The 49,518-nt window shown below is 30.2% G+C and carries 37 protein-coding genes and 1 pseudogene; 18 read left to right on the top strand and 20 right to left on the bottom strand.

Annotated features, from left to right (window positions below; translation table 11 throughout):
* Positions 1–2,540: pseudogene (locus B2Y85_RS02265) on the bottom strand (hypothetical protein); the annotation flags it as partial.
* 13 nt (positions 2,541–2,553) lie between these two features.
* Positions 2,554–5,859, bottom strand: a complete 3,306-nt coding sequence (locus B2Y85_RS02260) for a helicase-related protein (protein ID WP_372518859.1) — start codon at positions 5,857–5,859, stop codon at positions 2,554–2,556.
* A gap of 108 nt (positions 5,860–5,967) precedes the next feature.
* Between B2Y85_RS02260 and B2Y85_RS02255 the strand changes: the two genes are divergently transcribed.
* Both B2Y85_RS02255 and B2Y85_RS02250 read left to right on the top strand, forming a co-directional pair.
* A complete protein-coding gene (locus B2Y85_RS02255; RefSeq protein WP_372518858.1) occupies positions 5,968–6,642 on the top strand; it encodes a DUF5677 domain-containing protein in 675 nt (224 codons plus the stop codon).
* 226 nt (positions 6,643–6,868) lie between these two features.
* The gene (locus B2Y85_RS02250; RefSeq protein WP_372518857.1) at positions 6,869–7,597 is read left to right on the top strand and encodes a DUF5677 domain-containing protein; all 729 of its coding nucleotides are present in this window, start codon (positions 6,869–6,871) and stop codon (positions 7,595–7,597) included.
* On the opposite strand, the gene B2Y85_RS02245 is transcribed toward B2Y85_RS02250, so the two are convergent.
* The 6 genes from B2Y85_RS02245 to B2Y85_RS02220 all read right to left on the bottom strand — a co-directional run bounded on the left by B2Y85_RS02245 (position 7,594) and on the right by B2Y85_RS02220 (position 13,420).
* Entirely contained in the window at positions 7,594–8,175 is a 582-nt protein-coding gene (locus B2Y85_RS02245) for a hypothetical protein (protein ID WP_372518856.1), read from the bottom strand. The two genes, B2Y85_RS02250 and B2Y85_RS02245, sit on opposite strands and share 4 nt — an antisense overlap.
* A gap of 5 nt (positions 8,176–8,180) precedes the next feature.
* On the bottom strand, positions 8,181–9,503 hold the full coding sequence (locus B2Y85_RS02240) for an AAA family ATPase (protein ID WP_372518855.1): 1,323 nt from the start codon (positions 9,501–9,503) through the stop codon (positions 8,181–8,183).
* 567 nt (positions 9,504–10,070) lie between these two features.
* Positions 10,071–10,583 carry a GNAT family N-acetyltransferase gene (locus tag B2Y85_RS02235; protein ID WP_372518854.1) on the bottom strand — a complete coding sequence of 171 codons (513 nt, stop codon included), beginning with the start codon at positions 10,581–10,583 and terminating at the stop codon, positions 10,071–10,073.
* Between the two features lie 24 nt (positions 10,584–10,607).
* Positions 10,608–11,054, bottom strand: coding sequence for a CC0125/CC1285 family lipoprotein (locus B2Y85_RS02230; protein WP_372518853.1), 447 nt, complete (start codon positions 11,052–11,054; stop codon positions 10,608–10,610).
* Positions 11,044–11,586 (bottom strand): protein adenylyltransferase Fic, encoded by a 543-nt coding sequence (gene fic, locus B2Y85_RS02225; RefSeq protein WP_372518852.1) that lies wholly within the window; start codon positions 11,584–11,586, stop codon positions 11,044–11,046. Before fic ends, B2Y85_RS02230 begins: the two co-directional genes overlap by 11 nt.
* Positions 11,587–12,154: 568 nt before the next feature.
* Positions 12,155–13,420, bottom strand: a complete 1,266-nt coding sequence (locus B2Y85_RS02220; protein ID WP_372518851.1) for an O-acetylhomoserine aminocarboxypropyltransferase/cysteine synthase family protein — start codon at positions 13,418–13,420, stop codon at positions 12,155–12,157.
* Between the two features lie 394 nt (positions 13,421–13,814).
* Between B2Y85_RS02220 and B2Y85_RS02215 the strand changes: the two genes are divergently transcribed.
* On the top strand, positions 13,815–14,291 hold the full coding sequence (locus tag B2Y85_RS02215) for a hypothetical protein (protein ID WP_372518850.1): 477 nt from the start codon (positions 13,815–13,817) through the stop codon (positions 14,289–14,291).
* 382 nt (positions 14,292–14,673) lie between these two features.
* Here the strand turns inward: B2Y85_RS02215 and B2Y85_RS02210 are convergent, their stop codons facing one another.
* Positions 14,674–15,294, bottom strand: coding sequence for a class I SAM-dependent methyltransferase (locus B2Y85_RS02210; RefSeq protein ID WP_372518849.1), 621 nt, complete (start codon positions 15,292–15,294; stop codon positions 14,674–14,676).
* Positions 15,295–15,355: 61 nt separating this feature from the next.
* Between B2Y85_RS02210 and B2Y85_RS02205 the strand changes: the two genes are divergently transcribed.
* A complete protein-coding gene (locus B2Y85_RS02205; RefSeq protein WP_372518848.1) occupies positions 15,356–16,042 on the top strand; it encodes a DNA alkylation repair protein in 687 nt (228 codons plus the stop codon).
* Positions 16,043–16,376: 334 nt separating this feature from the next.
* On the top strand, positions 16,377–16,724 hold the full coding sequence (locus B2Y85_RS02200; RefSeq protein WP_372518847.1) for a DUF4186 domain-containing protein: 348 nt from the start codon (positions 16,377–16,379) through the stop codon (positions 16,722–16,724).
* Between the two features lie 10 nt (positions 16,725–16,734).
* On the opposite strand, the gene B2Y85_RS02195 is transcribed toward B2Y85_RS02200, so the two are convergent.
* Both B2Y85_RS02195 and B2Y85_RS02190 read right to left on the bottom strand, forming a co-directional pair.
* The gene (locus tag B2Y85_RS02195) at positions 16,735–18,108 is read right to left on the bottom strand and encodes a hypothetical protein (RefSeq protein ID WP_372518845.1); all 1,374 of its coding nucleotides are present in this window, start codon (positions 18,106–18,108) and stop codon (positions 16,735–16,737) included.
* Positions 18,109–18,113: 5 nt separating this feature from the next.
* On the bottom strand, positions 18,114–18,944 hold the full coding sequence (locus B2Y85_RS02190; RefSeq protein WP_372518844.1) for a deoxyribonuclease IV: 831 nt from the start codon (positions 18,942–18,944) through the stop codon (positions 18,114–18,116).
* 103 nt (positions 18,945–19,047) lie between these two features.
* On the opposite strand from B2Y85_RS02190, the gene B2Y85_RS02185 reads away from it, so the two are divergent.
* Positions 19,048–19,785, top strand: coding sequence for a M48 family metallopeptidase (locus B2Y85_RS02185; RefSeq protein ID WP_372518843.1), 738 nt, complete (start codon positions 19,048–19,050; stop codon positions 19,783–19,785).
* Positions 19,786–20,268: 483 nt separating this feature from the next.
* The gene (locus B2Y85_RS02180) at positions 20,269–21,522 is read left to right on the top strand and encodes a mechanosensitive ion channel family protein (RefSeq protein WP_372518842.1); all 1,254 of its coding nucleotides are present in this window, start codon (positions 20,269–20,271) and stop codon (positions 21,520–21,522) included.
* Positions 21,523–21,696: 174 nt separating this feature from the next.
* Here the strand turns inward: B2Y85_RS02180 and B2Y85_RS02175 are convergent, their stop codons facing one another.
* Positions 21,697–23,016, bottom strand: a complete 1,320-nt coding sequence (locus B2Y85_RS02175) for a sodium-dependent transporter (protein WP_372518841.1) — start codon at positions 23,014–23,016, stop codon at positions 21,697–21,699.
* A gap of 290 nt (positions 23,017–23,306) precedes the next feature.
* On the opposite strand from B2Y85_RS02175, the gene B2Y85_RS02170 reads away from it, so the two are divergent.
* The 5 genes from B2Y85_RS02170 (at position 23,307) to B2Y85_RS02150 (ending at position 29,242) form a co-directional block, all read left to right on the top strand.
* Positions 23,307–23,939, top strand: coding sequence for a regulatory protein RecX (locus B2Y85_RS02170; protein WP_372518840.1), 633 nt, complete (start codon positions 23,307–23,309; stop codon positions 23,937–23,939).
* Between the two features lie 152 nt (positions 23,940–24,091).
* Positions 24,092–25,645 carry a bifunctional phosphoribosylaminoimidazolecarboxamide formyltransferase/IMP cyclohydrolase gene (gene purH / locus B2Y85_RS02165; RefSeq protein WP_372518839.1) on the top strand — a complete coding sequence of 518 codons (1,554 nt, stop codon included), beginning with the start codon at positions 24,092–24,094 and terminating at the stop codon, positions 25,643–25,645.
* Between the two features lie 331 nt (positions 25,646–25,976).
* On the top strand, positions 25,977–27,845 hold the full coding sequence (locus tag B2Y85_RS02160; RefSeq protein WP_372518838.1) for a phospholipase D-like domain-containing protein: 1,869 nt from the start codon (positions 25,977–25,979) through the stop codon (positions 27,843–27,845).
* Between the two features lie 175 nt (positions 27,846–28,020).
* The gene (gene lipA / locus B2Y85_RS02155) at positions 28,021–28,854 is read left to right on the top strand and encodes a lipoyl synthase (protein ID WP_372518837.1); all 834 of its coding nucleotides are present in this window, start codon (positions 28,021–28,023) and stop codon (positions 28,852–28,854) included.
* A 91-nt stretch (positions 28,855–28,945) separates the two neighbouring features.
* Positions 28,946–29,242: a DUF192 domain-containing protein gene (locus tag B2Y85_RS02150; protein ID WP_372518836.1), complete on the top strand. Its 297-nt coding sequence runs from the start codon at positions 28,946–28,948 to the stop codon at positions 29,240–29,242.
* Between the two features lie 108 nt (positions 29,243–29,350).
* Here the strand turns inward: B2Y85_RS02150 and B2Y85_RS02145 are convergent, their stop codons facing one another.
* The 5 genes from B2Y85_RS02145 to mnmG form a co-directional block, all read right to left on the bottom strand.
* The gene (locus tag B2Y85_RS02145; RefSeq protein ID WP_372518835.1) at positions 29,351–30,721 is read right to left on the bottom strand and encodes a 2-isopropylmalate synthase; all 1,371 of its coding nucleotides are present in this window, start codon (positions 30,719–30,721) and stop codon (positions 29,351–29,353) included.
* A 198-nt stretch (positions 30,722–30,919) separates the two neighbouring features.
* Entirely contained in the window at positions 30,920–31,501 is a 582-nt protein-coding gene (locus B2Y85_RS02140; RefSeq protein WP_372518834.1) for an opacity family porin, read from the bottom strand.
* The gene (locus B2Y85_RS02135) at positions 31,502–31,777 is read right to left on the bottom strand and encodes a SemiSWEET family sugar transporter (protein ID WP_372518833.1); all 276 of its coding nucleotides are present in this window, start codon (positions 31,775–31,777) and stop codon (positions 31,502–31,504) included. It abuts the gene before it with no gap.
* Positions 31,765–32,547: an EFR1 family ferrodoxin gene (locus tag B2Y85_RS02130; protein ID WP_372518832.1), complete on the bottom strand. Its 783-nt coding sequence runs from the start codon at positions 32,545–32,547 to the stop codon at positions 31,765–31,767. Before B2Y85_RS02130 ends, B2Y85_RS02135 begins: the two co-directional genes overlap by 13 nt.
* 316 nt (positions 32,548–32,863) lie before the next feature.
* Entirely contained in the window at positions 32,864–34,636 is a 1,773-nt protein-coding gene (mnmG, locus tag B2Y85_RS02125) for a tRNA uridine-5-carboxymethylaminomethyl(34) synthesis enzyme MnmG (RefSeq protein WP_372518831.1), read from the bottom strand.
* 119 nt (positions 34,637–34,755) lie between these two features.
* Here mnmG and B2Y85_RS02120 point away from each other — a divergent pair, with 119 nt between their 5' ends.
* Positions 34,756–35,481: a hypothetical protein gene (locus B2Y85_RS02120; protein WP_372518830.1), complete on the top strand. Its 726-nt coding sequence runs from the start codon at positions 34,756–34,758 to the stop codon at positions 35,479–35,481.
* A gap of 3 nt (positions 35,482–35,484) precedes the next feature.
* Here the strand turns inward: B2Y85_RS02120 and B2Y85_RS02115 are convergent, their stop codons facing one another.
* Positions 35,485–36,048, bottom strand: coding sequence for a hypothetical protein (locus tag B2Y85_RS02115; protein ID WP_372518829.1), 564 nt, complete (start codon positions 36,046–36,048; stop codon positions 35,485–35,487).
* A gap of 100 nt (positions 36,049–36,148) precedes the next feature.
* Here B2Y85_RS02115 and B2Y85_RS02110 point away from each other — a divergent pair, with 100 nt between their 5' ends.
* A complete protein-coding gene (locus B2Y85_RS02110; protein WP_372518828.1) occupies positions 36,149–37,603 on the top strand; it encodes an SH3 domain-containing protein in 1,455 nt (484 codons plus the stop codon).
* A 114-nt stretch (positions 37,604–37,717) separates the two neighbouring features.
* Here the strand turns inward: B2Y85_RS02110 and B2Y85_RS02105 are convergent, their stop codons facing one another.
* Positions 37,718–43,543 (bottom strand): hypothetical protein, encoded by a 5,826-nt coding sequence (locus tag B2Y85_RS02105; protein ID WP_372518827.1) that lies wholly within the window; start codon positions 43,541–43,543, stop codon positions 37,718–37,720.
* A 183-nt stretch (positions 43,544–43,726) separates the two neighbouring features.
* Here B2Y85_RS02105 and accD point away from each other — a divergent pair, with 183 nt between their 5' ends.
* Genes accD through B2Y85_RS02085 form a run of 4 tightly spaced genes read left to right on the top strand, consistent with a single transcriptional unit; the run spans position 43,727 to position 48,780 of the window.
* Entirely contained in the window at positions 43,727–44,533 is an 807-nt protein-coding gene (accD, locus tag B2Y85_RS02100; protein ID WP_372518826.1) for an acetyl-CoA carboxylase, carboxyltransferase subunit beta, read from the top strand.
* A 1-nt stretch (position 44,534) separates the two neighbouring features.
* On the top strand, positions 44,535–45,815 hold the full coding sequence (locus B2Y85_RS02095; RefSeq protein ID WP_372518825.1) for a bifunctional folylpolyglutamate synthase/dihydrofolate synthase: 1,281 nt from the start codon (positions 44,535–44,537) through the stop codon (positions 45,813–45,815).
* Positions 45,808–46,749 (top strand): ROK family protein, encoded by a 942-nt coding sequence (locus tag B2Y85_RS02090; RefSeq protein ID WP_372518824.1) that lies wholly within the window; start codon positions 45,808–45,810, stop codon positions 46,747–46,749. The genes B2Y85_RS02095 and B2Y85_RS02090 overlap by 8 nt, the downstream gene beginning before the upstream one ends.
* A 3-nt stretch (positions 46,750–46,752) precedes the next feature.
* Positions 46,753–48,780 (top strand): LPS-assembly protein LptD, encoded by a 2,028-nt coding sequence (locus B2Y85_RS02085; protein WP_372518823.1) that lies wholly within the window; start codon positions 46,753–46,755, stop codon positions 48,778–48,780.
* 481 nt (positions 48,781–49,261) lie between these two features.
* Here B2Y85_RS02085 and B2Y85_RS02080 read toward each other — a convergent pair.
* Positions 49,262–49,518, bottom strand: a 257-nt coding sequence (locus B2Y85_RS02080; RefSeq protein ID WP_372518822.1) for a hypothetical protein, incomplete at its 5' end; no start/stop codon positions are given.

The following is a 49,518-nucleotide window of genomic DNA, read 5'->3' as shown; positions in this document are numbered from 1 at the left end:
ATGACTATATCAAACCCTCCTTTATTTTCTCTATAAAAGCCAAACATCCAAGAAGGTTCAAAAAATTCAGATGATGTATTTTGATCATAAGGATTCCAATCTATTAATATTTCTGCCATTTTGATTTCTTGTTTTATATCTAATTCTTTTATTTGTCTAATATCATTCTCAATTTTTCTTATTTCAGAAGATAAGTTTCTTTTTTCTTCAGCAAACAAATTTAATTGTCTTACTGTTTTTTCGCCAAATAGATTTGTTTCTTCTATAGTTTCTATTTTTTCAGGTTCTTTTTCTATTTTTGCAAGTTGTATTTTCTTTGTTTCTAAATATTTATTTAATCTTATTAATTTTTCATCTTGCTCTTTTTTACAAACATCTGCTATTTTTAATTTTAGTTCTTTTTTTATTTCTTGTTCTTTATTGATTAAGTTTTTTTTCTTTTCATAAGAAACGACTGAAAATAATTTATGTCTATTATCTTTTAATTCATGTATTAATTGCTCAATAACAGTATTTTGTTGAATTATATTAGTATCAAAAAACTCAATTTTTTTCCCTTCTTTTTGCTGTAACCCAACAAGAGTGTTTGCACATACAAAATTTGACTCTAAATTTGGTAAAGGTCTAATATTATAATTATTATCTTTATTATCTTTCTTTATATCTTGTTCACAAATTAAAGAAATAAATAATCTTAATCTACTTATTTGTATTGCAATTGATTGTATATCAACACCATATATACAATTTTCTATTAAATATAATTTTCTTGCATAATCCGGATTATTTATATTACTATTAAAATTATTATCTATATCTTCTTTTTCTTGTTCAAACTCTTCTTTTGTTAATGAATTTTTTGTTGTTTTAAATTTAGAATTTAAATTATCCAATACTTTTTTATACCAATACTCGTTTTTTAAATCTAATTTTCTTAATATGTGAACCATTTGTTGCAATATACCAACAGGAAAAGCACCGGAACCACAAGCAGGATCTAATATTTTACATTCAAATAAATTATTAATAATATTTTCTTTTAATTGTTTGTTATGATTTATTGAATCAGGTATTTCTTGTTGTGTATTTATTAACAATCTTAAATCTTCTTGTATAGATTCCAATTGTGGAATTTTTTGCAACAAATAATTGGTTAAACTTTCATTAACCATATAATTTACAATTTCTCTTGGTGTATAAAAAGATCCTGATTCTTTTCTTGCGGTTTCTTGTGTTTCAGGATTATATGCTCCTAAAAGATTTTCAAAAACTTTTCCTAATAATTCAGGATCAAGTGCGATTTCTGCATCATCAGGTGAATTTTCATCAATAGTAAAATTAAACTGTTGTAATATATTTATAAGACCGGAAACTTGAACTTTTTTAAATTTCTTATCATTATATTCTTTGCTTAAATCTGCAGTCTGTTCTTGTGCAAAAAACAAGAAATTTGGAATATTAGCTTGCCTTTCTTTTCTTCTGCTAAAACCATCCCAATAGTAAATTGTCTTTTTCCCTGTTTTTTTATCTATTTTTTCTTTGTCATCTAAACATTCAAATAAACCACCATTTAAGAAAGGAATTGTAGAATATAGTTCTATTATTTCTTTTTGTGAAATTTTAAATTCCTTTTCATATCTATATAAAGTTTTAATATTGTAAGTATCTTTATTACCTTCTCTTGTTCCTGTATCAAGAGCAAAACCTCTTTCATTTATTTGTTTGTTTAATGTCGCAAAAAATAAATTTTGCAGTATTGCTCTATAATAATTATTTTGAGTTTTACTTAATGGTTCAAAATCTTTTAACACATTTTCTTTTAAATATTCTTTATCAAACAAACTATTAGGAATTAAAGCTTTATGCTTTAAAAACCATACGAAAATTACCCTTGTTATTAACCTTATTACATTTTCATTGTTATATTTTTGATTATCTTCCGTAGTTGATATATCGTTTGGAAAAGAAACATTTTTTACTGCCCAAAAATACCAATCTTGCAATTTTTTATAAAATTCTTTACTAACTTTTTCTACAGAGAAAGCTTCTTTTAAGTCATTATATGTAGTAAAATCTTTTTCTCCTATTTGGCTAAGAAAAGTTTTGTTAGTAAAATCTTTACTTACAAAATATGTAAACCTTCTAAAATTACTAAATTCTCTTTTTTTATCATGGTATTGTGGATATATCAAAGAAAATCTAAAATTACCATTAATATCATAAAAAACAAATATTCCTGCTTGATAATCATATTCATATTTTTTCAATATTTCTATTGCTATATCATACTGGTCTTTTTTTGCAGATTTTTCAGTTAGTTGTTTATTTACTTTAAATGCACATACCAAAACTTTTTCTTGTTGATAATCAATATATCCAATATTAACACTATTTGTAAACTTGTTTTTCTCTTCAATTTCTTTAAATTCATCTTTGTTTACATTTTGATAACAAAAATTAGTTTTTGTTCTAAAAAAATTAATGAATTTATTTATTGAAAAGTTTTCTATTATTTTTTTTAAATCATCCGAATTTGACATAATTTAACAATCCCTATTTTATATTTTCAACAGCTATTACAATTTCTTTATTTATTTTTGTTATATTCTGAATTTCTTTTTGTAGATAATCTAAACCGAGTTCTTCTTGTAGCTTTTTTATTTCTGCAATATTTTTGTCTTTAAAATTTGCGATTTTCCTTAATGTATATTCCGGTAATGTTCCATAATACATAATATCTTCTAACAATATTTTAAAAAAATCTAAATATTCAGATAAATTTTTATTATTGATTAAAGATTTTAAATTATTGAAAGCATTTGTTTCTATACTTAATCTATTTTTTGGTGTATATTTTTTATCTCTTTTATAATCTTTCATTAAATTATATGTTGCCCAAAACTCTTCAGTATTCCATTTTAAAGAAATAGTATCCTTTTCACATTTTATATTATCATATATTTCTTCAAAATAAACTTCTTCTATATCTTTTTTATTTGCTGTTAATGGAGACTTTAAGACATACAATCTTTCTTTTTTTGCAAAAACTATAAGTTCTTTATTGCTATAACTTTTGGCAACTTTTACTCTTGGTGGACAATTCTTTATTTTATCTATGATTTCTGGATATTGTTGTTCTATTTCTAAATATTCTTTTAAAACAGAAGTATAAAAGCTTTCAGGATCATTACTTTGAGGATTTGCTTGAATTTTAGAATATAATGCTGATTTTTGAGGTTCTTCATCGATACTAAAAATTTTAGAATCTTCTCCTAGGGCATTATGTATTAAAAACATTTTGTTTTGTGCAATATCTCTTGATTTGACAACATTTGCACCTTTTTCAGTTGGGAAAAAATTAACTATATATAGTTCTTCAAAACATTTTTTGTTTATTCTATTTATTCTTCCCAACCTTTGTATAACTCTAACAGGATTCCATGGTATATCATAATTTATTATCATTCCTGCCCTGTTAAGATTAAAACCCTCAGACAATTTATCACTGCACAAAAGTATATTGTATTTGTTTTTTTGTTCTTTATAAGAAGCATCAAAATTCTCATAAATTTCATTTTCTTTTGAATTAAAATTTCTTGAAATTGTTAAAAGATTTTCTGAAAATTCTTTTTCTATTTTTTCTTTTAAATAATCCACAGTATCTAAATATTCTGAGAATATTATTATTTTTCTTTTAGGTTCTTTTTCTATTTGTTGTTTTAATTTCTCTATAATACAATTACTTTTTGGATCATTTTCTACCAATTTTAAGCTTGCCATTTCTTGCAAAAGACTTTCAAAAAGAGAAATATCGCTTTTTATGTGTTCTATAAATTTTTCTTTATCATTGAATTCATTTACTTTATACACTCTGTTATTTTTTGGATTTGTAGAATTCGGCTTTGAAAATTCTTCTAACATTCTTTTTATTTCATTAGGATCATCTTCTTCCAAAATTTTATCTATTAAATTTCTATCTAAAATAATTTTATTTTCTCTTTCTATAAATTCCAAACAGTTTTCTGTTGCTTTTTTAAAATTTTCCAATGATTGTTGAAATGCCCCAAAAGAACTTTCAAACCTTTTTACAAGTAACCTTCTCATAAAACCAAAAAAGTTTTTCTGTTGTAAATATTGTCTATTTTGTTCTTCGTTAAAATCATTAGGATCTGCATTTAATCCCACCAAATATTCAAAAGGTCTATAAATGGCTCCTTTAAATGTTCCGATATCTCTATCTGCAAAGTGTTTTTCTAATATTTCATCGTAAAATTTTGACTGTTCATTTGTTAATTCATAAAACCACTCTGTAGGGTCTGCTACTTTAGACAAAGCTTGTATTTCTTTACTATATAGTGGATTTTCTTTTAAATCTATTCTGTTCCTTCTAATTACAACAGGTTCTATTATTGCCCTTATTTTGCGAGAAAGTTCTTTTGCTTTATTTGAAACTTTTCTTAAATGTTTCTGTTCTATGGTAACAATTTCTTCATCAAAAATTTGTTTGTAAAATTTTAACAATTCCTTCTTTTTGTTTCTTTCCTTTGTTTTATAGTATTTTTTTATATAAGAAAGTTTATCAAATATTCTTGAAAACTCTAAAAATTGTTCCGACAAATTGTTTGTTAATGTCATTGTAGATTGTTTAGGTATTATAAATAATTTTAACAATGAAAAAATATCATTAGGATGATTATTGAAAGGTGTTGCTGTAAGCAATATAACTTTTTTCCCTCTGCAAATATTTTTTATTAATTCATAATTTTGTGTATCTTGATTTCTAAAATAATGGGCTTCATCTATGATAACAATTTCAATATCTTTTCTTTCTTTAACATATTTTAAAGAATCTTCTAAATTACCTCTTGATAAAGCTTTCCAATCATGCAATTTAAATTCTTCAAGATATTTAGTCCAACCAGTTTTATTTATATCATCACCAATTAGTCCCGGAGGACAAATAACAACACCTCTTTTTGCCAGTTGCTTGGCTATTAAACATGCTATTATTGTTTTTCCTAATCCAACAACATCTGCAACAATAACCCCATTATTTTGTTCTATTATTGAGACAGCTTGTTTTACTGCATCCATTTGATATTTATATTGCTTATAACCATTATCTGCTAATATTCTTAAAACATCTTCACTTAATTTTTTTTGCTTAAAAGAATCCAAATAAGTTTTTATTATTAATACAAAAGCTTCATAAGGTGTTAGTTGTTTTATTAATGTGTCTTGTTGTAGAACATCTAGTATTATTTGTTTAAAGTTTTGAAATTCTGTTATTGGAGTAGCATCTTCCCATAATTTATCAAAATAATCGTTCGCTTCTTTTGTTCCATAATCGGAAATTTCAACATTAAATTCTTCTTGTGTTTGTAAACCAGGTTTTGTTAAATTACTTGAACCAGTTATAAAAAAATCTTTCTTTACCTGTGTTTTATCCAATTTGAAAATATATAATTTTGAGTGATTTGGATTTTGAGTTTTTTTTATGATTAATCTATCTTGTTTTATTAACTCTATAAAAAAATTTATTTGATCATAAAATTCTTGAGTATCAGCAATTTTATTTGTTAAAGATTTTTTTAATGATTCCAAAAATAATTGTCTTGCTTCAAAATCATCTGTTTTAACATCATATTCAACGAGTTTATAATTTAACAAATCTACATTTAAGCCTACTAATATTTTTAATTTCACACTAGGATTTTCTTTTAATGTTTTATATAATTCCTGAGTTCCTGAAAAATAAAAGAAACCTACTAAAAATTTAAGTTCTTCCGATTTAGATATTAATTCAACTAATCTTTCTTTTAAACTCTTTTTATCACTATTTGTTATAAAAGAATTCATTTAAACTCCTATTAGAAATAGTTTTTATAATTTTACCAAATTCCAGTGTTATTTACTATCGTTTTATTTATATAATAAGAATAAATTTCACATAAAGAAAAAAAAACAATGAATTTATATATTTTAATTATAGATACAAATAATAAAATTAAGGACAATAAAGAAAAAATATCAAACTTATATAAATCTTTTGATCAATGTCGTACAGTAAAATACCGAGATTGGGCTCATGAAATTACATTTGGATTTTTAGTATCAGAATATGTTTTAAAATTAAATATTGCTTCGAAAGATGATAATCTTGATGCTGTTCTATTGTTAGCTCGTAGATTATTAGAAGTCTTTATTGTTACTGAATATATTGTAACTACTAATCAGTTTGATGTTATGATTGATTTTTGTGTCTATGATCGACACGAATATTTAAAGGGATGTATGGCTAGAGGAGTTGCTGATGAAAAACTCTTTCCTGAATTAGTTGGACTAGATAATTACCTTTCAGACTTCCAGAAACAAGAGAAAGAATTATTCTCGCAACATGGTTCCGGTAAAAAAATGTTGCCTATAAGAAAGATGGCAGAACGAATTGATTATTTAGATGAATATAACTACTTTTATAAGTTTACATCTAAGCTTTTACATTTTTGTCCATTTTCTTTAAATGGTGATGCAGATTTTAATAGGCCACTTGATAAAGTTGTATTTTTATGTCGAGTGGCTAAATATATAGAGAAGATTCGTTATGAGTTGGAAAACATATATCAACGAATTCCTAAGATATAAAGTGCCGTTCAAGACCTTAAGATTTTAGGTTATAATAAAAAAACAACTCTGTTTGTCGCATCCAAAGAGTTTCGGAGTTTTTACTTGTAATAAAGCATTTGCCGACTGCAGTGTACATAAATGGAAGTAAAACGGATGGTACATAAGGGAGGCAAATGCAAAATTAGAAGTAAAAAATAAAACTCGTTTAGCTAGAAATAAATTTAAAATTTATTTAGGAGAAGAAATGCCTTTAGATATTCAAAAAAGTTTACAGACTATAAAAGATTTTAAATCGTTGAAAATACCGGCTTTTGCCGATGGGAATCAAGATACTTTTGATTATATGGTTTGTAATTTATATCACCGAGTTTGCCAAGCAATTAAATCTTTTGTTATATTGTTTGAAAATGAAAGATATTATGATTCTTTTATTATTGCAGGACATTGTTTAGAAATTTGTGCAATATTAAGTTATATAAAAGATGCTCCAACTTCTGAAACTTGCAGAAAAAGATATAACAAATATTTAGCATCGTCCGTATTTGGAAGATTAAAATATAATTTGGAACTTAGAGATAATCTCAAAACTGAATCTTCGTGGAATGCCGTTAAATCTTTATTGGATATATTTAAAACCGTTGATACAAGTATTATTAAATATAACAAAAACAGCGAAGAAGCAATTAAACAGCTAAGTAAGAGAGAAGGATTAAACAGAGATAAAATTCGTGTACTGAACGAATATTATTCAAAAGTTAAAGTAAGAGAATATATAAATGCTTTTATAAAAAGCACATCTTCTTTCGGCGGTGAAGAATTTAACAGATTTTATGAAAAATACTGTAATATAAAACATGGTAATATGATGACTCCGGGAGCATCTTTCGAGCATAACCCGTTTGATTGTTTCGCGGAAGACGGAATAATGCTGATTTTAGGAATAATGTATTATTTAAAAGATTTTAAGTTTTAGGTGATTTTAGAAAAAACTTCCCTTAAAAATTCGGCAAAATCGCTTTTTATTTCACTTTGTTCCGCATTATGTTTAAATAAATTCTCCAAAGTTTGTTTATTAAAAACAAATAAATTCGTTAATGAACTTTTATCGTAATCGGAAAAAATATTTTCTTTAATAAGTTTTAAATATTTATCGGACTTCATCGGTTCATTAAAATGATTATTGGCTTTACAAATTTCTTTCCATTTATTTAAAACATCGTCATTAAAATGCATAATTAAAAAATCTTCAAAGTTAAAATAATTAAATTTGAAATTCGGTATTCCTTTCGGTTTCTTTTTATATTTATCATAATTTCTTTGTTCGTTTCTTTTATAAATATCGTAATCCACCCAAATTTCAATATTTGCTTTTTTATTCAATTTCCTTTCGTTTCTATACTTTTTTACAACTTCGGTAAAATGTCCTGTGCCTACTTCTTTAGGAACAAAAACAATAGAATTTTCTACAGATTGTTCTCTTAAAAATCTGTTTAATTCCTGCAAATATTTAGTTTCAGATTTACCTTCACAAATTACAATAATACTTTTCATTTCATCTATATATACGGATAAGGTATTCCCCCAAAAACTCCATTCCAATATAATTTTCTAAAATCAGTAACATTTCTAATATCTTTATCCTTGTAATCAGAAATTCTTTTTATTGTTGTTCCAGCTTTTAAATTCTTATTTATAAAAGAAACTTCAGATATTCTAAAAACTTCTTCAGATAAAATATCTGTTGCGTGACAAGTAAAAATTAATTGTGCATTTTTCTTATTATAATCTTTATCTTTAAACATTTTTATTATTTGTATTAGTATCATAGGATGTATTGCTCTATCTATTTCATCTATAATTAAAGCGGCTCCGTTTTCCAATGAATATAAAACAAAACCTATTAACGACAATAATATTTGTGTTCCGTTAGATTCTTCTCTAAAAAAATTAAATTTCACTTCTCTATTGTTTATATCGTGATGATAAGAGTTTATATATTCAAGTCTTAATACATTGTTATTAAAATTTTGTTCAACAAATGCAGGTATATCTGTAAGTCGCTCTTGTGGATTTTTTAGTTCTCTGTTAAGAGACATTCTTGTTATATCTATATCAAACTTTTTTAGTATATCTGCTATTTTATTAAAAGATTGTTGCAGAGATTCATTATCATTTTTATGATTAGATAAAATTGCTAAAGAATCTCTATATGGAATATTATTGGTTAAACTTATAACTATTGAAGATATCATATAGTTAAAAGCATCTACTAAATCTTTGTTTAATCCTTTATAACCAAAATTTATTCTTGATAAAAAAGGAAATATTTGTAATTTTTTATTTTCATTAAGAATAGGTTCATTTAATTCAAAATTTTGAAATTGAGAACATTCAACATCAATAATATTGTTAAATTTATCAGCATTGTAGTCTTCTGTTTGAATATTTTTAAAATTATTTTTTGAAGATTTATCTATTGAATATAATATTTCATTGTTTTTTAATAATTTTTCTTTTTGAATAGAAAAAGCATTATATTCTATGCAATATGCGTATTTAGTTTTATCTTTAAAAAATTCTATTTCAAAAGAAGAATAATTATATTTAGGATTTAACTTATTTGGGAAATAATGACCGATTATACCTTTCTGTAAAATCTGATTTAATACTAATAATGCCATTACAATATTGCTTTTTCCGGAAGCATTTGCACCATAAAAAGCCATACAAGGAACAAACCTATTTTTCTTGTCTGCTTCTAAAAAAGGTATAGTATTAAGTTGTTCGTAATTGTTTGGTGCTTTACCTTCCGCATAAGAAAAATCAACTTCAACATCAAGTATTGACTTAAAGTTTCTAATTTTAAAATAAGATAACATTTTATTCACCTTTGTTTTGAATATAAACAAAATTTATGTTTATATTTTAATATGTATACTATATTTTGTCAATATTTTTTATAAATAGGTTGTTTTTAATGTTTATTTTTTTTGTTGTTTAATATATTGATTTTTTATGTTATCGTTCAAGACCTTAAGATTTTGTGTTAGAATGAAGCAACCAAAATATAAATTCCTTATTCTTGGCTTTCAAAGAATTTAAAAATTTGTTTAGTTGTTTTGCTGTTATGCCGTTCAACCCATTAAGATTTTGGAAAACGACGAGATCCCGCATCAAGTGCGGGATGACATTTTTTTGTCGTTGGTTGCTCTCAAATAATTTACAAATTTTATTTAGTTGTTTGTAGTTGTCGTTCAAGACATTAAGATTTTAGGTTAGAATGAAGCAACTAACGAATGAAGTGTATATGGATCCCGCAAGGGCATACTCGATTGAGTTAGTTGCAAAATTATAACCAAAATATTAATGTCGCTATAAAAACGGATTTTCTTAGAATACGAAGTTAGAATTTAAAAGATAAATCCGTTTCGCCATAAATATTAAATTTATAGGACATCCCTATATTCCTCCCTCCCATACATAACTTTTTGGGCATAAGAACATATCGGAACAATTTTGACATTTTTTAATCTTGCTTGTTCAACAACTTTGTTTAATAATCTTCTGGCAATTCCCTGCCCTTCAAAAGCGGGGCGAACTCCCGTATGAACAATATGCCATTTATTGTCATCAACATCAAATTCACATTCGCCGATTAAATTTCCGTCTTTGTAAGCGGCACTTCTGTTTAAAGTTTCTTCAAATACAACGGAAATCGAATCTTTCAATTCGTATTGCAATGCTTTAGACGGGCACATATCAATTATTGCGGCAATTTCTTTTGCGGAAGCTTTTGATAAATCAATCCAAGGTTTTTGATTAGGGTTAAATACTTCTTTGTTTCCTTGAAAACATTTACCGGCATGTTGACATAATTTCGGGTTCCAAAACACTTTAATATCATCATTCTTATAAGTTATATATCTTTGCTTTTTATTTTCTTTTTTAAGATTATCCATTGCATTAAAAGCCCTCTATTTGTATTATTTCTCCAAATGATATTTCTTCCTCAAATTATTGGATATCTCCTCCGCAACAAACGTCAAATTATCTTCCTTCGAACACTTAATTATCAACATAATCTTCGGATAAGTACTTGTATAAACAGTAGTATCTGCAAAATGTCTGCCGTAATAGCTTGTATATGCACCTGTTTCTGTTTTTGAATTGTTATTTGAATTTACGATATCAAAAGTTTTATAACCGTTTTCCAAACAAGTTTCCGCTGCTCTTAACAACGCATAATCTTGTGCGGTTGTTACTGAAGTATCGGAATTCCCGTTAAAAGTTATTTCATACATACCTTGCTGTAAGAGTGTATCGTAATATCCTGTACCTGTAGGCGATTTTGCTCTTTCGTAAGTTGTTGCACAAGATACAAGTAACACCATACACAAAGACATAACAACAAATTTAAATTTATTTTTCATACCCTTCATAATAATAGGACTGTTCAATACCTTTAAAAATTATTTCTCTATCATTAATTTTATCTGTAAGTGCGGCTTGTAATAAAAATCTTAATTCTAAATCGTTGATAGGACTTCTTTCCATTGCTTGTAAATATAAATCTTTATCTACATTTTGCCAGTCTACAACTTTTTTAAGATTTTTTTTCAGTATCATATCAAGCCAGATTCTTGTTGATCTGCCGTTACCTTCCATAAACGGATGCGCAATATTCATTTCAACATATTTTTTTATTATGTTTTCAAATGTATCTTCCGGCATTTGTTCTATCTTTTCCAAAATTTCTTTTAAATAAAGACTATTTGCAAAACGAAAATTTCCTTTTGAAATGTTTTTTGTGCGGATTTGTCCTGCGAAATCATACAAGTTATTGAACAAATATTTATGAATAGATTGCAACCCTTTGACGGTACCGACTTCGACTTTGTTTATGTCGCCGGTTTCAAAAAGTTTTTTTGCATTATTTATGCTTATTTCATCAATGTTTTTCATATATATATTTTACCAAATTTAACTGCTTTTTACTATTGTTTTTTGTTGTTGTGTTTGCCGTTCAACTCCTTAAGATTTTGGAAAACTACGAGATCCCGCATCAAGTGCGGGATGACACGACATTCGTCGTTGCCATTAAAAAATAACGAATAGTTTGAGACGAACTGAAGTATTTTAGAATTGCGGTGTACTCTGCTCTCAAAGAATTTAAAAATTTGTTTAGTTGTTTTGCTGTTTTGCCGTTTAACTCCTTAAGATTTTGGAAAACGACGAGATCCCGCATCAAGTGCGGGATGACACGACATTCGTCGTTGCCGTTAAAAAATAACGAATAGTTTGAGACGAACTGAAGTATTTTAGAATTGCGGTGTACTCTGCTCTCAAAGAATTTAAAAATTTTATTTAGTTGTTTGTAGTTGTCGTTCAAGACCTTAAGATTTTATGTTAGAATGAAGAAACTCAGGAATGAAGTGTATATGGATCCCGTAAGGGCATACTCGATTTCCTGAGTTTCAATATTATAACCAAAATATTAAGGTCGCTATATTCCTTTGAAAAAGGTTAAAGCTTATATTGCAGCCAGCCCTTTTTCAAGGTCTGCAATTATATCATCGACATTCTCAAGTCCTACAGAAAGTCTTACCATTCCCGGATTAATTCCGCAGGCAATTAATTGCTCGTCGGTAAGTTGTCTGTGTGTAGCAGATGCAGGATGAAGAACACAAGTTCTTATATCCGCAACATGCACTTCGTTTGAAGCCATTTGCAAATTATCCATAAACTTAATTGCAGGTTGTTTACCGCCTTTAATTGTTATAGACATTACTCCGCTTTGACCTTTAGGCAAATATTTTTGTGCCAAATCGTGATATTTGTTACCTTTAAGTCCCGGATAGTTAACATGCTCTATTTTAGGATGTTTTTCCAAATATTTTGCTACCGTTATTGCATTGGAACAATATCTTTCCATTCTAACCGCAAGTGTTTCAAGACCGAGATTTAGCAAAAATCCGGAATGACCTGAAGGATAAGCACCGAAATCTCTCATAAGTTGCATTCTTGCTTTTATTATATAAGGAGCAAACGGATACTTTTTCGTATATATTGTTCCGTGATAAGATTCGTCCGGTTCGGTAAATTCAGGAAACTTCCCGCTTGTAAAATCGAATTTGCCGGAATCTACTATTACTCCCCCGCCCTGCACTGCATGACCGTCCATATATTTTGTTGTTGAATGAATAACAATATCCGCACCGTAATCTATAGGTTTGCAAAGTATAGGTGTAGCAAATGTGTTATCTACTATTAAAGGAATTTTGTTTGCATGAGCAACTTTAGCAAATCTTTCTATATCAAACACTTGCAACGACGGATTGGTTAATGTTTCACCGAAAATTGCTTTTGTGTTAGGTTTTATTGCTTTTTGTATTTCTTCTTCTGTTGCATCTACATCAACGAAAATACATTCTATTCCGAGTTTTTTAAGTGTAAAAGCAAAAAGGTTTATTGTTCCGCCATAAATTGCTGATGCACTTACAAAACTATCCCCTGAATTACAAAGGTTCAAAATAGACATTAACGATGCCATTTGTCCCGAGCTTGTGCACATTGCTGCAGCACCGTGTTCAAGGTCTGCGATTCTTTTTTCCACAACATCCACCGTAGGGTTGGTGAACCTTGAATATATATGATTCTTTGTAGGATCATCAAAAACTTCCGCAATTTCCTGTGTGGAAGTATAACGGAATGTAGTACTTTGATATATCGGCATAACTCTTGGTCCGCCGTTTACGGGTGTATAACCGGAATGTAAACATTTTGATTCGTCTTTCATATTAAATCTCCTTTTAACAACTTATAGCGACCGAAATATTTTAGTTACAACTTCGAATTTTCATAATTTACGTACTTTATCGCTTCGCTGACATCTTAGTACACTGCATTCTGAAAATTCTTCGTCTCACTAACAAATCTTTCGGTCTTTGAAATCGCTTCGCGATTTATTGTATTTTTAAATTTTTTAGTAATCAAGCAAAAACTTTGAAACTCTTTGAGTGCCAAACAACAACTAACGACAAAATCTTAAAATCCTTTGAATGTCAAAGTAAACAACAACTTATAACCCTATCACCCTTTCACCCATTCAGCTGTTGTTATTAATGTTAGATTATATAAAATTGAAAATAAAAATACATCATAAAATAATTATTATTTTGTATAATAACATTATGAAAAGCTTAAAACAATTTTTTATAATGGCCGGTATTTTTCTATTACTTTGTTATCCTGTTTTTATCTTCTTTGCTCCGACAAAAATTGAAATAATTCCTACGGAAACAGAAATTCAAGCAAAAATATATAAGAAAACTATACTAAACCCGTTTAATAAAAAAGTTATACCAAACTTAAAAGAAGCTATGGTAACTGAATCAATAGAAGGCCGAATCAGATTAGAATTAAAAGATTTTCAAGGTCATAGGTTCCCTGTTACATCTTACAAACATTCAGGTTACCAATCCGAGACAAAATTACAAAACAAAATAAACGATGCAATAAAAAACAAAACATACTTTAAATATAAAATCAGCTCAGGCAATCTGATTATGGTTATACTTATTTTAGCCCTAATACTTTTGCCGATGCCGAAAGCATGGTTTTATATATCGCGATATGGCGATACTGCAGAAGATGACGAAGAATACTAGAATTGAATATGCACAGATGCATGAATGTATGGAAGTGATGGAACGATGAGATTAGAGCTTATAGCTTATTAAAAATTTGCAAAGCAAATTTTAGCTTATAGTTTGTGGTTGGTAGTTGTTTCGCTAAAAAGAACTCAAGATTTTTTGTTTCCTTATTCTTGGCTTTCAAAGAATTTAAAAATTTGTTTAGTTGTTTTGCTGTTATGCCGTTCAACCCATTAAGATTTTGGAAAACGGCGAGATCCCGCATCAAGTGCGGGATGACACGATGGTGTCGTTAGAGAGTTTAAGATTTTGAGTTACCTTATTTTTAGCTTTCAAAGAGTTTTCAAGTTTTTACTTAGAATAAAGCATTTGCCGACTGCGAGGAATTATAATTCTGTTATTTCTTTGCAATAACAGTAATCCAATGTTTTTGCTCATCATGAAACAACATAATTCCCGTAAATCCAACTTGTTTTAAATAATTCATCAATTCCTGATTAGAATACAACTTTAACCCGTCTATAATTTTTTCGTACTTTTTTTCCCGTTCACTTATTCCGTCAAACTCGTTAACTACCATAAAAGTTCCTCCGGGTTTTAATACTCTGAAAACTTCTTTAAAACTTGTTAAAGGTCCGGGCCAAAAATATATAGTTTCAAAAGTCGTAAGAAGATCAAACTGTTCATTTTCAAAAGGCATATTGGAAACATCGCCCTGTACAATATTGCAAATACCTGCCTGTATGGCTTCTTTATTTTCTTCTTTTGATTTTTTTACGGAAACGGAAGAATAATCGAACCCTGTTACTTTAGCACCAGGAAACAACTTTATGAGTTTTGCAACATTTATTCCTCCGCCGCAGCCCAAATCCGCAATTGATACCGGACTAACACTTTTTAAATGAGAAAGTCCCCAATCGGAAAGTTTTGCATGTCCGATATTCATTTTATTTATCATAATGTTACCTAAAAAGCCTTTAGGCTTTCTTGTATTACTGTAAAAAAGTTTTTTAAACATTGTTGTTACTCCAAATAAGATGATAAAGTATTATATCAATTTTTTGTATAATAAATTTGTTATGTATAAAAAAATAAGACAAGATTTATTGGATTTACAAGACAAAAAATATAAAGAGTTTCACTCCTCGTTATGTCCCGGAACAGACAACATTATCGGAGTAAGAATTCCCGTACTGAGAAACTATGCAAAAAAACTTTCTAAACAGGAAAATTTCAAAGAATATATTTCTTTTAATAAAACTGTTTATTATGAAGAAGTTATGTTGCAGGGTATGCTTATAGGTTTTATTAAAAATACAGACATAAAAGAAATATTAACAATGATAAAAGACTTTATTCCGAAAATAGATAATTGGGCAGTGTGCGATATTTTTTGTTCGGGATTAAAGATTGTAAATAAAAATAAAGAAACGGTTTGGAACTTTATACAGAAATATTTGAAATCTAAAAAAGAGTTTGAACTCAGGTTTGCAACTGTAATGATGTTGTGTTATTTTATAGACGACAAATATATAGATGATGTTTTAAATATATTGGATAACATTAAACACGACGGTTATTATGTTAAAATGGCTGTTGCCTGGACGATATCGGTAGCATTTGTAAAGTTTCAAGATAAAACAATGAAATATTTAAAGAAAAACAATCTTGATGACTGGACATATAATAAATCGTTACAAAAAATATGTGAATCTCTGCGAGTTTCAAAAGAGACAAAAAAAGCCATAAAAGAGATGAAAAGATAGTTTATTAATGTAAAATGTACAATGTATAATGTACAATTTCGGAGTGCCTACGACACAAATTTTAGATAGATTACTTCGCTCCGCTCGTAATGACAACCTTTTTTTTTGTTATTGCGAGGCACAATGTGCCGTGGCAATCCAGTTGTTGTTCTTGACTTTCAAAGAGTTTCGGAATTTTTGCCGTTTGTCGTTAGTTGTTGTCGTTAAAGGCCTTAAGATTTTAGGTTAGAATGAAGCAACTAACGAATGAAGTGTATATGGATCCCGTAAGGGCATACTCGATTGAGTTAGTTGCAAAATTATAACCAAAATATTAAGGTCGCTATAAATTAAAATGGAAATTTTAGATAGGTTGGCAAAATCTACATTTAGAAACAGTTTCAAGTTAAAGCAGAAAGATATTGACTACATAAATCAAAAAGGGCTTGAAACAATAAAAAAACACGCTCAAGATTTTATATCCAAAAGAGTTGCCCCCGCCTATGTTGCCAACGACGGAAAACAAACTCCCATGAAAGGTCATCCCGTATTTATTGCTCAACATGCAACAGCGACTTGTTGCAGAAAATGTATAAATAAGTGGCACAAGTTTCCCATTGGAACACAATTAACACAACAGCAACAAGATTATATTGTTGAACTGATTATGAAATGGATAGAAAAACAATTAGAAAAGCAGTAAATGACTAGAGTTAATTTTTGCTTTTTATACTTTCTATAAATCTTTTATGAGTTGTCTGTTCTAAAATATTATCGGTATTTGATATATGTTTTTGTAAAGCATATAAAAATTCTTTAAAATATAAAACATTCTCAAAAGATTTTCTATACTTATAAAAGAAATCATATATTTGGCTATATTTGATTATCTTATAAGTGTTTTTAGGATAAAGGTCGGTTTCACTTATATAGCTATAATCCGGAACAAAAATATAAAAAAATTTATTTTTATAATATTCAAATATTTCTCCATTTGCATAACGATAGTATTCATATAATTGTCCCTTCACTTTTTTAACTTCTAAAAAAAGATCTTTTCCATTAATTCCCGATTTGATTTTATTTTCAATTACTATAATATTTTTGTTTGTTTTATCTGTTATTAACAAATCGGTATGTCCTTTTTCTCTTTCAATATTAAACTGTTCCGATAAATTTAATTTATTGTTTTTAAAATTATTTTTAAGAACTGTGTTTGCAAAAGAACAAAAAGCTTTCGGATTTGCGGAAAATATATATTTAAACATATTTGAAAAAATTACTTCATCATAATTCTTGTCTATAATATCTATAATATTAAAATGATTAATATCAGTACCATTTTCATATTCTTGGATTATTTCTTTAACTTTTTTAGTAGAATTTTCTTTCTTCCAATAATCGGAGTTTTCTATTATATACTTTAATTTTTCAAAAACTTTGCTCTGGTCTACAATTTTGTTGTTATATTTTATTTCTTTGTTTCCTATATACATTTTTAAACTTTGTTTGGCAATATTAACAATATTCGTCTTATTTGTATTGTTTTGTTGCTTACATGAATTTAAATATATCAAAATATATTTTGAGTCTTTATCGCAAATATCTTTTTGGGTTGTAGGTAAAAAAGAAATATATATAGGCTTTTTAGGTCGTTTTACTTTATTTGCTCGAAAAGAAATATATATTGCTTCTTCATTTTTTTCATTTTCATAAAATATTTTATTCACATATTTATCGTTGTATTTGATACTGTTTTCATAAATATACTCAAGTTGTTTTTCTCTATCTTTGTTTTTTCTTTGAGAAAAATTAACCTGCTCTAAATCATAAGCTTGTGCAAGAATTTCAAAAGTGTCTTTAATGTTGCTATTTCTTACAAGAAGAATGGTATCTATTTTATTATTATGCTTTTTGTCCATAGAACCATAAGGATTTACATATATGTAGTTTTGCCCGTTATCCGATTTAATAAGGTTAATAACTTCATGCCCTATATTATCGTTGAGATATCTTCCCACATACATTTTGTTTATGAGAATTTCTTTATTATTATCAACTTTGTGTAAAATTTCATTATTATTCACGTTTTTTATTTGTAAGCTTCTTTCAATATTTTTATTTCTTTGGCATATCCGTCTATTTCGTTAGGAGTTTCCAAATAAAAAGGCAAATTTTTTAATTTAGGATGATTTATTACTTTACTTATTGCATCAAGTCCTAAATGACCTTCTCCTATTTTTTCATGTCTATCTTTATGAGAAGCAAACGGATTTTTTGTATCATTTAAATGAATTGCTTTTAATTTTTCCAAACCGATAATACTATCAAATTGTTTTATTACATTATCCAAATCGTTAACAATATCGTAACCACCATCGTAAATGTGGCAAGTATCCAAACATACTCCAACTTTATCTTTTAATTCAACTAAATCTATTATTTGTTTTAATTCTTCAAATTTAGAACCAACTTCACTTCCTTTTCCCGACATTGTTTCAAGCAACACTGTTGTTGTTTGTTTTTTTGTTAATACCTCATTTAATGTATCTGCTATTATTTTTATTCCGGCATCAATACCTTGACCTACATGACTTCCGGGATGAAAGTTATACATATTGTTTGGAGTATATTCCATTCTTTTTAAATCATCTATAAATATTTCTTTTGCAAGTTCTCTTACTCTTTTATCTGCAGAGCATGGATTTAATGTGTATGGTGCATGAGCAAGAATTTTAACGAACTTGTGAGCTTTTATAATTTCTAAAAATTCTTTAATATCCTGTTCATCTATATCTTTTGCTTTAAAACCTCTCGGATTTCTTGTAAAAAACTGAAAAGTATTAGCACCTATTTCAATGGCTTGTTTTGCCATGGCAACATAACCATCGGAAGCAGATAAATGACACCCTATATTTAACATAAAACTCTCCTTGATTTATTAGTTTAATTATAAACTATAAATTATAAATTGTAAATTAGAGTTTTTATTGACATTTTTGTTATAGTTTGTTTTACTAAATATTATGGAAGAAATTATTTATAATTTACAATTATCTGACAATAAGTCTGTTCCTATTCACATAGAGAGAAAAAACATAAGAAATTACTATATAAAGATTTCCCCCGATTTGAATATAGTAGTGCCTATTCCGCTAAATATGAACATAGAAACCATTTATAAATTTTTGAATTCAAATAAAACAAAAAAATGGATAGAAAAAAATATAAACAAATTTCAAAAAGCTAAAGAAGAAAACATAAAAGACGAATTGGTTAACGGAGGAACGGTAAAAATATTGGACAGCCAATACATTGTTTATATTTATGAAAGCATGAACGACAAAGTTGTGTTGGACGGATTTAATTTATACATATATTCAAAAAATTCCAAAGATAAAGATTATTTACAGAAACAATATAACGAATTCCTTAAAGCCGAAGCAAAACCGTATTTTCAAAAAGTTATGGATAAGTTCTTACCGATATTTAAGAAATATAATGTTCCCCAACCCACACTGAAAATTAAACCGTTAAAAAGTAAATGGGGCAGCTGCAAAATTACAACTGCCGAAATTACATTGAATTTACATTTGTATAAAGCTTCCGCAGAATGTATAGATTATGTCGTTCTTCACGAACTTACACACCTTGTTCACCCCGGACATAAAAAGAGATTTTATAATTTTTTAGAAAAGTATATGCCGAACTATCAGGAAATAGAAAAACGCCTCGACATTGAGGCGGGACAAATTCTTTGTTAAAAGAATTTGTAGCGAAACGGATTTATCTTTTAAATTCTAACTTCGTATTTTGCTCAATCGAGTACCAACCGCTATCGCTTACTTTTATGTACACTTCATTCACCAAATACTTCGTTATAATTTAAAATCTTAAAATCCTTTAAAAGTCAACAACGGCAACGGCGAGATCCCGCATCAAGTGCGGGATGACAGTCTCAACAATTAGTAATTAGAAATTTCGGTGTCCTGCGGACGATTTTTTATAGATTCCGAATCAAGTTCGGAATAACAAAGGAAAGAGTTGTCTTTGGACCGTTAAAGACCTTAAGATTTTGTGTTAGAATGAAGCAACTAACGAATGAAGTGTATATGGATCCCGCAAGGGCATACTCGATTGAGTTAGTTGCAAAAGTATAACCAAAATATTAAGGTCGCTATAAAATAGTAAAAGGCAAACTCGTTTCGCTAAAAAAATTAAAATTTTTTTTGTATAATCTAAACATTATGAATTATATAATACTTTTATTAAACAAAATCGGTTTACCGCAACAATATGTAGAAACTGTAGCAACATTAACGGCAATTTTACTTTTTATTTTGCTTTTATACTTTATTTGGTATTTTTCCAGAATTCTTTCAAGAATGTATATAAACAGCAAATACTTTAAATTAAGAAGCAAAAAATGGGTTTATGCAATAAGAGAAGCTAATATTTTTTCCGTTATCGGTTATGTTGCCGCCGGTTTTATTGCAAACTTTGTTTCAATTCTTTTCTTTCCGGAAGAGTTTGCTCAGTTGCAACATGTAATCAACAAAATTATAAACATTTATTTCTTAATATGTATAGTTCTTATAGTTAATAAAGTATTAACCGTTATACAAATTATTCACGATACCGGCAGAGAAATTCCTATTAAAGGTTTTATTCAGTTCATAAAAATATTTATAAACTTTTTTGCTTTTTTAATAATATTGGCATATACCGTCGGTAAACAACCGATGTATTTTATTTCTTCACTCGGAATAATGGCATCTGTTTTAATGATAGTGTTTAAAGATACTATTGTAGGTCTTACTGCGGGTTGGCAACTTTCAATGAACAAGATGATAAGACTCGGTGATTGGATAGAAATGCCGGCTTACGGTGTAGACGGAAATGTTACGGACATTTCTTTAACAACGGTATATGTTAAAAATTGGGATAACAGAATAGTTACAATCCCCGCTTACGATTTAATATCCAAATCTTTTCAAAGTTGGAGAGAAATGCAGAAAGTAGGTGCACGAAGAATAAAAAGAAGTTTTTATATAGATATGCAGAGTATAAAGTTTGTTGATGAACAATTGCTTAAGAAATTACAAAAGTTTGAACTTTTAAAAGAATATATCGACAGAAAAGAAAAAGAAATTACAGACTATAATACCAAACATAATACACAAGATACAATGTATAACGGAAGATATTTAACCAATATCGGTATGTTTAGAATATATTGTCAACAATATATCAAAACAAGACCTTTCATAAACAACAACTTTTCCGCATTTGTAAGACAATTGGATCCTACACCGGAAGGACTTCCTTTAGAAGTTTATTGTTTTACCAACACTGCAGATTGGTTAGTTTACGAATCTTATCAAGCGGATGTTTTCGATCATTTGTTATCGGTAATAGGTGAGTTTGATTTACATGTATTCCAAAATCCGTCCGGAAGAGATTTGAAAGGTATAAACTTACAATCCAAGATCAATAAATAGGCGGTGTCTGTAATAAATAATGAAAGTATAAAATATCATTATTAAACCGGATACTATAAGAATTGTAATTAAACACCCCCACTTTCTTTTCTTTTTTTGGGGAGTTTCCATGTTTGCTTGGGCTTGTTGTTCGGCTTCTTTCAATAAATTATATTTTTCTTGATCAATCATTTTTTATTTCTTTAAAATCGTTCCGAATAGTATTAATATTGTTAAAGCTACAGGTGTAACAAATCTTAACAAAAAATTGAATATTGCATAAACTGTTTTGTTACGAAATGCTCTGATATTTCTTAATTTAACGAACCATCCTATTACAATACAGAGTATGATTGTATTTAAAGGTAACAATATGTTGGATGTTATATAGTCGAAGAAATCAAATAAGTTTAAGCCGAACAATTTAAATTCTCCGAATATTCCCATAGATAAAGTTACCGGAACAGCTAATGCAAAAACAATAACGGAAACTATAGCGGCAGCTTTATTTCTTGATAAATGGAAGTTTTCTATTAATGCCGCCGTAGGAACTTCCACAATACTTATGGAAGAAGTAAATGCCGCAAAAAACAGCAATACGAAAAATAATACGGCAAATATGTTGCCGTAAGGAATTTGTGCAAAAATGTTAGGTAATGTAATAAATGCAAGCCCTGCTCCGGAATTAACATCCAAACCGAACGAAAAAGCCGCAGGAAAAATCATGATTGCTGCAAGAAGAGCAAACATTGTATCGGAAAAAATTATCATAAAAGCACTTCTTGCCGCATTTTCTTTTTTTGTCATATAACTGCCGTAAACGAGTAATATTCCCATACCGATACTTAAAGTAAACAATGATTGCCCGAGTGCAGCAAGCAACATTTCCCCGTTTATTTTTGAAAAGTCCGGCATGAACATAAATTTCAGCCCGGAAGAGGCATTAGGTAACGACATTGAGAAAATGCATAAAATAATTATTATAAGTAAAAATAAAGGCATCATAACTTTGTTTATAAATTCGATTCCTTTATTTACTCCCCTGAATATAAAAAACATAACCATAAAAAGAAAAAGAGTTGTTAGTATGCACGGAAGAACAGGCGAAGAAACAAAGTTTTCAAAGTAAGAACCGTAATCCGTTATAATAGTGTTTGCTATATTGATATATATATAATTAAGTAACCATCCGCCTATAACAAAATAAAAAGATGCTATTATTGTGGCTGTTATAACATTTGACCATCCGAAAATTTTTAATTTTTTGTTTACCGAACCGTAAGCACCGATACTTTCTTTTTTTGTTCTTTTTCCGAAAGCGAGTTCACAAATTAAAGGTAAAGAGCATACGAAAAGAATTATGAGTAAATATACCAAAAGAAATGCGGAACCGCCGTATTTACCCATAATATAAGGAAATCTCCATATATTGCCTAAACCTACGGCAGAACCTACCGCCGCTAAAATAAAACCTATTCTTGATGACCATTCGGGCCTGGTTACATTGTTTTCCATAATGGTATATATTATACAATTTACAATTTATAATTTACAATTTATAATTAACGACAATGAAAAAAGACAGGTGAAGAGGTGAATGGGTGAAAAGTTTTCGGTGTGCCTGCGGCACAAATTTTTTATAGATTACTTCGCTGTGCTCGTAATGACAACCTTTTGTCATTGCGAAGGGTTCCGGTCCTGTGGCAATCCATGTTTTTTTATACATCTATACATCCATACATCTATACTTCAAAATTGCAAAGCAATTTTTATAATGCTAAAATATACCTTTTAAAGGTGTTATTATGCCAAACATTACGGAAATTAGAAAGTATCCTAAGATAAAAGATTATTTTAAAATCTTTTTCGATAACGAAACGGCAATTTTGATTGATGCCGAAACAATTGTAAGTTTCGGTTTAAAAAAAAGTCTGTTTATTGACGAAGATACTTTCAATAAAGTGTTGAAGCATAATAATTTCAACAGAATTACAAGTTATGCTTTTTATTTAATATCACATAAACTTTACAGCAAAAAAAGTTTGTCCGATAAACTGTTATCGAGAGGCTTTGAAAAAAAAGATATTGAAAAAGTTATAACAAGATTTGTTGAACTTAATTATATAAACGACGAAGTTTTTGCTCAAAATTTAGTTGAATATTTGCAAAGCAGAGGGAAAGGTCCTTTTTATATAAAAAACGAGCTGAAACAACACGATATAGATAACGAAATAATTTCAAAAGTGATGGAAAGTGACGAAGAAAACGAACCTTACATGCAAATTATAAATATAATGAAAAAGAAATTTTCTAAATTTGACGGTAAGGATAAAAACGAAGTCAGAAAGACGGCTATGTTTTTTCAGAGAAGAGGTTTTGCTTCGCAGGACATAGCTAAAGCATTTAGAGAATTTGATGCGGAAATAGAAGAAGACTAAACTACAGCTTAAAGCTTAGAGCTTACAGCTGAAAGTTTAATGTAAAATTTTGTAAAACAAAATTTTCTAATAAATATCAAAAATTCACTTTGTGAATTTTTACCGAAAACCATAAGCTATAAACTATAAGCTAAAATATAAGGAGATTAAAAATGGCAACAGCATTGTTAAGTGTATGTGATAAAACGGGAATAGTAGAATTTGCTAAAGAATTAAAATCTTTAGGTTATGATATTATCTCCAGCGGAGGAACCGCAAAAAAATTAAAAGAAAATTCAATAGAATGTAAAGAAATATCCGATGTTACGGGATTTCCGGAAATGCTCGACGGCAGAGTAAAAACATTAAATCCTAAAATTCACGGCGGAATACTTGCAAGAAGAGATATTCCCAAACACATGGAAGAATTAAAAAAGCTCGGAATCAACACAATAGATATAGTAGCGGTAAATTTGTATCCTTTTGAAGAAACTGCAAAAAAAATTGCAAAACCTGCGGATAAAAATATATCCCAGGATATTATCGAAAATATAGATATCGGCGGAGTAACTCTCATAAGAGCAGCCGCAAAAAATTATAAAGATGTTTTAATAGTTTGTTCCCCTGCCGATTATTCCGTAATAATAGATAATTTAAAAAATAAAACCGTAAATAACGATTTAAGACTTAAACTTGCCGGAACGGCATTCAGACATACCGCATATTACGATGCATTAATTTCAAATTATTTGTCTTATGAAGATTTTCCTTCTCAACAGGCAATTCCTTTAAAAAAACTTGCTTCTTTAAGATACGGCGAAAATCCTCATCAAAGAGCAGCATTATACAGCTTCGGTAACGAAGAAAATTCTTGTGCGGCAATTTCCGCAAAACAATTGCACGGTAAAGAACTTTCTTATAATAACTATTTGGATTTGGAAGCTTCCTGGAGACTTGTTCACGAATTTGATAATCCGGCTTGTGCAATAATTAAGCATAACAATCCTTGCGGATGTGCGGAAGGAACAGATGTTAAAGATGCATATTTGAAAGCTCTTGCATGCGACCCTGTAAGCGCTTTCGGCGGAATACTTGCTTTTAATATGGTTGTAGATAAAGCCGTAGCTGAAGAAATAGCGAAACTTTTTGTTGAATGTGTTATTGCTCCCGATTATTGTCAGGATGCCTTGGATGTTCTTATGACAAAGAAGAATATAAGAATTTTAAGACAACCTAACAAATATGTAAAGAAACCGTCAACCGAATACAGAATGATGGCAGACGGTATGCTTGTTCAAGACAGAGATGAACAGTTGTTAAACGAAACAAAAACAATAACAAAGAGAGAACCTACTAAAGAAGAAAGAGAATCTTTGGAATTTGCATGGAAGATTTGTAAGCATGTAAAATCCAATGCAATAATTCTTGTCAGAGGCAAACAAACCGTTGGTGTCGGTGCAGGACAAATGAGCAGAATAGATTCTTTAAATATAGCAATAAAGAAAATGAAAGAAGCAAAATTCGAAATAGATGAAAATAAATATCCTTTGGTACTTGCTTCCGATGCATTTTTCCCGTTCCCTGATGTTGTAGAAGGTGCGGCAAAAGAAAATGTTACCGCAATTATTCAACCGGGAGGCTCTATAAGAGATAATCTTTCTATAGATTTGGCAAACGAGAAAAACATTGCAATGATATTTACATCTATGAGACACTTTAAACATTAAAATTTGTAAAAGAAATTTTAATAAATTAGTAATTAGAAATGAGAAATTAGGAATTAACGACAAAGATATATGGCTAACATTGCTTTACTTTGTTTGCAATAATGCAAATAAGGGGATGTCATTTCGAACTTGATTCGGAATCTATCAAATATTTGTCCGAAAGACACAGAAATTGCTAATTACTAATTGCTAATTACTAATTCTTATGCTCAAATATTTCTTATCATTACTTTTTACTGTCTTGTTTGTATCTGTATGCTTTTGTTCTCAGAAAGAACAAATTGATTTGTCCGCTATTGCTAACTATTCAATAATCCCTTCAAATGTTTTTGTGATAAAAAACAAACTTTTTTTGGATTTTGGTGCAAAAAATCTTTATCTTACACTAAGAATTCCCAAACAATACAAAAATAATTCCGTTAAAAGATTGAAATTGGATGCCGAAAAAACAAAAAAGAAAGAAAACGATATGGAATCGGTAGAAATAATATCAAATGAAAAATATCAACAAATAATCAACGAAATGGTTATTGAAAACGGTATAAAAAAGAAATTGGCAATATTAAAATATGAATACGAAACGGATTTAGGAACAACCAAAGAGTTAGAAGCGGAAATACAATTGGATAATGTTTATAATGTTGACGGCAACATATCCGCTCCTTCATTAAGTAAAGAGTTAAAAGAAGAAAAGAAATACAATAAACAAAAAACAAAAGAAGCAATAGAAAGTGTTGTAAATATTATAAAGAAAAAATTTCCCGATGAAACAAAATTTTTGGCTTTAACAAAAAACATTTCCGATATAGTTTATTTCTATGTGGATACCGAAAAAAATTATGTTATGCCTTTGATTTTGCCGCCTTATCAAAAGAAAGAAAATGACAGCAATATATTGGTTTCAAGCGGTAAATTTTTATATTCGTTTATAGTGAAAAACCATATCGTTCCCATAATAAAATCCCCCTTTACATCGGGATACAGATTGTTTTCTACGGCATCGTCGTCTCTCATGTCGTTTGCTCCCATTTTAACGGAAGATTTTTATTTGGATAATGACTGTAATCAATGTATGATGGATTTGGATGATTTTAATAGATTTTTAGACGAAGATTTGGGGACAAAAGAATATAAAGCCGATATAAAACTTCTTATAGACGGAGAAAGTTTTTTTAATGATTTTATAGAAACCGCAAAACAGGCAACTCATTCCGTTTTTATACAGATGTACATTTTTAAAACAGATACTTTTGCTATGGAAATAATAAGTCTTTTGAAAGAACTTTCAAAAAAAGTTGATGTAAGAGTATTGATAGATTATATCGGAAGTCTTACAAATTCCAAATCAAATCAAGACCCCATAATAAAAGATTATAAAGAGCCGAAAGATATTGTTGATACTTTAAAAGAAGATTCCGATATTAAAGTAAGAATGCATCCGGATACTTGGCTTATTTCCGACCACAGAAAAATATTTTTGGTGGATAGAAAGAAAGCGTATATAGGCGGTATGAATATTGCAAGCGAATACAGATATAATTGGCACGATTTAATGGTATCTTTGGAAGGACCTGTTGTTTCACCCATAGTAAAACTTTTTTACAAATCCTGGTCGTTTGCGGGGCTTGGCGGCGATTTTGCCGTAGCATACAGAAGCTTATTTACAAAAGTAAAAAGAAAAGAAAACAAACCTGCAGACGATATGATAAATGTAAGGTTGTTGTATACGGATTCAACGGATTACCAAATATATGAAGCACAACTTGAAGCTATAAGACGAGCAAAAAAAAGAATATATATAGAAAATCCTTACTTTACGGAAAAAGTGTTGGCAGAAGAACTTGTTCTTGCCAAACAAAGGGGCGTGGATGTAAAAATTATATTGCCGGGTGTAAATGATTTGGTTATATACGATAAAACGAATTTAAAAATAGCAAACTATTTTATAGAAAACGGTATAGATGTTTATTTTTATCCTAAAATGACACATGTTAAAGCTGCGGTTTATGATAACTGGGCTTGTGTGGGCAGTGCGAATTTTAATAAACTCAGTATGTTTAAGAACAGAGAAATTAATGTTGCTTTTTATGACGAAAAGTTGGTAAATGAATTGATAGAAACTTTATTCGAACCTGATTTTGAAGTGTCGGATAAGTTCGAAAAAGAAGTAGATGTCCCGTTTATTTACTATTTGATTTAATTTTTTAAAAACAAAAATTAAATCTGTTTATAGCTTATAGCTGAAAGCTTAAAGTTTGTTGTAAAAATTCACAAAGTGAATTTTTGTTGTTTGTTAGAAAATTTTGTGAGACAAAATTTTACCAAAAACTATAAGCTATAAGCTTTAAGCTTAAAAAATCCGGAGGATTTTTTTTGTGGAAAAGAAGAGAATAAGTTTGGCGGATTTGGATTTATTGAAAAAAAACTTTAAACAAAGCGGACTTCATACCGTATGTCAAGCCGCTAAATGTCCGAATATAGGTGAATGTTTCAAACATAAAACGGCAACTTTTATGATATTGGGTGATGTTTGTTCAAGAAATTGTGCTTTTTGTGCTACAACACACGGCAAGCCGTTGGATATAGATAAAGACGAACCTTTAAAATTGGCAAACACAATAAGGAATTTGGGCTTAAAATATGTCGTTATAACTTCGGTAACAAGAGATGATTTGCCCGACGGCGGAGCGGAACACTTTAAAAATGTGGTTAATGTTATAAGAAAAGAAATAAGTGATATAAAAATAGAATTGTTGGTTCCGGATTTTAAAGGTGATACAAAAAGTATAGATGTTGTATTATCTTCAAAACCGGATGTTTTCGGCCATAATGTGGAAACTGTCCCCTCTTTATATAAGTTCAGAAAATGGGCTGATTATAACAGATCTTTGGATGTTTTAAGTTATGCAAAGAAAAAAGGATTTATTACAAAAACCGGAATAATGTTGGGACTCGGTGAAACGGAAACACAACTCCTTGAACTTTTTAAAGATTTAAAAAGAATAGATTGTGATATTTTAACAATAGGTCAATATTTGAAACCGTTAAAAGATAATGCCGAAATGGTAAAAGAATATACCGACGAAGAATTTGAAAGTTTAAAACAAAAAGCTTTGGATGTCGGTATAAAAACCTGTGTATCTGGGAAATATGTAAGAAGCTCATATTTTGCGGAAAACACATATCAATTTTTGCAAAACAAAAATTAGCTTATAGTTTGCTGTTTGTTGTTTGTCGTTGGTTGCTTTCAAAGAATTTAAAAGATAAATTCGTTTAGCTAAAAAGAAAAAAGAGACTATTTTGAAGAAAACAGATTTGATTATCGACAACAAAGAATACAAAGATGTTTATGTTGCCGAATCTTTTTTTGAAAGATTCAAAGGGTTAATGTTTGTGCCTGAACAAAAATCTTTTAATTTGCTTATTAAAAAATGTAATTCCATACACACTTGTTTTATGAAATTCAACATAGATGTTTATTGTTTGGATAAAGATTTTAATGTAGTAAAAAAATATACAAATGTAAAACCTTTCAGATTTATATTGCCCGTTAAAAACACATACCATATATTGGAAATACCAAACGACAATGTATAATGTACAATTTACAATGTATAATGAATAAAAAAAGCAGGAAGAAAAATCTTCCTGCTTTTTGTTTTTTTTATAGATTCCGGATCAAGTCCGGAATGACAGACTAAACGACTATCCGTTAATGATATATTTTTCTACCAACGAGTTAAGTTCTTCTTTTGTTAAAGGATTTCTTCTGTCCCCTTTAAAAAGTTCGTCGATATACTCTTTTATCTTTACAACTCCCGGATGTGTCTTATCTATTTTTTTGTCATCATCTTTAAAGTTCGGATGTTGAGTATTTATCCAATAAGCAATACCGGCAAGACCTGCTCTGTCGGTAATTGCAACTTCCGGCGGTCTGTTCAATATTGCTTTAGTATCAAACACATTGTATATTTCCTGTTCTTTTAATAATCCGTCTGCATGAATACCTGCTCTTGTGGAATTAAAATGTGCACCCACAAACGGCTGCATATTCGGAATATCATATTTTAATTCCGTCTTAAAATATTTTGCAATTTCGGTTATTGCGGATAAGTCCATACCGTTATGGTCGCCTCTGAAAGCAACATATTCTATGGCTAAAGCTTCTATAGGCGTATTTCCGGTTCTTTCCCCTATTCCGAGCAATGTTCCGTTAATTCCGGAACAACCGTAAAGCCAAGCAAATGTAGAATTTGTTAATGCTCTGTAAAAATCGTTATGTCCGTGCCATTCGAGCCATTCGGAAGGAACACCGGCATGGTGAGTTAAACCATACATTATTCCGTTAACATTTCTCGGTAAAGCAACACCGGGATATGCAACTCCGAAACCCAATGTATCGCATGCTCTTATTTTTACCGGCATATTTGCTTGTTTCGAAAGTTTCATTAACTCTTTTGCAAAAGGTATAACAAAACCGTAAAAATCCGCTCTTGTAATATCTTCAAAGTGACATCTCGGAACAATACCTTCTTCTAAAGCGGCTCTAACAATATCTAAATACATATCGAGAGCCTGTCTTCTGTTTTTCTTCAGTTTTAAAAATATATGATAATCCGAACATGAAGTTAAAATTCCGGTCTCTTTTATTCCCATTTCCTTAACTAATTTAAAATCGTTTTTGTTTGCTCTTATCCAAGATGTAATTTGAGGAAACTCATAACCTTTTTCCTGACATTTTCTTACAGCTTCTTTATCTTTGTCGGAATATAAGAAAAATTCCGTTTGTCTTATCATACCGTTAGGGCCGCCCAAACGGTGCATTAAGTCGAATAAATGAGAAATTTGATCTGCGGTAAAAGGCGGAAAAGCCTGTTGACCGTCTCTAAAAGTGGTGTCGGTCATCCAAATATTTTCAGGCGGATTCATAGGAACAACAGTATTATTAAAAGCTATTTTAGGAATATCCGAATAAGAAAAAGTTTCTCTTAACAAGTTGGGCTCTTTAACATCCTGCAGTTCAAATGTGTATTCTTCAGGTTCAAGCATTTTTCTGTTTTTATTGTAAACTAACATTTATCCCTCCCGTATTAAGATGAAACTACATTATATTAAAAAAAGAGTATTAAAACAATATATATTGGCAATTTATAATTTATAATTTACAATTTATAATTAGTAATTAACGACAATGACAGAATTGAGGTATGGAAACGACAACAGATGGATTGCCGCGGCGGTTACACCTCCTCGCAATAACAAACTAAACGACAATTAGTAAAATGCATAACGGAAACCGATTTTCGGTGCGAAAGAGTTTGTTTCCGGTTTGTTTATGTAGTAGTAGTCAAAACCTAAATCTATAAAGAAAACTTCTTTTATTATAAAAGTAAGACCGGTATAAGCGCCCAAAATACAAGAATATCCGCTGTCTTCATAAAAATCCGACCATGTTTTCATCGTTAAATCATAATAAGCCAAACCAACACCTGTACCTACATACATTGCAAAATGTTTGGTTGTAAGATAATCGTAAAAAACATTTGCCATACCTGCTCTAACGGTTAAAGTGCTTACAAGTCCCAACATTGTTTGTAACATTTCGGAAACTTCCGCTCTTTCCTGATAGGAAATTTCATATCTGAACCTGTTAAGTTGAAGTCCGAAGGCGGCATTTGCCATAAAACCGATACTTACCATACTTCTTTCTCTGTCTTCTTTATCGTAAGTTTCCGTTGAACCTGCCGATAAACAAAAATCTAATTTGGCATACTTGTACAAAGTATCGTTTTCAAGTGCGAAAATATTTGTGCTGCAAAAAAGAATAAACAATATTAATAATGATGTTTTTTTCATTTATTTTTTCTCTTCTTTATCATATTTTATTTTTAATATAATTTGTGTAAGGGCTAAACAGAATATAACCGCATTTGCTATCAGTACCGGATATGTGCTTGTTAAAATACCGTAAACTATCCACAAAAAAACTCCCGTGGTAAACAATACAAACATTCCCATAGAAACATCTTTAGCGGATTTAGATTTAACCGTTTTTATTATTTGCGGTAAGAAAGCTATTGTCGTGATAGTTGCAGCTATATATCCTAAAAAATCTATAATTATTTTTTCCATAACATATCCTTTAAATTTACGGCTCTGTAAGTTTTTAAAAGTATTTTGTTGCTTAATGCTTGCTGAGGACAATAAGATGCGCACCTTAAACAAAAAATACATTTGTCCTTAAATTGCGGAATATCTTTAATTTCAATGTTCTCCGTAGGGCAAAGAGTTGCACATGTTCCGCATCCGTTACATTTTTTTGTATCGACTTTAAATTTCATTATCTTTTTCGCAAGTTTTGTTTTCCATAATTTCGTGGTAACAAAACTTGAAATACAAAAAGCTAAAGAAGAAAAAATGTTAGTTTTTTTTATATATCCGTTACCGTTAATAATACCTTTTGCATATTCTTCTGCTTTTAATAAATTTTTTTCTATTCTTGCTATGTTTTTAGCATCGTTTAATACAAGCAAAAAATTGTTCGGCATTATAAAACCTTTTGCACCGATAATTTTATAGTTTTTCTTTTCCAATATTTTTGCAATGTGAGCTATCATTGCACAGGAACTGTCTCCCATTGTGGTAAAGAGAAAAGTTTCGGCACCGTTGCCATCGGGAAGAGAATCTATCCAAGTTCTTACAAACGGAAAAGTGTTCCAGAATGCGGTAGTAAACCCTATACCGATAGTGGAATTTAAGTTTATATCCTGCGGTTTTATCGATTCCATTTTGTGAACGGTTGAATCGTAAGAATTTTTGTTAAATGTTTCCGAAATTTTGTTTGCTGCAAGAAATGTATTTCCTGTTCCGGAAAAGACATATATATTTATTTTCCTATTCATAAATTTTTCTCCGAAAAATTTTATTCATATTTTAGCGAAGCGAGTTTTATTTTTTACTTATAATTTTGCATTTGCCTTCTTTATGTACATCTAACTTAAATAAAATTTATAGCGACCTTAATATTTTGGTTATAATTTTGCAACTAACTCAATCGAGTATGCCCTTCCGGGATCCATATACACTTCATTCGTTAGTTGCTTCATTCTAACCTAAAATCTTAAGATCTTGAACGGCAATGACAACGACCAAATCTCGAAATCCTTTGGATGCCAAGAATAAGGTAACTCAAAATCTTAAGGTCTTGAACGACACTAATTATAAATTGCCTTTCTTGGCTTTCTCAATCGCTATATTTAAAAATAAAATATCACTCGGTTTTATTCCCGGTATTCTGTTAGCTTGTCCCAATGTTAACGGTAAAACTTTTTTCAACTTTTCTTTAGTTTCCGCCGACAAAGTTGAAATGGAATCATAATCAAAATCTTTCGGTATCTGTTTGTTTTCGTATTTAGCCAACTTTTTTGCCGACTGTTCCTGTATATGAATATAACCTTCGTATTTTTTTGTTATTTCAAGTTCTTCGTTAACCTTTTCAATAGACCATGGACTGAGCTCTTCGTCCGTAGGTAACGGAGCCCCCGTTCCTTCATACAAATCTACCAACGTTTGTCTGTATAATGTAAATTTTTTATACATTGCATCGGATATTAAACCTATATGATGTCCTAATTCCATAAGTCTTAAATCCGCATTATCGTTTCTTATGCTTAATCTGTATTCGGCTCGCGAAGTGAACATTCTATAAGGCTCATCGACATTTTTCGTTACTAAATCGTCTATTAAAATACCGATATAAGATTCTTGTCTGTGTAATATTAAAGGATCTCTTTGCAATATTTTCAGTGCGGCATTTATTCCGGCAACTATTCCTTGTCCCGCGGCTTCTTCATATCCGGTTGTTCCATTAATTTGTCCCGCAAGGTAAAGATTTTCTATGTTTTTTGTTTCAAGAGTATGTTTCGTTTGTGTAGGCGGAATATAATCGTATTCAATGGCATAACCGTATCTTATTATTTTTACATTCTCCAATCCTTCAATGGAATGCAATATTTCCTGTTGTACTTTTTCCCCTAATCCCGTGAAAAGGCCGTTAATATAAATTTCCTGTGTACTTAAACTTTCCGGTTCTAAAAATAATTGGTGTCTTGTTCTTTGCGGGAATCTGACGATTTTATCTTCTATCGACGGACAATATCTCGGACCGTGAGCATTTGCAAGACCGTTATATAAAGAAGATTCTTTTATGTTGTCTTGAATAATTTTGTGTGTTGTTTCGTTTGAATATACCAAAAAGCACGGAACTTGTTTTTTTGTTTGTTGCCAAACTTTAGTGTTTGTAAAATGCGAAAACGGTATCGGCGGATTATCTCCCGGTTGCGGAGTCATTTTGGAATAATCCACCGTGCTTCCGTTAACTCTCGGTGGAGTACATGTTGTAAATCTTGATATTTCAAGCCCGCAATCTTTTTTCAAAGATTCCGACAAATCCGTGGAAGATGCTTCGCTGAATCTTCCCCCGTTAAATACAGTTTTGCCTACAAAAATTTTACCGTTTAAAAATGTTCCCGTGGTAACAATAACGGCTTGTGCATATATTGTTTCATCCAAATTTGTTTTTACACCCGCAACTTTACCGTTTTCTATTATAAGTTGTGTGGCGGTTGCCTGTAACAAATCCAAATTTTTTTGTGATATTATCGAATTTTGCATAAATGTGGAATAAAGTTTTTTATCGCATTGAGCTCTCGGAGACCATACGGCAGGGCCTCTTGATTTGTTTAACATTTTGAACTGGATACCGGCCATATCGGTAATCCAACCCATTTCTCCGCCCAAAGCATCAACTTCCCTTACAATTTGACCTTTTGCAATACCGCCGATAGCAGGATTGCAGGGCATATTTGCTATTAAATCCACACTTTGTGTTATTAATAATGTTTTTAATCCCATTCTTGCGGGAGCAAGAGCGGCTTCACAACCCGCATTACCGCCGCCTATAACAACAACATCATATTTGTTCATATACATGTCCTTAAATTTATTAAAACTTAATTTACAATAAATAAGATATTTTTTCAAGAAAAAAATGTTATTTAAAAAGTAAAAAAAATTTATTAGAATATACATGTGAATATGTAAGGATTTTTATGAATTTTTTAAAAACGGCATTTTTAATAGCAGTTTTACTTTTAAATATAAAATATTCTTATGCTTACGAGAAATTAGAATTTTTCGATAATTTCTATATTTACACTCCGTATATATACATAATGCAAGATGAACCCGTTATAGAAAAAATCAAAATATTGGTGTTGTTTCACGATATAGATAATCCCAAAAAGAAAAAACTTGAGGTCGGCGGTTTTGTTAAAGAAGCTCTCAGATGGGAATATAAATCCGAAAAAGAAAGACTTTTTATTATGGGCTACGATTTCGGTGATTACAAAAAATTAATTGAAAAAAAAGAAAATTTAGACAGTGTAAACGACAGAATTTTAAGGGAAATAAGCAGACTGAAAAGAACTTGTAACCCGAAAGAAATACAGGTTTATGTTGCCGGAACGGGTTTCGGCGGAGATTTGGCATTGTTGTTTAATTTGATGTATGATACTTTCGACGGTGCTTTTTGTATGAATATGTTAAAACCGGTTAAAGATACGGAAAAATATTTAGATAATTGTGACAGCAAAAACTTCTATTTTTATATTCCGCTGAAAAATAAAAGTATGGATATTGATAAAATGATTGCTTTAAAAAGTAAATTGTTAAAAGGCGGTGCGACCGCTGCGGAAATAAAAGTATACAAAAAGCCTAAAAAAACTCTTCATTATAAAGCTTACCTTGATGCTATCGACAAAATAGGAAAAAAATAATTTTTATTGAATACTTTGTGACGGATTGATATCTTTTATCAGAGATATTATTACACAATTATAAATAAGTTCTTCGTTTTTTTCCAAGCCTCTGCCGATTGCGGCCATTGTGTTTTTTATTTTATATACATCTTTAAAAACGGAAGCAACAAACAAAGCATGTTCTTTTGATAATGCAATGTTTTCCCGTTCTGTCATTTCGGTATTTCTAAAACCCTCTATAATGATAATAGTGTTTGGATGTTTCTTTAGTTCTTTTGCCGTTTCCCGCATCCTTTCCACCCAAACATCGGTATATTTAAGCCCGGTAGTGTTTATTTCTTTGGTTAATATTTTTTTATATTTTTGAAGATTTTTGAAACTCTTTTTGTCTATTATGTTTATTTCGTTTCTTGAAAGAGCCGTTCTTGAATCCAAAGCTAAAACTTCAGGAATAATAATTTCATAGTTTTTTACTTTTGGGACTTTGTTTAGTTTTTTGTTTAAAACCTGTTTTTCGGCAAAACAAAAATCGCCAATTGTTAATAAAGAAACAAAAATAATAAAAATTTTCAATATCTTATTCATAAATATATTATACAATTTACAATTTATAATTTACAATTTATAATTTATAAATTATAATTAAAACAATAAATTTAAAATTTGTACGGAGTATTTTTTTTCTATGAATAAGAAAATTTTTGTAATACTTATATTAACATTGTTTTGTTTCGTAAATGTTTCTTTTGCAAAAAGCAAAAAAGTAAAAATAAAAGAAACGGGAATCGATTATATCACTGTAAAAATATCAAAAAAAAGAGCCGTTATAAAAAATCCGGTTTCTTTAATATACAGAAAAACTTTCGATAAAGTTGTGTTTGAAGATAATACTCCCAAACAATTAAAAACGGAAGGTTATTGGATATCCAAACTTGCCGAACCGGATAAGATAATATTAGACAAAAAACAAATAGCTCAGCTCAATAAAGATATTTTTAATTTACATCTGGGTATTTCAAATATGAAAGGATATCCGAATTTCATATCTAAAGAAAGATTGGAAAAAACATTCAAACAAACTTCTTCTTTCATATCGAAAAAGAATTATCTTAACGAATACGGAGAACATTTGTTCCCCGATTTTTTTGTTACTTTAGATGAAAAAATTAATCTTCCCGAAAACGATATGGTTGAAGTGAGATTTGCCGTAACCACAAAATATAACGAAGTAAGACTTTTGCCTACTTCTCAAAAAATTATATCAAGTTTAAATTCAAAAGATATAGACAGATTACAGGAAGAAAGTATAGATTTGGGAACCCCGGTATTGGTATTATGTCAAACAAAAGATAAATCGTGGTGCTATGTAGCAACACCTACAGAAGAAGGTTGGATACAAACGGAAAACCTTGCTTTTACCGACAGAAAAACTTTTAACAAATGGGTGGAAATGAAAAAGCCCGTAGTAATTACGGAAGACAAAGCCGATATTTTTACGGATAAAGAAAGAACAAAGTTTTTGGAATATGCAAGAATGGGTGCAAAGTTTCCTTATGTCGGCAAAAAAGGAACAAAATATATATGTGTAAATATTCCTTCATCGGATTCCGAAGGAAATTTGGTTATTCAAAAAGGATATTTGAATTTTAAAGAAGCAAATATAGGTTATGTTCCTTACACACAAAGAAATGCTCTGAATTTGGCTTTTAATCACTTACATTCCCCTTACGGATGGGGCGGAGCAAACGGAGAACAAGATTGTTCCGGATATTTGGGACAGATATTTAATTGTTTCGGAATATTACTTCCCGAAACATCGGTTCAAAAAATAAAGTGCGGACAAATTTTTAAATTAAATAAAAAAGATGATGATACCGTAAAAAATAATTCTATAATAGAAAATGCGGTTGCCGGAATATCTTTTATTTATTTATCCGGTCATATAATGTTATATATCGGGCAAGAAGATAATAAACCTTATGTTATACAATGTATTTGGGGTGTAACTTCTTATACCGAAAAGAACGAAAAAACGGTAAACTATATCAATAAAACCATCGTTTCAGACTTGGAAATCGGTTCCGAAGTTGCCGGAAATTCTCTTATAGACAGAGTATCAAAATTTAATGTTATCAAATAACATCAAACTTTAAACTTGAGCAATGACAGAAAACAGGTCATCATTACGAACGAAGAGAAGTAATCTATAAAATATTTGTCCGTAGGACACCAAAATTACTAATTACTAATTGTTTTAAGCTCTTGTCAACATATCGTTAATACGATTGCCTGTATTTTCGTCGATAAATGTATCTTCGATTTGTAATTGTGTATCGATTTCCGGTAATACGGGTTCTGTTTCTTTTGTTTTATATGCCATTAACAAACCTTTCATTAATACTCTTGCTTCATACAATGTTTCTTCTCTGTTCGGCAAATATCCGTTAACATTTTTTACCAATATTGGAAAGCCTTTTTCGAATACTGTCATTCCGTTATAGATACGCTCTCTGGATTGCAACTCTCTCATAAGAGCATTTAAATAATTTTCTTTGTAGTTTTTACCTTCATAGAATTTAAATTCATCGGCAGATAAAGAAAAAACATCTTTAATGTTTTTTGTATCTTTATACAAATAAATTTGTGCCAAAGTTTTATAGAATAATGTTTGTCTGCGGTTTGCGTTTTCTTGTGTATCGAAAGAAACGCTGTCATCAATTATAAACTCCAATACTTTTCCGAAAAAGCCTTCTTTATATTTTCTTATAACATTTGCCTCATATACACCGAACAAAAAGCTGTCGCTTATTTCTATTCTTGTCTGTCTTGATTCCACAAAATAATCAAAGACATAAGGAAAATTTTTTCTTACATAACTGCCGGCGGAAGTCTTACTTTCTCCTCTTAAAATTTCCGCAATTTCCTGTTCTTGCTCTTCCGTTAATTTTACTTGTTGTTGTAAACCGTATTCGTAGGCAAAACGCCTTCTTTCGTTCATACCTTTGGATTCTTTGAATAATCTTATCAAATTCGATACAGCTTGTATAACATTTGAATTTTCATTATCTTTCAATCTCTGTGCATAAAGCATGTTAACAGGCAAAATTAATCTTCCTATTGAATCGTTAAGAACTACTTTTTGAAAGATGTTTTCCAATCTGTTATCTATTATTTGGTCGGCAAACTTTTCTTCCCCTAATTCAAGTAAAGGCATTAATGAGGGAGAAATCTTTTCGGGATCTTTATCCAATAATCTGTCTCTTTGGTTGGATAAGCTAAACACTTTTTGTTCGTATTCCTGCTGATTCTTATATATTGATATTTCATAATTTACATCCGACATTGCGGTTAAATCGTGTTCGCCGATAAGAAGTTCTTCTTTGCTCGATACCGTTCTTGTAATATTTAATTCTTCAAAAAAAGACGAGAATTGTTCCCACACCGCATTCGATACCTGTACGGATATTGTTAAATCGGGAAGATTTTTTCTTATAGTTTTTAAGTCTTCTACGGCTTTGCTTATATCTTCTGCGGAACAATCCGCCAAATCAAGCTTGATGCCGTCCAAATCCATATCTTTGCAATCTTCCTGTATGGTTCTTACAAAAGTTTTGAAAAATTCGTCTATAAATCTAAAAGTATATTCCAATATTATTTCTTTGTTTTCTTTATGTAATTGTTGAGATAATTTTATTAAATTTTCTTTTACGGTGGTTTCTCTGTTTAACACATGCACACCCAAATCGTTATCTCTTATAACAACCGTAACGGAATCTATATCGGTTCCTTTTAATATTTCTATAAACTCGTTTTCTTCCGCTTCATTATTGAAAATATGTTCGTCCGAGGCTATTTTTACCCCTACATAAGAAGTTTTATCTTTGGAAAATTGTCCCAAGAAAGATTTCTTTTTTAAAGCTTTTATTACAGTTATTGCTTCCGATATTTCTTTCATATCACTTGCAACATGAGGATACTTTAATTGAGTGTTTCCTATTCTTGCAACGATATCGGATGTATCGATTATATCATCGTATCCCAAAGATTCTATCATCGGGTTTATTTTTATATCCGAATTCAATACTACCGGAACAAAACCCAACGGAAACAAAAATTTTGTTCTTACTGCGGATATCTGAGGTAACCCGTCGAAGGAAATTATGCTGTTTTTATAATCTTTTAAATTGTCTTTAACATAATTCAAAACACAATCCTGCCAAAGAATATCGTTTCTTGTCACCCCTACGAGATAAACTTTGGCACCTTCAAAATCCAAAGTATATACGGGAATCTTTTTTCCGTCCTGTTCCAAAATAACAGGCGTTCCGTAATCGGTTTCATTTAAAAGGTTTGCTTTTACGGGAATAACTTCAAAAGAATCGAAACCCAATTTTGCTTTCGCCGTTGCGGATTCTTTTATTTGTGTAATATCTATTTCTTCCAATACGCTTTCCTCAACATGAACCCAATTACCTTTTGTGAATTTCGGCAGTATTGTTCTGAAAACTCTGTTCATATTGGAATAAAGATCTATAAAGACTCTTTTTAAATTGTCGTATACATAAGACACTTTACCTGTTTTTATTGAAGGATTTTTTAACAGTTGTGCTTCCATATCCAAATTTTCCATTTCTTTACCTTCATAAACATAAACGGTATTCGCCTTCCATGTATAACCGGCTTGTGTCAACATTCCGTCGAAACTTTCTTTGCCGAAGGTATATGTTGCCATAAGTGTTTTTAAATATGCCTGTTCGTTGTGTCCTCTGTTTCCTTCCGGATACATAACTATCGTTAAATTATCTAACTTTAAAACTTCTATTTTTTCAATATCTTTTGCATCTTGTTTTTTATACCAAACATTGAAATGATTTATATCAGTAGATTCTCCGTAAGTGATATCCGCAAATTCGTCGCCGATATCGGGATTTTGCAAATACATTGCAAGCTCCGATATTAAATATCCGGGAATAAACACAATAGAATCTTTCCCCGTTGAACTGTATTCTCTTGCTTTATCCATAAATTGTTTAAACGGCTCGAAAGCTGATATTCTTTGTTCGGGAGCACCGCCGTCTGCAAACTTAGGTGTAAAATATGTGTATTTAACAGATTCCACGGGCCAAACAAAAACGAATGTTTTTTCTTTAAAACTCGGAAAATATTGTTGTAATATGCTTCTTAACCAATTACGGTCTTTATAAGGATACCTTTTGTATGTTCCGTCGGAATTCAAATAAAAATGTTTGTTTGCTCTGCTAAACGAAAAAGTGGATTTTGCCGCAAACAAAGATATTGGGACTTCCGTATTTATAAAAGTTGTTGATTTTGTTTGTTCGCTCCAAATATCGGTTAAAGCAGCCAACGGTTTTGCAAATCGTTCTTCTATTAAAGAAAGATCCATACAAATATTTTTTTCTTTTAAGTTGTTTTTTTCTAAAAATCCGATTAATTGATTTTTGTTTAATTCTCCGCTCATTGAAGTATAATCGGATACATTAATGTAAATTACTTCTTTACCTTTATATATTAATTCCGTTCTTTTTTCTATATCTTCTTCCCTTGTCCAAGAACCGTATCTGCCGTAAAAAACTATAACGGGCCCTTCATTTTGGCTGTCCCAGTTTGCTTCGTTCGGCAAAAATAAATTTCCTTTTTTTATAACGGAAACAAGCTCGGCTCTTTTTTTTGCGGAAGAAGAAAAATCCGTGTGTAATATTTTATAAACTTTTACTATACCGTCTTCTGAAACGATTTCGTATTCTCCGTTATCTTCTATTGTTATATCAAGTTCACCTATTGTGCTCATATCTACATCTTTAATCGTTATAACCGTATTTTGACCGGCCTTTAAAGAAAGTTTATTGTTGTTACCTACAAAAATATTATTCAATTTAATTTTACCGTTTAAAGAAACATTTGCATTTTCTTCAATAACGGTATCCGTATATTCAATTTGTTCCGGATCGGTTGCTTTTATTTGAGAACCGTTGTTTGTAAGCCCTTTTTTAGGTTGAGATTCCCGCTCGTCTTTAGAAAAAGCAATTCCTCCGCCTCCGCCCATAACAGCCATTAACGGTAAAACAAAAATAAAAGTCATAAATCGTGCAAGTCTTTTCAATAATTTATTTTTTGAAGTTTTTGTTTTAGGTTGTTCGGTTGCCGTTTCAATTTCTCTTTCTATTGCCGGAACATTTTTTTTGTTTTTAATTTCTCCGGAAACATCTTCCGAAATATAGAAAAATCTCTCTTTGTTGTTTTCGGAAACGGTTATTACAAAAGATTTATCGCCGAAGGATTCTATATTTGTTACTTTTGCATTAATATTTATACCTTTTTGTTTTAAAATATCCGCAAAATGTTGCTGTATAATTTGTAAAATTTCCGTTACTTCTTCGGGATTTTTTAAGTTGTTTGAAAGTTCCTGCAAAACGGTATAATCAAAAAATGTTCCCGTTATAACTTTTACGGGGTCGTTCCACGGTGTATTCATAACGGAACTTCTTATGAATTTTTGGTATGTGTTTGAAAGCACGGAATATTGTTTTAAATAATCTTTATAAAACTTTTCTTCACTGCTTTTTGTGTTTGCCAAGCGAACATTCGGCATAATGACGGCATAATTTATGTTCATTTTTGCCATTAAACTTTTTAAACCTTGGCTGTGATATCCGCCGGTTATCATAATATCAACAGGCTGTTTTACGGAATACAATATTTCTTCAAAAGATTTTCTGTCGCTGTTTTTTACTACAAGACTGTTTACAAAATCTTCTTCCGATATCCTCTTTTTCAACATGCTTTCCAAGAAAGAAAAATTTCTTTTTTCGTTGTTGGAATAGAATTTTTCAACGGTTTTATACCATTGTTTTATTTCGGTTATATCCGTATTGGAAACATAATTTTCAAGTAAAATACAATATCTGTCAAAGTTGTTTTTTATATATTCATATTCTAAAGAAGGAAGTCTGTTTGTAAAAAACAGCTGCAACCCGTTTGTATAAGAGTTTAAAAACACCAAATCTTTTTCAATAACCGTTTTTGCAATATTATCGTATAAAGTATCGGATAAGCTTTTTTCTTCCCTTAAAAGGTTCATTACATCCAGAGAATTTTTTTGTTTTATGAAATTTGTAAATTTTATAAACTCACCATACTTTTTTTGTAAATCGTTGTTCGACACATATTTTGCCAGTTCGTTATAATACATATTCGGATAATTTGTAAATGTTTTTTGAAGTTTTGAATATTTTTCGTAAGGCAAACTTTTCTTTAGTTCGTTATTGATTTGTAAGACTTCTTTTTCTAATTTTGTTAAATTTAAATCGGAAAATACTTTTTCCGTATTTAAGAATTCGTTAACAGTAACAAAGTCCGATGTTGAAATCGAATTCATTTTTAACAGTTTAAATAAATACGAATAATATTGTGCCTGAGATATTTCTTTATTGTTGTAATCGTCAACTAAATCATTAAGAACGGAAAGTTTATAATTGTATACCTTTTCCCCCGCACTTTTTAATATATCGGATATGTTTTCTATCTTTTCGGTTATCAGTTTTCTGTTTTCATACATTTTTTCCAAAATAACAAAATTTTCTTTATATATTTTTTCTTCTTCCAAACCTACAAAAGAAATATTTTGCTTTTCGTTGAACAAGCCAAAGTATTCCGCACCGGTAATTTTGCCTTCGGATAAAAGTTTTTCGGCAATAGTTTTCTTTAAAGAATTGTCTTTTATGGAATTTAGCCAGGCAAAATCCAAATTGCCGATGGCACCTTCAAAATATATGTTTTTGACATCGTAGTTATCCGTAAGAAATTCCAATATTGAAATTATATTTTTTTGAGTGTTTTCATCGGAATGTAAATCTTGAATATTTATTACGGTTCTGTTACCCAAAACATACATATCTTGAACTATTTTACCCACATCTTCCGGAAGAACGGGATAATCGGCAACTACGGCAGCACCGTTAACGGCAACGGCGGCGGTTTCAGGCAAAAGAACGGCATAAATATCGGTTATTGTTAAGTTGATAAAACACAAAGAAACAACTATGCTTAGTATTTTTTTCATATGTTTTCCCTGACTGTATAATATATATTATTTAATAATATAATAGTTTAATATCTTTTTTTTTAAGTTTCAAGCCGATAATTTTAACTTGCCTGCGGTTGTGTATCTATTTAAGTAAAAAAATTGTATAATATTTAAGATTTAATTTGTTTAATAAAACATAGCTTATTGAGGTAAATAAAAATGATGGTAACATCTGTCAGTAACAAAAAAGGATTACCTGAAGGATTATGGACAAAATGTAAGAAGTGTGAACAAATAATCTTTCAAAAAGATTTTGAAGAAAACTTTATGGTATGTCCGAAATGCGGATATTATTTAAGATTAAATTCCAAAGAAAGAATAGAATATTTAACCGATAAAGGTTCTTTTAAAGAAATAAATGCGGATTTAAAACCTGTTGATGTAATAGGTTTTCCCGGATATAAAGTAAAAAAAGATTCTTATAAAATAAAAGATGCTATTCGTACCGGCGAAGCTAAAATGGGCGGATATCCGGTTGCGATAGGTGTAATGGATTTTGAATATATGGGCGGAAGTATGGGCTCTGTGGTAGGCGAAAAAATTGTTCGTCTTATAGAAAAAGCTATAGAGAAAAAAATGCCGGTAATTTTGGTGGCTGCTTCCGGCGGAGCAAGAATGCAGGAAGGTATTATTTCTTTAATGCAAATGGCAAAAACTTCTGCCGCACTTGCTAAATTAAGCAAAAAAAGATTACCTTTTATTTCAGTGTTAACCGATCCTACTACCGGCGGTGTTGCCGCATCTTTTGCGATGCTCGGCGATGTTATAATAGCGGAACCGAACGCATTAATAGGTTTTGCAGGTCCCAGAGTTATAGAGCAAACAATAAGGCAACAATTACCTAAAGGTTTCCAATTATCCGAATTTTTGTTAAAACACGGAATGGTTGATATGGTAGTTGAAAGAAAAAATTTGAAAGATACCATAATAAAAATAATAAAGTTCTTTGTATTTAAAGCAAAATAAAATGATTTCCGTTGAATCAGGAAAAGAATATAAAACAATGGTGCTCGGGTTGGACAGAATAAAAAAATTCTTGTCCGATATCGGTGTTGATTACAACAAAATAAAATATATACATATTGCCGGAACTAACGGTAAAGGTTCTGCGGCAAAAACAATTTCGGAAATTTTAATAAATTCGGGATACAAAACGGGATTATATACTTCTCCCCACCTTATTAAAATAAACGAAAGAATACAAATAAATTCTTTCCCTGTAACGGATAACCAACTGAAATCGTTGGACAAAAAATACTCAAATATATCGAAAAAGTATAAACTTACATATTTCGAATATATTACGGCACTTGCTTTTATATATTTCGTTAAAAACAAAGTTGATATTGCGGTGCTTGAAACCGGACTCGGCGGACGGCTTGATGCTACAAATATTGTTACCCCTTTAGTTTCTGTTATTACAAGTATAGATTTCGATCATACCGAAATTTTGGGAAATACATTAAAAAAAATAGCTTTTGAAAAAGCCGGTATAATAAAAAAAGATGTTCCCGTAGTATGCGGTAATATAAAAAAAGAAGCTCTTGCAGTAATAAAAAAAGTTGCCAAAGAGAAAAATTCAAAAATTTTTGTTTACAATAAAGATTTTAAAGCCGAACATATAAGTTATAATTGGAATAAAATTGCTCAAGAAATACGATATTGCGGTTTAAACAAAAACTTAGTAACAGGTTTTTCTTTATTGGGCGACTCGCAAGTGTATAATTTGGCAACAGCTTTGGCTGTTTGCGAGATACTGAAAAAAGATTTACCTGAAATAAAGTTTAGCACCGTAAAAAAAGTTTGTAAAAATATAAAATGGCCGGCACGGTTTGATTACAGAAAATATAAAACAGACGGCAAAAAATGTTCTTTTGTTATCGACGGGGCACATAATATACAGGCAATAGATAATTTTATTGCATTATATAAAAAATCCCCTTTTTATAAAAAAGGTACAAAACTTGTTTTTGCGGTTATGCAGGAAAAAGATGTTAAAGCGGTAATAAAGAAGTTATCGAAAGTTTTCGATAATGTAAGTTTATTAAAAGTGGAAAATTCCAGAGCCGCCGATACTAATGTTTTGAAAAAAGAATTTTCTAAATATATCGATAAAAAAGAAATTTATACTTACGATACGGTAAAACAATTTTTTGAAAATATAAGAAATAACGATGTTTATATATGTTTAGGTTCCTTTTATTTAGCGGGAACGATACTAAAATTTATAGAGGAAACAAATGACTAATTATTATCTTGGTGCAGATATGGGCGGAACATTAATAAAGATAGCAATAGTTGACGATAAAGCTAATGTTATAGAAGAAGCCGTCGTTAATACGGATATAAATGCAAGTCCGAAATCGGTCATTGAAAATATAGTGGAAGTATTTAAAAAATTTAAAAACTACAACAAGGTAAAAACTATCGGTATAGGTATTGCCGGCGATATAGATTTTAAGCAGGGAATAGTAAGATTTTCCCCTAACCTTCCGAAATGGAACAAAGTTCAATTAAAAAAAGATATTGAAAAATTAACGGGCAAAACTGTTTTTGTGGATAACGATGCCAACACTGCCGCAATAGGTGCTTATTGGCTCGATGTCAAAGCCAAAGCGGACAATATGGTTTGCGTAACATTGGGAACAGGTGTAGGCGGCGGAATAATAATAAACAAAAAACTTTTCAGAGGTAACAGCGGAACGGCGGGCGAAATAGGACATATTACGGTTGTTCCCGACGGTAGAAAGTGTAATTGCGGAAATTACGGCTGTGCCGAAACATATATCGGTGTAAGACATATAGTAAAAGAAACAATAGATTTGCTTAAAACAAAAAAATCTAAATATATAGTGAAGTTGGCAAATAACGATATAGAACAAATTACTCCGAAACTGTTGTCTCAAGCGGCAGAAAAAGGCGATGTCGTTGCAAAAAAAGTTTGGAACAATGCCGGAGAAAAATTAGGAATATTGTTAGCTGATATTATAGACTTTTTTAATCCCGATTGTATTGTTTTATGCGGCGGGATAAGCAATGCGGGCGACTTAATTATTAAACCTGCTAAAGAACAAATAAAAAAGAGAGCATTTAAAACCGCTGCAAAAGCTTGCAGGATTATAGTATCCAAATATACAAGTAAGCTCGGTGTTGTAGGTGCGGCAATGCTTGTAAAAAACTAACAAATGCTTCGTAAAAAAATAATCTTCTTATTATCCGTATTATGTTTATCTTTTATTTTTGCTTCACAAGCTTATTGTGCTTATGAAGTGACAATAAAAGCCGATTCTTTAACATACCAACAAGACGACGAAGTTATTACAGCTTCGGGAAACATAGAACTTGAATGGACAGGCAAAATAATAAAAGCCGATAATATTGAAATGAGAATAAAAGATCAGCATCTTACCGCCGAAGGAAATGTTGAAATTACCGAAGAGAAGAATCTTCTCGTTTCCGACAAAGTTCAATATGATATGGCAAAAGAACAAGGCGACCTTGAAAATACTTTCGGAACATCGTCATCAATTTTTTTTAAAGCAGAAAAGATGGTAAAAGTTTCTTCCGATACTTACGAAATAGAAAAAGTAAAACTTTCCAACTGCGATTTGGATAATCCCCACCACTATGCTTTTGCAAAAAAAGGTGTGTTTGTTGCAGATAAAAGAATAACAATTTACAAAGCAACTTATTATGTAGGTAAAGTTCCCGTATTTTATTTTCCGAAATATACAAGAAATTTAGCAGGTTCAGACAGTAAATTCAGTTACGAAATAGAGCCGGGTTACACTAACGACGGCGGTCTTTCCGCAAAGGCTAAATTAAAGTATAAATTTACGGATAAATTGAATTCCGCACTTTTATTGGATTATTTAGGTACAAAAGGCGAAGGTATAGGGCTTGAAACAAACTATTACGATAAAGATAACTTAAAAGCAACATTATACGCTTACGGAACACAAGACAGAGAAGAAGATTCTCAAAGGTGGATGATAAAACCGTCTTATTGGCAAAAGATAAACGATTTGTGGACTATACAATCTCATGCGGAATTTGTTAGTGATTCTTATTTCAATAACAGATATTCGCTCGACGATTGGGACAGAGTATTGAACAAAAGAAGATCGTATGCTTCAATTACAAGGCAGGGCAGAAAATCGAATTTAAGAGTATTGTCGGAATTATATCAAATATATAATCCCATAACGGATAAAATTCAGAACGGTTCTTACTTAATATTACCGCAGGTTTATTATTCTTTATATCCTACAAAAACTTTAGGAGCATACAGCAGCTTTACTTTTAATTTCGAAAATAAAACAAATTATGAAATGGAATATTCTTCCGCTACTTACGATTACAGAAGAATAAGCGCTTATGCCGACTACAACATAACAAAAGATTACAGAATATCAAAAAAAATGACCGTTAAACCTACTTTAGGCGTAAACGGAACTTTTTACGACAGTATAAACCCGGAAGATGACGATAAAAACTTTACAACAAGATATTACGGCTCTTTAAATACAAGATACAGACCTACATGGTGGATGGATTGGAACTTATCATATAATGCGAAAGTAAGGTCCGATATTAACAGATTAAATATAGATACCGATTCTTTTGATAAAGGTGTGGAACAAAATGCTATTTTGTTTAATAATTATATTTACACAAATTCCAATTTAACCGTAAGAAACACTACCGGTTACGATTTTAGAGATTTGGAAGGATTGGGTTATATAGATTGGTATCCGTTTATAACGGAATTAACCTATGTTCCGTCGTCTAAAATAACATTATATTTAAAACAAACACAAGATTTGCATCCGTTTAAATTCAATTCTTTACAGTTTGATTCTATGTTCGGAAGGCTTGAAAGATTTTATTTTAAACTTTCCGCTTTTTATTATCAATTAAGGCCGGAAGAAATTGATTTGGTTTCAGGTATAGGTTTTTGGTTAAATTCCAAATGGAGACTTGATTATCTTATAAGAATAACAAATCACTATACCGAAAATAAGTGGTCTAAAAGAGATCAGGAGTTAAAAGTATACAGAGATTTGCATTGTTTCAATTTAGGGGCAAGTTTCAGGCTCAGAGAAGAATATTTTGAGTTTTATTTAAAGTTTGAAATGAAATCAAATGTCCCCACACTCACCAAAAAAGACGGTACCAAAGAAATTGATGAAGAATTCTATCCTTGGAGATAAAATTTGCGAAGCAGTGTCATAAAAATGTTTCTTGCTAAGGATTTACATATTTTCAATTAGTTTTTTTTGTCATCCCGCACTCGATGCGGGATCTCGCTGTTTGTCGTTCTTGGCTTTCTAAGAGTTTTCAAGTTTTTGCTTAGAATAAAGCATTTGCCGACTGCGGTGTTTTGCCTTTCAAAGGATTTACATATTTTAAATTAGTTACTTTTTTGTCATCCCGCACTCGATGCGGGATCTCGCTGTTTGTCGTTCTTGGCTTTCTAAGAGTTTTCAAGTTTTTGCTTAGAATAAAGCATTTGCCGACTGCGATGTTTTGCCTTTCAAAGGATTTACATATTTTAAATTAGTTTTTTTTGTCATCCCGCACTTGATGCGGGATCTCGTTGTCGGTAGTGGTCGTTGGAGACTTTAAGATTTTAGGTTACCAAAAATACGAAGTTAGAATTTAAAAGATAAATCCGTTTCACTATTCCGTTTCTTAGAAACGGAAAGAAACGGCTATAAAATGTGAACCGTATGATTCTTCTATTTCAAACGGCAACTCAAAAGCATAATCTATTGCTAATGTTGAATCGTTCAAGAATGTAAATTCGTATCCGAAACCTATATCAAAAGCTTCTTCTCTGCCGCCGAGTCTTATTCCCAACTTATCATCTAATATATAACTTTCCAAACCTATTCTGAACTTTGTTTCTCCGTCTATAAATATTAAATCAAAATCTGCCGTAAATGTCG

Source organism: Candidatus Ruminimicrobiellum ovillum (genome assembly GCF_002392975.1).
Classification (GTDB): Bacteria; Elusimicrobiota; Endomicrobiia; order Endomicrobiales; family Endomicrobiaceae; genus Ruminimicrobiellum; species Ruminimicrobiellum ovillum.
The sequence above is the reverse complement of the archived record's forward strand: the minus strand, read 5'-3'. Positions and strand labels throughout refer to the sequence as shown.

What these genes read in the sequence shown, in the direction of transcription:
- B2Y85_RS02260 (WP_372518859.1), bottom strand. Translation starts at nt 5,859, where the DNA reads ATGAATTCTTTTATAACAAATAGTGATAAAAAGAGTTTAAAAGAAAGA.
- B2Y85_RS02255 (WP_372518858.1), top strand. Translation starts at nt 5,968, where the DNA reads ATGAATTTATATATTTTAATTATAGATACAAATAATAAAATTAAGGAC.
- B2Y85_RS02250 (WP_372518857.1), top strand. Translation starts at nt 6,869, where the DNA reads ATGCCTTTAGATATTCAAAAAAGTTTACAGACTATAAAAGATTTTAAA.
- B2Y85_RS02245 (WP_372518856.1), bottom strand. Translation starts at nt 8,175, where the DNA reads ATGAAAAGTATTATTGTAATTTGTGAAGGTAAATCTGAAACTAAATAT.
- B2Y85_RS02240 (WP_372518855.1), bottom strand. Translation starts at nt 9,503, where the DNA reads ATGTTATCTTATTTTAAAATTAGAAACTTTAAGTCAATACTTGATGTT.
- B2Y85_RS02235 (WP_372518854.1), bottom strand. Translation starts at nt 10,583, where the DNA reads ATGGATAATCTTAAAAAAGAAAATAAAAAGCAAAGATATATAACTTAT.
- B2Y85_RS02230 (WP_372518853.1), bottom strand. Translation starts at nt 11,054, where the DNA reads ATGAAAAATAAATTTAAATTTGTTGTTATGTCTTTGTGTATGGTGTTA.
- fic (WP_372518852.1), bottom strand. Translation starts at nt 11,586, where the DNA reads ATGAAAAACATTGATGAAATAAGCATAAATAATGCAAAAAAACTTTTT.
- B2Y85_RS02220 (WP_372518851.1), bottom strand. Translation starts at nt 13,420, where the DNA reads ATGAAAGACGAATCAAAATGTTTACATTCCGGTTATACACCCGTAAAC.
- B2Y85_RS02215 (WP_372518850.1), top strand. Translation starts at nt 13,815, where the DNA reads ATGAAAAGCTTAAAACAATTTTTTATAATGGCCGGTATTTTTCTATTA.
- B2Y85_RS02210 (WP_372518849.1), bottom strand. Translation starts at nt 15,294, where the DNA reads ATGTTTAAAAAACTTTTTTACAGTAATACAAGAAAGCCTAAAGGCTTT.
- B2Y85_RS02205 (WP_372518848.1), top strand. Translation starts at nt 15,356, where the DNA reads ATGTATAAAAAAATAAGACAAGATTTATTGGATTTACAAGACAAAAAA.
- B2Y85_RS02200 (WP_372518847.1), top strand. Translation starts at nt 16,377, where the DNA reads ATGGAAATTTTAGATAGGTTGGCAAAATCTACATTTAGAAACAGTTTC.
- B2Y85_RS02190 (WP_372518844.1), bottom strand. Translation starts at nt 18,944, where the DNA reads ATGTTAAATATAGGGTGTCATTTATCTGCTTCCGATGGTTATGTTGCC.
- B2Y85_RS02185 (WP_372518843.1), top strand. Translation starts at nt 19,048, where the DNA reads ATGGAAGAAATTATTTATAATTTACAATTATCTGACAATAAGTCTGTT.
- B2Y85_RS02180 (WP_372518842.1), top strand. Translation starts at nt 20,269, where the DNA reads ATGAATTATATAATACTTTTATTAAACAAAATCGGTTTACCGCAACAA.
- B2Y85_RS02175 (WP_372518841.1), bottom strand. Translation starts at nt 23,016, where the DNA reads ATGGAAAACAATGTAACCAGGCCCGAATGGTCATCAAGAATAGGTTTT.
- B2Y85_RS02170 (WP_372518840.1), top strand. Translation starts at nt 23,307, where the DNA reads ATGCCAAACATTACGGAAATTAGAAAGTATCCTAAGATAAAAGATTAT.
- purH (WP_372518839.1), top strand. Translation starts at nt 24,092, where the DNA reads ATGGCAACAGCATTGTTAAGTGTATGTGATAAAACGGGAATAGTAGAA.
- B2Y85_RS02145 (WP_372518835.1), bottom strand. Translation starts at nt 30,721, where the DNA reads ATGTTAGTTTACAATAAAAACAGAAAAATGCTTGAACCTGAAGAATAC.
- B2Y85_RS02140 (WP_372518834.1), bottom strand. Translation starts at nt 31,501, where the DNA reads ATGAAAAAAACATCATTATTAATATTGTTTATTCTTTTTTGCAGCACA.
- B2Y85_RS02135 (WP_372518833.1), bottom strand. Translation starts at nt 31,777, where the DNA reads ATGGAAAAAATAATTATAGATTTTTTAGGATATATAGCTGCAACTATC.
- B2Y85_RS02130 (WP_372518832.1), bottom strand. Translation starts at nt 32,547, where the DNA reads ATGAATAGGAAAATAAATATATATGTCTTTTCCGGAACAGGAAATACA.
- mnmG (WP_372518831.1), bottom strand. Translation starts at nt 34,636, where the DNA reads ATGTATATGAACAAATATGATGTTGTTGTTATAGGCGGCGGTAATGCG.
- B2Y85_RS02120 (WP_372518830.1), top strand. Translation starts at nt 34,756, where the DNA reads ATGAATTTTTTAAAAACGGCATTTTTAATAGCAGTTTTACTTTTAAAT.
- B2Y85_RS02115 (WP_372518829.1), bottom strand. Translation starts at nt 36,048, where the DNA reads ATGAATAAGATATTGAAAATTTTTATTATTTTTGTTTCTTTATTAACA.
- B2Y85_RS02110 (WP_372518828.1), top strand. Translation starts at nt 36,149, where the DNA reads ATGAATAAGAAAATTTTTGTAATACTTATATTAACATTGTTTTGTTTC.
- B2Y85_RS02105 (WP_372518827.1), bottom strand. Translation starts at nt 43,543, where the DNA reads ATGAAAAAAATACTAAGCATAGTTGTTTCTTTGTGTTTTATCAACTTA.
- accD (WP_372518826.1), top strand. Translation starts at nt 43,727, where the DNA reads ATGATGGTAACATCTGTCAGTAACAAAAAAGGATTACCTGAAGGATTA.
- B2Y85_RS02095 (WP_372518825.1), top strand. Translation starts at nt 44,535, where the DNA reads ATGATTTCCGTTGAATCAGGAAAAGAATATAAAACAATGGTGCTCGGG.
- B2Y85_RS02090 (WP_372518824.1), top strand. Translation starts at nt 45,808, where the DNA reads ATGACTAATTATTATCTTGGTGCAGATATGGGCGGAACATTAATAAAG.
- B2Y85_RS02085 (WP_372518823.1), top strand. Translation starts at nt 46,753, where the DNA reads ATGCTTCGTAAAAAAATAATCTTCTTATTATCCGTATTATGTTTATCT.